The sequence below is a fragment of the Rhodococcus sp. IEGM 1305 genome (assembly GCF_030058635.1).
Lineage (GTDB): Bacteria > Actinomycetota > Actinomycetes > Mycobacteriales > Mycobacteriaceae > Rhodococcus_F > Rhodococcus_F opacus_D.
Genome location: NZ_JASHKX010000015.1, coordinates 57,672 through 103,261 on the forward strand (window position 1 = coordinate 57,672; position 45,590 = coordinate 103,261).

The window sequence follows — 45,590 nt, forward strand, 5'->3', positions numbered from 1 at the left end:
GGAATCAGATGAGGCAGGGTGGACCGCGGGGCTACCGGAAACTGCGATGCAGGAGCGCGGAAGCGCGGTCCGCGAAGGTCAGAGCGAACCTGCACCCCCTGCGGCACATTGTGTCTTCCGGACCTTGATAGGATTGATGCGCCCTGAGAAGAAGGGAGATCCGGTGACGTCCTCTCATGTGCCGCTTCGATCGCAGCGGGGTGTGTACGGGATCTCGGTAACGTCGGAGCTGACGGGTATCGGCCCGCAGACGCTGCGCTTGTACGAGCGGCGAGGGTTGATCACACCGACTCGCACGGGCGGTGGAACACGCCGGTACAGCGAGGACGATGTCGCGCGCCTCCAGAAGATCACCGAACTCGTCGCGGCCGGTGTCAATCTGATTGGAATCGGTCAGATTCTTCAGCTCGAAGCCGAGAACGCGATCCTGGCGGCCCGCAACGCCGAGTTGGAGCAGCTCGTGAAGTCCGAGGTCCCGGGTCGGGCCTGAGTCGCGCCTACCGGCTCAGCTGGTGGACTGGTCGTTAGTGGAGTTGAACGCGTCGAACGAGGCGTCGGCCGACTGCCATTTGCCCTCGGCCCGGATATCGGCGAACGCGAGGTCGAACGCGTCGACGAGCCATGCGTGCTCGGCGGCGGCCAGCAGTTCGTCCGAAGTTCCGTCGGTGACTCCCTGATAGAGGCTCACCCGCCATTCGGACGTGTCCTCGGCGGCGTCGGTCAGTCCGTCGGCAGCGTTGGACGCGAGAAGGTAGCGGTTGTACTCGAAATCGACCCGGATCGCATAGCCCGCCCCGGTGTTGACCACATTTGCCGGTCGCTGGGTAGCCGCCGCGAGCGCAGTGAGGGCGTCGCGGTAACGATCTGCGTGTTCCTGAGTGCGGGGCACCGTCTTCTCGTCTCTGGCGCAGCGGCCGTGGCACTCGCGGCCACGACACCTCCGCGAACCCTGCCCGGGCGGCCTCGGTTCGCGTTCGGTTCGGCTCCGAGATTACGTCACCCTGCCCTGGCTCTCGCCGCAGCCGAGGGTGCATGCTGAGTGGAATATGCAAAATCTATATCTGGTGTTGCAGATTGATTTCATCGGTTTGTTAACATCGGGTGTTCCTTAAGCAGAAGGGAGCCTGTTGTGACCATCGACGCCTTACCCCGCTCGTGTCGCGGGGTCTACGGAATTGCGGTGACGTCGGAGTTGACGGGCATCGGCCCGCAGACCCTGCGGTTGTACGAGCGTCGCGGATTGCTGACCCCTGCACGGACAAGCGGCGGCACCCGTAGATACAGCGACGACGATCTGGTCAGGTTGGCGCGCATAGCGCAGCTCATGGACGACGGAGTGAACGTCCCGGGCATTCAGAGGATCCTCGCGCTCGAATCCGAGAACGCGGATCTGGCGTCACGGTTGGAAGGGCCGGAAAGTGGCGCAGCCGGAGGGTGATCGGGTTGCCAGGATTCGACCGATCGTCGGGTTGAGGTCGGTGTCCGCCCCCGGTCTTCTCGCGCACTGAAGATTCTGTGTGTGTGTCATCTGTGCTGGTCCCGGCGGTTTTTGGTGCCGCCATCCCGGCATCGGCCGATTCTCTTGCTCGGATGGGTTGAACTTTACTGCCAAGTAGATAAGATGAAATCTGTATCAGCCAGAGCAGATAAGTTGACGATCCGAACGAGCCGCACGCATTCGAGCATGTGACGTTGCGGTAGGGAGAGAACACGCAATGGCCGAACCCGACACTGCCCGTGCAGTCGATGTCGTCAGCGAACTGACGCTGTAAATCGCGAAACCCGGGATCTGCACGAAGGCGCCGACAGCGTCGTCCGGCGAACGCCCTCTCGTGTGGTCCCGACTCTGGTCCGCATTCGACTCCAGACGGGAAATCGAACCATGACCCTTGCCCACAATGCACTCCGCACAAGCACACCCCGGCACGCGAAGAACCAGCAGGACGAGCCCGACCGTCGTTTCTCGCTCGGGACCGCTCTCGTCGCTGCGCTCGTCGCCGCAGTGCCCGCGATGTCCGTGACCGGATCGGCGGTCCTCGCGGCCGTCACCGCCGCGGCCGTTCTCGCCGGTGTCCTACTCGCGGCGTATCTCATCTCCAGCCTGATCTGACCGCACGCCTGATCTGACCGCACCCAAGAACGGGAAAGGACACAACATGACCGTCCCCACACTGATCACCCAGCTGCACGCCGTACTCGATCTGACCAACACCGAGATCCAGGTCGCCGAAACCCGCGTCGCGCAAGCGCGCACCGAGGCCGTGCGCCGAGAGCTCACCGAGAACGCCGAGAACGGACGCCTCCGCGCAGAGGCGGTCGAACGCGCCATCCGCGATCTCGGGGGAGTGCCCGAGATCGTCGGCCCGCTGTTCAGCAGGCTGGCAGCGGCGCTGAAGGCGATGGCGGAGCAGGCGCAGCCGTTCGACGAGGCCCTGCTCGGCGACCTCGCCCTCGAACACCAGTTGCTCGACCGGGCGCGGTACGTGAAGGCCCTCGCGACCGCGGCCGGGAAGCAGGACGTCGTCCGGTTGGCCGATCGACTGGTCACCGCGCACGCCGCGACCGTCGACTGGTTGACCACGGTGCTCGCGGAGGAGGCGCTCGGTGGGCCGGCGGCCCTGCGACGCACCCCGTTCCAGGCGGCGACCGGTGCCACGATCCGGCTGATCAACGTCCCGGTCTCGTGGTCCGCGCGTGGCATCGACCGTGCTCTCGACACGGCCCGCACCACCCCGCCGATGCTGAGCGCGTTGCTCGGTCGAGGCGCCCACGCGGGCGATGTCGCCGTGAAGACGCTTGCCGCCTCGCGTGATGCCGCCCTCGAAACGGCGGAGCAGGTCACTCGCAACGAAGGCGCCGACGGAATCGCCGACGCGATCCATTCCGCACGCGCCGCCGGTGGCGTCCTGGAGGCGGACGAACTCCCGATCGCCGACTACGACGACCTCAACGTGTCCCAGGCGGTCGCCGCGGTCAAGGAACTGACCGATCCCTCCGACGTGCGCACCGTCGTCGCCTACGAGGAAGCCCACAAGGATCGCCAGGGCGTGGTCTCCGCGGCCCAGACGCGACTGGCCGGTATCGCCCAGGAGGTTGCCGGTATCGGCAACTGACGCAACACCGTCGACGAACCGCCGGACCCCCGCCCGGGCCGGTGGTTCGTCGTATCGCGCTCAGCGGAGTCCGGCGAAGAACTCCCGGATGTCCGCGGTCAGGGTCTCGGGTTCTTCGAGTGCGGCGAAGTGACCGCCACTGTCCTCGACGTCGGTCCACCGCGTGATCGCGTGTTCCTGTTCGGCGTAGCGGCGGATGCCGACGTCATGGGCGAAGACGATGACCGCGGTCGGAACTCCGGACGCGGATTTGGCGGCGCCCCAGGATGATTGCATGTAGCCGACATACGCGGACGAAGACGCGGTGTCGGTGAGCCAGTACAGCATGACGTTGGTGAGAAGTCGGTCGATGCCGACGACGTCGTGGGGGAGCGTCTCGCGGGGATGTGTCCACTCGCGAAACTTGTCGACGATCCACGCGAGCTGACCCACCGGCGAATCGGCAAGGGCGGCACCGAGGGTCGCGGGCCTGGTGGACTGGATGGCGATGTAGCCGAACTCCTCGGACATGAACCGTGACACCCGGTCGCGGCGGTCCTGTTCCAGCGGTGACAGGCTCGCCTGCTCCGCCTCGTCCAGCTCGTGGAACGGAACCCCGACGTTGCCGTTGAGATGCACCCCGACCACCGCGTCCGGGGCGATGCGGGCGACCTCGGGTGAGACGTCCGCACCGATGTCCCCGCCCTGGACCCCGTAGCGGTGGTAGCCGAGCCGGGTCATCAGCTCTGCCCACGCCGCGGCGATACGGGTAGTGTCCCAGCCCGATTCGCGGACCGGTCCGGAGAATCCGAATCCGGGCAGCGACGGCACGACCACATCGAACGCGTCGGCGGGGTCGCCCCCGTGCCCTGCGGGATCGGTGAGCGGGCCGATCACGTCGAGGAACTCGACGAACGAACCCGGCCAGCCATGGGTGAGGACGAGGGGCAGTGCGTTCGGTTCGGGGGAGCGCACGTGGAGGAAGTGGATGTTCTGCCCGTCGATCTCAGTGACGAACTGCGGGATGGTGTTGAGCGATTTCTCCTGCGCCCGCCAGTCGAACTCGTCGCGCCAGTACGTGACGAGTTCGACCAGGTAGGACGTGGGCACACCGCTCGCCCAGTCGTCACCCGGAAGGGGTGTGCCGAACCGGGTGCGTGCGAGACGATCGGCGAGATCGTCGAGTTGCTCCTGCGCGATGTCGATGCGAAACGGACGGATGGACTTCGTCGTGTCGGTCATACCGGGTACGCTACGAAGAATTGAGGACAGTTTCGGTCCTCGATTGCGAATCCGGGTCAGCAGGCCCCGGTCTTGGCGGCGTCGTAGGCCTGGATCATCTGATCCTTGCGCTCCTGCGGAGCGTCCTTCCACTCCGGCGTCTCGGCCGACTGGGTGAAGAGGTCGTCGAGGGCCTTCGTACGGTCGAACGTCTCGCCGCTCTGCTGCGCGCGAGCCTCCGCTCCGTTCGTGTACTGGAGCAGGCCCTTGCACAGGTCCGCGACAGCGGGCAGGTCTGCGGAGGATGCCTCGGTGGCCTCGGTCGTTGCGCTCGCCGGGGACTCGGCCTCGGTGGTGGTCGATTCGGAACTGCACGCCCCGAGCAGCAGGGCGGCAGGGATCAACAGCGCAACGATGGTTCGTGTCATGCGAAATACATACCAGAGGCACGGGTCGGGGGCTGTCGGCCGGTCGTCCTATGCGCGAAGTGGCAACCGTGTCGCGAGCTGCCGGGCCACCTCGCCCGGCCGCTCACCCAGTTCGCTCACGACGACATGATCGGCGCCGGCCGCGAGGTGGCTGTGTACCCGCGCGACGATCGCGTCCGCATCACCCCAGGCGACCAGGTCGTCGACGAGCCGGTCGCTCAGCCCCGAGATGTCGTCGGCGCCGAAACCCATCCGCTCGAAATTCGTGGCATAGCCGCCCACCCCGGACAGGAATCGGAGCGGAACGCGGGCGGTGTCGCGGGCCCGCGCGGCGTCGGTGCCGAGCACCGTCATCAGCGAGACGACCAGCGTGGCGTCCGGGCCGAGGATGCGCCGCGCCTCGGCGGTGTAGTCGGGGGTGACGAGGAGCACGACGGCCCCCGCGGTCCTGTCCCGCGCGAGTTCCAGCTTGCGTGGGCCCAGCGCGGCCAGAATCCGTCGCTCCGCAGGCACCGGCGGATCGGACCGGTCGAGCCTGTCGAGATACTCGTTCAACGCCCGGAGCGGCCGGGGGACCTGCGGGCCGCCCAGCCCGACGACGAACCGGTCCGGCGCCGTGGTCTGCAGATCCGCAAAGAGCTGAGCGACGGCGTCCGAGTCGTACACGCCGACCGGGATGATGCCGGTCGCGACGGGGATCGAGTCGGTCGCCCGGACGACGGCCGAGATCCGGTCCAGGCTGTCGATCTGACCGCCCCGCAGCCAGATCGCCGAATAGCCGAGGGATTCCAGCCGGGCCGCGTCGTCGAGGTACGTCTCGTCCGGTGAGATGTTCAGGGTGATGCCGACAGGTCCGAGGCCTTCGATGCGAGTCATGACCCGACCGTAAAACCTCGAGTTGCGTTCAGGTCAAGTGTCAGGCGGGCCCGAGTGTGTAGTCGACGCCCGGGCGGTCGCCCTTGCCCTTGAGCCAGCGTCCCGGCAACTTGCCGGCGAGGTCGCCGAGCGGCCCGACCGCGGCGCTGAGAATGCCCACGGTTTCCTGCAACAGGTCGATGCTGGCGCTCATCCGCTCGAGGTTGGGCGCCAGGGCCGTCAACGTCTCGGACAGCGCCACGATCTGGTCGAGCGGGCCACCCTCGGCGATGAGCCGTTCGAACGCGCCGCCCTCCGACAGCAGGGTCTCGAGGATGCCGTTCTCGGCGAGCGCCCGGTCCACGATTCCGCCCGGCGCCGTGAGCCGCTCGACCGCACCGTCCCGCGCGGTCAGTCGTTCGAGCGGCCCCTGCTCCGCGGTGAGGCGGTCGAGGAGACCGTCCTTCGCGAGAAGCCGTTCCAGGGTGCCGTCCTCGGCGAGCACCCGGTCGAGCGGGCCGTCCTTGGCGAGCACCCGCTCGAGCGGGCCGCCCGGCTCGAGCAGGCGTTCGAGGGTGCCGCCCTCCGACGTGAGACGGTCGACGGGACCGCCGGGAGCGAGGAGGCGGTCGAGCGGACCACCCGGCTGGAGGGCCTGCCCGAGCGGGCGGTCGTTGGCCGCGAGCGACGACAGCTGGCTGATCACCTGCAACGGGCTGCCCTGGGTGCCCATCCCCGTGACGACACCGGTCCCGGCGACCGCCGTCCGGACGGTCATCAGGCTGGCTTCGGCGATTCCGAGACCGACATCGGCCGCCGCGAGGCCGACGCGCACCGGGAGGGTCATCAACGACACCAGGTTCATGGAATTACTGTAACCCGCGACACACAAGCATCGAGTGTCACGATCCGGTCAGTGCAGGACCTTCAGCCCGACGACGCATCCCACGATGCCCAGGATCAGCAGGATCTTCACCAGTGAGGAACTCTCGGAGCCGGTCACCATCGCGAACCCGACCGTGAGGGCTGCGCCGATGCCGACCCAGACCGCGTACGACGTTCCGATGGGGAGACTGCGCATCGCGAACGCCAGACCCGCCATGCTGAGAATCAACGCGACGCCGAATACGACACTGGGTCCGAGTTTGGTGAACCCTTCCGATCGGCCGAGGGCGGTGGCCCAGACGGCCTCCAGGATTCCCGACAGCACAAGCACGATCCACGCCATGACAAACCTCCGGGCACCGTCTTGTCGCTGGCCGGGTACGGTGCGCTCGTCCGGATGTCGTGTCGACGATTTCCACGGTACCCAACGGGGCACTCCGCGCCCGTGAGTGGTGAGCGAGTACACACACTCCTCGAACGCGCACGGGTCGCGAATGCGCCGATTATCTCGCAGATCGAGGTCGCCTCATTTATTGTCGAGCGAAACAGTGAATTCTGTGCATATACCACGGAAGATAACGAGGCACATCATGATGCTCGGACTGCTCGCCGCAATCAACAGCGCTTTCACCCTCGGACTCGCCAACACGATCGGGACGTTCGGTGGAGTGGTGTTCAACCTGAACGTCGTAGCCTGAACTTCCTGCCTGTCAAGACAACTCCGCTCCCGCAACCCCGCTGTCGGATCGACGGCGGGGTTGTCTCGGGTGCGACGGCCGGAGGCGCCGGCACGCGGAGCGCAACTTTCCCATCCTTGCTCATGTACCGAGAATTTCCCCCTTTTTCGGTAAAGAAGAATGGGTGATTTTATTCAGCGAGTTTGCTTGCGTGTGTCGCCGCGAATTCTTCCGAGTTGACCTAGTGTCATCCGCAACGCGCACGGACAGCGCGCAACCACCCCTTCCCAGGGGCGACGATGGAGGTCATGATGCTCGGACTGCTCGGGGCACTCAACAGCGGTGTCACCCTCGGATTGGCCAACACGATCCTGACGTTCGGCGGAGTAGTACTCAACCTCAACATCGTGGTGAACTGACGACCGGAATCCCACCCGCACAAGCAGGCGGTACCGGCTCACAGCAACCTCGCAGGAAACGTGCAGCGACGATCCAGCGTCACGAGTGATGATGGGTTGCGTGAATGAGAAGCCTGTCGAAGCCCGCGTCCTCGTCGTCGACGACGAACCGAACATCGTCGAGTTGCTCTCCGTGAGCCTGCGTTTTCAGGGATTCGAGGTGGCGACGGCGTCGACCGGGGCCGAGGGACTCGACACGGCGCGCACGTTCCGCCCCGACGCCGTGATCCTCGATGTCATGATGCCGGGAATGGACGGGTTCGGCCTGCTCAAGCGGCTGCGCGCCGACGGTGTGGACGCTCCGGTGCTGTTCCTCACCGCGAAGGACGCGGTGGAGGACAAGATCAGCGGCCTCACCCTCGGTGCGGACGACTACGTCACCAAGCCGTTCAGCCTCGAAGAAGTGGTGACCCGGCTGCGCGTCATCCTGCGGCGGGCAGGCAAGGTGTCGGTGGAGGAGCAGTCCGCCCGCATCAAGTTCGCCGACATCGAACTCGACGACGACACGCGGGAGGTCTGGAAGGCGGGCGACCTGGTATCGCTGTCGCCGACGGAGTTCACCCTGCTGCGGTACTTCATGGTCAACGCCGGCACCGTGCTGAGCAAGCCGCGGATCCTCGACCACGTCTGGAACTACGACTTCGGCGGTGAGGTCGGGGTGGTCGAGTCGTACGTGTCCTACCTCCGCCGGAAGGTCGACACGGGCGAGACGCCGCTGATCCACACCCTCCGCGGAGTCGGCTACGTGATGCGAGAACCGCGGCGATGACCGCGCCTGCGGCTCCGCGGGAGCCGGCCGAGGCGGTCGCCGCTGTCCCGAACGGGCCTGCGCGACGGTGGATTCGCGCGATGCCGCTGCGCATCACCCTCGTCGGCGCCGTGCTTCTGCTCTCTGCGCTCGGACTCCTCGCGTCCGGTGTCGCGGTGACGTCGGCGCTGGAGAATTCGCTGACCAACCGTGTCGATCACCAGCTGCACGACGCGGCTCAGGGGTGGGCGAAGCCCGGCAAATTGCGCCCGCTGCCGCCGCCGGTCGAACCGAACCTCGGCCGCCCACCGAGCCCGTTCTACGTCCGCACGACGCTGCCGAACGGAACGGTCCTGCGTGAGATCAACGACGAATCCGCCTCCCCCGCACTGCCCGAGGACCCCGCGTCGGGGCCCGAGACGGTCGGCTCGACCGACAACTCCGACGTGCGGTGGCGGGTGCTGACGACGACCGCGCCGGACGGAACCGAGACCACCGTCGCGATGACACTCACCGAGAACGACGAAACGGTGAACCGGCTGATCGTGCTGCAACTCATCATCGGTGTGGTCGTGCTGATAGCGCTCGGAGTGGTCGCGTACTTCGTGGTCCGGCGCAGTCTGCGTCCCCTCGTCGAAGTGGAGGAGACCGCCGCGGCGATCGCATCGGGTGACTTGCACCGGCGTGTCCCGGAACGGGACGACCGTACCGAGATCGGTCGACTGTCCGTGGCGCTCAACGGAATGCTCGCCCAGATCCAGCACGCGTTCGCCGCCACCGAGGCGTCGGAGGAATCGGCGCGCCGCTCCGAGGAGAAGATGCGGCGATTCGTCGCCGACGCGAGCCACGAGTTGCGCACCCCGCTCACCACGATCCGCGGCTTCGCCGAGCTGTATCGACAAGGCGCGATGACCGACACGGAAACCCTGATGAGTCGCATCGAAGGCGAGGCGTCGCGGATGGGGCTCCTCGTCGAGGATCTCCTCATGCTCGCCCGGCTCGATGCCCAGCGTCCCCTCGAGACCCGGCCCGTCGACCTGCTGTCGGTGGCGTCGGACGCCGTGCACGGGGCACGCGCCGTCGCCCCCGATCGGTCCATCGCACTCGACGTCCGCCCCGGACCCGGGACGCTTGAGGTGATCGGTGACGAGGCCCGGCTGCGGCAGGTCCTCGGCAACCTGCTCGCCAACGCCGTCAAACACACCCCCGCCACCGCGGACGTGACGGTGCGGCTGAGCACCACCGAACACAGCGTCGTGCTCGAGGTGGCCGATACCGGACCGGGACTCAGCGAGGAGGACGCGGCCCGGGTGTTCGAGAGGTTCTACCGCACCGACGCGTCCCGCACCCGGGAGAGCGGTGGCAGCGGCCTCGGCCTGTCGATCGTGGCCGCCCTGGTCGCCGCCCACCGCGGGTCGGTGACCGTCGACAGCCGGCCCGGCGAGGGCGCCACGTTCCGGGTGGAACTGCCGCGGTCGAACTGACCGTCAGTCGGGGACGTTCTCCCCGTGACCGAGTTCGCGCAGCGCAGCCTTGAGCTTCGCCTGCGCCTCGTCGAGCGATTCCTGAGACGGATTCTGCTCGGCGTTGCTGATGTTGAAATCGCCGAGGTCGTAGGCCGGGAAGACGTGCACGTGCAGGTGCGGCACCTCGAGGCCCGCGATCAGCAGTCCTGCGCGCGGTGCGTCGAAAGCGGGGCGGACGGCCTGCCCGATCGTGCGGGCGACGTCCATGACCTTCGTCCAGATCTCACCGTCGACGTCCTGCCACTGGTCCACCTCCTTGCGGGGTACGACGAGCGCATGGCCCTGGGTGACCGGGGCGATGGTGAGGAACGCGACGACGTCCTCGTCCTCCCACACGAAACGTCCGGGCAGATCTCCGTTGATGATGGCGCTGAATACAGATCCCATGGCCGCTATTATGCGGCTTCGCCCCCCGTGAGTACTTATTAACCTCCCGCGGTTAATAAGTACTCACGGGGGCGAAGCGCACAGGAAACTCCCAGCCTCCGTCCAGAGTCATCGGAGCGTACGGGCCGAATCTAAGACGCATGACGACGAATTCCCTCTCCCGCGCACCGGGCGCCATGGGACGACTCGAGACCCCCGAAACCGCCGAGACCGCGCCCGTGCTCGACGTTGTCGTGCCGGTCTACAACGAGGAAGCCGGACTCGAACGTTGCGTGCGCCGGCTGCGGCGGCACCTCGACGAGAACGTTCCCTACTCCGCCCGGATCACCATCGCCGACAACGCCAGCGCCGACGCCACCCTCGCCGTGGCGCACCGGCTGGCCGCCGAGATCGACGGCGTCCACGTCGTGCACCTCGACGAGAAGGGGCGAGGCCGCGCTCTGCGTGCGGTGTGGAGTACCTCCGACGCCGAGGTGGTGGCGTACATGGACGTCGACCTGTCGACGGACCTCAACGCCCTGATGCCGCTCATCGCGCCCTTGCTGTCGGGACACTCGGACCTCGCGATCGGCTCCCGCCTCGCCCGCTCGTCGCGGGTGGTCCGGGGACCGAAGCGCGAGTTCATCTCCCGCAGCTACAACCTCATCCTCCGCAGCGCACTGCACGCGCGGTTCTCCGACGCGCAGTGCGGGTTCAAGGCGATGCGGGCGGACGTCGCGCAGCGCCTGCTGCCGCTGGTCGAGGACACCGGGTGGTTCTTCGACACCGAGTTGCTGGTGCTCGCGGAACGCGCAGGCCTCCGCATCCACGAGGTCCCCGTCGACTGGGTCGACGACCCGGACAGTCGCGTCGACATCGTCGCGACCGCCGTCGCCGACCTCGAGGGCGTGTGGCGGGTGGGCCGGGCCCTGTCCACCGGATCGCTGCCGATCGGCAGCCTGCGCGACAGTTTCGGCCGCGAGCCGCTGGTGCCCGGAGTTCCCCGCGGCGTGGTCGGGCAGCTGGCCCGGTTCGCCGTGATCGGCGTCGCGTCGACCGTCGCGTACGCGCTGCTCTACCTGATCCTGCATCCGATCATGGGCGCGCAGTGGGCCAACGCCGTCTCACTGCTCGTCACAGCCGTGCTCAACACGGCCGCGAACCGCGCGTTCACCTTCGGTGTCCGCGGGTCCGAGGGTGCCGCCCGGCATCAGATGCAGGGCCTGCTCGTGTTCGCCTTCGGGCTGCTGCTCACCAGCGGTTCGCTGTACGTCCTCCACTCGGCGGCCCCGGACGTGTCCAAGCACGTCGAACTCGCCGTCCTCGTCCTCGCCAATCTCGTTGCCACCATCAGTCGTTTCATAGCCCTTCGCTGGGTCTTCCGGAACGCACGCCCCGAAGGAGCTCACGCATGACGACGACCCTCGAACAACCGAAGGTCGACGCGGCCGAACCACCTCCCGCCCGCAGGCGGTGGGAGCCGTGGGCGCTCGCCGCACTCCTGGTCGGGACCGCGGTCGCGTACATCTGGGGGCTCGGCGCCTCCGGCTGGGCCAACTCGTTCTACGCAGCGGCGGTCCAGGCGGGGTCGGAGTCGTGGAAGGCGTTCTTCTTCGGATCCTCCGATGCCGCCAACTCCATCACCGTCGACAAGCCTCCGATGTCGCTGTGGCTGATGGCGTTGTCGGTCCGGGTCTTCGGGCTCAGCTCGTGGGCGATGCTGGTACCGCAGGCCCTGCTCGGGGTCGGTTCCGTCGCGCTGCTGTACGCCACGGTGAAGCGGTGGTTCGGCGCCCCGGCGGGTCTGCTCGCGGGTCTCGTGCTGTCGCTGACGCCGATCGCGGTGCTGATGTTCCGGTTCAACAACCCCGACGCCCTGCTGGTGCTGCTGATGATCGCCTCCGTGTGGGCGATGCTGCGGGCCGTGGAGGACGGACGCACCCGGTGGATGGTGCTGACCGGCGTGTTCGTCGGTCTGGGGTTCCTGACCAAGCAGCTTCAGGTGATGCTCGTCGTCCCGCCGCTTGCTCTGACCTATCTCGTCGCGGGACCGCCGAAGTTCGGCAAACGCCTCGCCCAGTGCTTCGCGGCGCTCGGCGCGATGATCGTCTCCGCGGGCTGGTGGTTGCTGATCGTCGAACTGTGGCCGGCGTCGTCGCGGCCCTGGATCGGCGGTTCGCAGAACAACTCGATCCTCGAACTCACGCTGGGCTACAACGGTCTCGGCCGGTTGAACGGTGAGGAGACCGGCAGTGTCACGCCCGGCGGCGGTGGTCGAGGGGAGGTGGCAGCGGCCATGGGCGGTGCCGGCGAGGCCATGGCGGGCGGCGGCTTCCCCGGAGGAGGCGCCCCCGGCGGTGGCGGTATGTGGGGTAGCACCGGCATCACGCGGATGTTCGAGGCGGCACAGGGCGGTCAGATCGCCTGGCTCATCCCGGCCGCACTGATCCTGCTGGCCGCCGGTCTCGCACTGCGCGGCAGGGCACCTCGCGTCGACACCCAGCGTGCGTCGTTCCTCGTGTGGGGTCTGTGGCTGCTCGTGACCGGACTGACGTTCAGCTTCATGGCGGGCATCTTCCACGCGTACTACACCGTGGCACTCGCACCGGCCGTGGCCGCGCTGGTGGCGATCGGCTCGGTGACGCTGTGGCGTCGACGGGACACGCTGTGGGTGCGGGCGGTTCTCGCGGTGACACTGCTGGCCACCGCGGCCATGTCCTGGGTTCTGCTCGGACGCAGCGCGTCGTTCGTGCCGTGGCTGAAGTGGGCCGTGGTCGTCGTCGGCGTCGTCGCCGCGGTTGCCGTGCTGATCCCGGCGCTGACCCGAGGCCGGATCGCTGCCGTGGTCACGCTGGCCGCGCTGTTCACCGGGCTCGCCGGTCCGACGGCCTACGCCGTCGACACCATCGCGACGCCGCACACCGGTTCGATCGTCTCGGCCGGACCCAACGTCGAAGGCGCCCGCGGAGGCCCCGGCGGGATGGGTGGCCCCGCCGGCATGGACGGTGCCGGACGCATGGGCGGCCGCACCGACGGTGCCGCGGCGCCCACCTTGCCGGGCGGTGCCGTTGCCGGCGCAACGGACGGCGCGGCGGCAGGAGCCCCCGACGGGACGGGCGGTATGGGTGCCATGGGCGGCGGCGCCGCCGGGGGACTGCTCTCCGGTAGCGATCCGGGCGCGGAACTGGTGGCATTGCTCGAACAGGATTCCGGCAACTACACCTGGGTCGCGGCGGCCATCGGATCCAACAGTGCATCCGGCTACCAGCTGGCCACCGAGGATCCGGTCATGCCGATCGGCGGATTCAACGGCAGCGATCCGTCACCCACGCTGGAGCAGTTCCAGCAGTACGTGGCGGACGGCAAGATCCACTACTTCATCGCCGGCGGTCGAGGCGGAATGGGTGGAGACGGAACGGCATCGGAGATCTCCACCTGGGTGCAGGAGAACTTCACCGCCGCCACCGTCGACGGCGTGACCCTGTACGACCTCACGTCCTGACCGACACCGGCTGTGAGTACTTGTTAACCGCCCGCGGTTAACAAGTACTCACAGCCGTTTCAGAGGGGGAACGAGATCTCGGGTGTGCGGCAGATCAGCAACCTCCGTACGCGGCCCGAACCGTCGAGCTGTGCCGACGTGTTGAACGAGGCCTCGAAATCGCCGTTCCGTGTGGTGCGTCCCAGCGCCAGCTCGATCTCTCCCACACGAGATCCCGCGAGGATTTCGTGTACGAGCACACTCTTCTCGCGTTGCTGCAGGTACTCGACGAGTCCGGCGCGATCCCCGACGAATTCGGCGGCATTCCCACCGCCGGTGGAGAATTGAACCGACATCCGGAAATCGTCGGTGATCATGTTCAGGACGCGATCGGGATCGTCCGAATCCATGATCGCGAACCACGCGATCAGCACGGGAGTCGGAGAGGCCGTCTCGGTCAGGTCAGTCACGCTTCCCATGGGCCAACTCCTTTGTGAGAATGCTGAATTCCGTGTCGAAGGACACCTCGTACGCGTCGATGGCGCCATCGCTGTCGAGGTGCATCGCGGCGAGGAAGTAGCCGGTTGTCTTCACGTCGTTCTCGACGACGGAGCCGTAGGCGAACTGGACGTCGCCGGCGCTGCTCGTTCGGAGAAGCACGTGTCGTCGATCGACCGAGGGCCGTCCCCTCAGGTAGTCGAGCATGTCGGAGCGGCTGTACCCCCTGCGGACGGTACCCGGGAGGACTATGGCGAACTCGATCGATTCGTCGAGCAGGGCAACTGCATCGTGGATCCGGCCGCTGTCGAGGATCGCGTAGTACCGCTCGATCACGAGTGCATCGGTCATGAAATGAACTTAGTTCAACCCAATGCCGCTTGTCGAGAGTGCTTGCCGCGACGGCTTCGGCGAAACTAAACTGAACTCACGTCAATTTGAGGAGAGTTCCATGCCGACCCCCCATTCCCGTCCCTGGCCCGAGACCGAACCCCCGGCGATGACGCCTGTCGCCGAGCACGACGACATCCGGGCGGTGGTCCGCCAATTGCTGGATCGGCACTCGACGCTCGAGGCCGGCCGACTCGCCGCCGAGTCGGAAATCGGATATTCCCCCGAGTTGTGGTCGCTTCTCGTCAAGGAGATGAACGTCGCCGCCCTGACGGTGCCGGAGGATCGTGGCGGCCTGGGTTACGGCGTGGTCGAACTCGGGATCGTTCTCGAAGAATGCGGGCGCGCGCTGGTCAGCGAACCCGTACTCACGTCGGCGATGCTGGGAGTGCACGCCCTGCTCGCCGCCGACAGGTGCCCGCAGGTCGACGAACTGCTGGGGCGAGTCGTCCAGGGCGAACTCGTCGCAACCGTGACAGCTCTGAGCGCGGAGACCGATTTCGTCGACGCCACCCGAACCGGAGACCTCTGGTCGGTGTCCGGCCGCTCGACCAATGTCGTGCAGGGCGGCGCGGCCGATATCGTCGTGCTACTCGGACGCGGTGACGAGGGGCCCGGCCTCTATGCGGTCGATCTGCGTACCGCCCCGGTGCGGCGCACGGAGCTTCCGGTCATAGATCCCAGTCGGCGGCAGGCGAATCTGCTCTTCGACGACGCGGCCGCGGTGCGTCTCGTCGGACCCGGCGACGCACTGCGGACGGCCGCATCACTGCACAGCCTGGGAGTGATCGGGCTGGCCTGCGAACATGTGGGAATCGTCGATCGTTTACTCGAAAGCACAACGGAATACACGATGCAGCGCCACCAGTTCGGGCGAGCGATCGGCTCCTTCCAGGCCGTCAAGCATCGATTGGCGAACACTTTGGTCGAGTTGGAGAAGGCTCGATCGGCGGCGCGGTATGCCGCCGCCGTGTTCTCGGAAGACCCGGAATCCGCGGCGCTCCCGGCCGCGGTCGCGGGGGCGATCTGCACCGAGGCGGCGATCGGCACCGCCCTCGAGGCCGTGCAATTGCATGGCGGTGTCGGTTTCACCTGGGAACATGCGGCGCATTCCTACGTTCGCCGCGCGCTCGGCGACGAACCGCTTCTCGGTGATTCACGGGCACACCGCAGTCGCGTCGCGGATCTCGTCGGGCTCTGAATCCTGGCGCCTGCGCCGCTGAATCGAAACCTCTTGCCCCGGCCTATTGACGGACCATCTCCCACCCAGTAGAACTGAAGTGAATCCAGTTCAGTTTCTCCCTCGAAAGGACACCGACATGGTGGACACCGACCACATCGTGCTCGAGAAGGACGGCGACGTCGCCCGTGTGTGGCTCAACCGCCCGCACAAGAAGAACGCGGTCACCGTCGAGCTGCTGCATCGCCTCGACGAGATCATCGTGGAGGTCGACAACGACCCCAGCCTCAAGGTGCTCGTCCTGCGTGGACGTGACGGCACCTTCTGCTCGGGCTTCGATCTCGACGAACTGCGGGAGAAGTACGTCGGCTCCACCACCGCGATGGACGTCGCCGTGCTGTCCGCCAAGGTCTGCGACCGCCTGTACTCGATGAACACACCGTCCGTCGCGGTTCTCGAAGGCTTCGTCACCGCAGGCGGTTTCGAGCTCATGATCTCCTGCGACTTCGCCATCGCCGCCGAGGACGCCCGGATCGGCGACTTCCACATCCGTCGCGCGCTGTTCGGTGGGGCAGGCCCGATCTACCGGCTCCCGCGGATGATCGGAATTCGAAAGACCAAGGAGCTCATGCTGACCGGCAAACTCCTGACCGGCAAGGAGGCGGAGGCCTTCGACCTGATCAACGCGTCGGCGCCGGCCGAAGACCTCGACAAGCTTCTCGCCGAGTTCATCGCCCCGATCGTCGACAAGAGCCCGTTCATGATGAAGCTCACCAAGATGTGCATCGACCGCGGTCTCGACGCAGACATCCAGTCGCTGATGGTGATGGAGCACCTCGCCGTCGGCAACGCGCTGCAGTCCGAGGACGCACGAGAAGGCGTGAACGCCTTCCTCGAAAAGCGTGAGCCGGTCTGGGTCGGTCGCTGATCCGACGCCGACGACGAATCCCGAGGAGAGAATGAGGATGGGCGAGACACATACCGCGCCTGCGCTCGGCGCGAGCCGGTGCTCCCACTGCTCGACTGTCGCGTTCCCGGCCACCGGCCTGTGCTCGCAGTGCTCACGACCGGCGATGTCGCCGTTCACCCTGAGCGCACGCGGAACGGTCTGGGCGTACACGGTCCAGCGGTTCGCCCCGAAATCCCCGCCGTACGTGCCGCCGCCGAACGGTTTCGCGCCGTTCGCCGTCGGATACGTCGAACTCCCCGAGGGAATCAAGATCGAAGCCGTGCTCGAATGCCACGACTTCGACGAGTTGGACGACGGGGCGCCGGTGACCTTGATCGCCACGGCGCCGGTGCCCCGGTTCGCCACCGATGCCTATCTGAAGGAGATCCGCTGATGTCCACCGTGTCGATCATCGGGGCCGGACTGTCGAAGTTCGGACGTCAGCCGGGCAGGAGTGGTCGCCGGCTGGCGCTGGATGCGATCGCGTCCGCGTTGACGGACGCCGGCATCGGGTGGACCGATGTTCAGGTCGCATTCGGTGGCAGTGACGGTTCCGGGCTCGCCGACACCCTCGTCGCCGAACTCGGGCTCACGGGAATACCCTTCACCAACGTCAAGAACGGTTGCGCGACCGGCGGTAGCGCGCTGGTGTCGGCCGTCAACGCGATTCGTGCGGGTGCCGCCGACATCGCACTCGCGGTCGGATTCGACAAACATCCGCGCGGCGCCTTCGACCCGGCACCGGAGGATTGGGGTCTGCCCGTCGGCTACGGCGAGGCGGGCCTGATGGTCACCACCCAGTTCTTCGGCATCAAGATCGCGCGGTACATGCGCGAGCACGCAATCAGTGCACCGACTCTGGCCGCCGTGGCGGAGAAGGCGTACCGCAACGGCTCGCTGAACCCGAATGCCTGGCGCCGCGAACCGATGTCCGCCGAGGCAATCGCCGCAGCGGACATGGTCAACGACCCGCTGACGCGATACATGTTCTGCTCTCCCGGTGAGGGCGGTGCCGCCGTCGTCGTGGCGAGTGAAGCCGCCGCCCGGCGCCTCGGCGGAAGGCCGGTGCACTTGCGCGGAATCTCGGCGGGCACCCGCCGGTTCGGTTCCTTCGAGGTGTTCGGTCCGTCGATACAGGGCCGGGGAACCCCACCCAGCGTGAGCACGTCCACCGCCGCCGCCGCATTCGAGCAGGCCGGACTCGGTCCCTCGGATGTGGACGTCGCGCAACTGCAGGACACGGAGAGCGGTGCCGAGATCATGCACATGGCCGAGTGCGGATTCTGTGAGCACGGCGAACAGGAGAAACTGATCGCGGCCGGCGAGACGGAGATCGGCGGCCGGATCCCGATCAACACCGACGGCGGATGCATCGCCAACGGGGAACCGATCGGCGCCTCCGGCCTCCGGCAGATACACGAGATCGTCACGCAGTTACGCGGGGAGGCCGGTGCCCGACAGGTTCCCGGACACCCGCGCATCGGATTCACCCATGTCTACGGTGCGCCCGGAATCAGCGCCTGCACCGTCCTGTCCGTCTGAGGAAGAGCCATGAATCAAGCAACGATGCCCGACCTGGACCAGTTCGTGGATGAAGCGCGGGCATGGTTGAGAACTGTCGCCGAACCGCGCACCCAGATCAAATGGGGAGTGGGATCCGACTCGGTCGCCGTCTTCGAGAATTGGACAGCGGAGCAGGAGCGCGACGAGACCGACCATATCCGCGCGTACGAGCAGACGAAGTTCGACGCCGGCTGGGGCTCGATGAACTGGCCGGCCGAGTACGGTGGCCGCGGCCTGCCGATGTCCTACGTCCTCGCGTTCCGGCGGGAGGAGAACGCATTCGACGTGCCGCGCCGGACCGAAATGTTCTCGGTGACTCAGCAGCTGGTAGCCCCGGCGATCGCCCAGTGGGGAACACCGGAACAGTGCGAGCGGTATGTGCGCGCGATGCTCCGGACCGATATCATTGCCTGTCAGCTTTTTTCGGAGACCGAAGCCGGATCCGACCTTGCCGCCGTCCGGACGAGGGCAGTCGAACGGAATGGCCGCTGGACGATCACCGGGCACAAGGTCTGGACGTCCGGCGCCCGCGTCGCCGACGTGGGGGTGGCGGTGTGCCGCACCGACCCCGACGCGCCCAAACACGCAGGCCTCACGGTGTTCCTGGTCCCGATGGATGCTCCCGGGGTCACCGTCCGCCCGATCCGCCAGATGACCGGGGGCAGTTCCTTCAATGAGGTCTATCTGGACGGTGTCGAACTGTCGGACGACCACCGGTTGGGGCCCGTGGGGCAGGGGTGGCCGGTCGCCTTGACGGTGCTGGCGGCTGAACGACTCGACGCCGGGAACCTGGGTCTGGCCAACGCCGATCACGCCGTCGAACTCGCCCGTCACCTCGACCGGCCGCTCACCGAGATCGAGCGTGACAAGGTCGCGGACCTGGTGACCCGCAGCTATGTCCAGCGCGTGACCGGAATGCGGGTGGCCGCGGCAGTGGTCGCCGACAAGGACCCCGGCCCCGAGGCTTCGGTGGGCAAGTTGCTTGCCACGGACACCATGGCGCGCACGTCGGAGGTGGTCCGGCTGTTGCTGGGACGCGATCTGATTGCCGACTCGGGCGAGTGGGGAACGTTCGCGTGGACGGAGCATGTGCTCGGCGCACCCGGGTACCGGATCGCGGGCGGCACCGACGAGATCCAGCGCAACATCCTCGCCGAGCGTGTTCTCGGTCTGCCGAGGGAGCCGCGCCGATGACCACGAACAGCGCGCTCGGCGTCCGGGTGGCCCAGCGCCTGCGCGAGCAGAGCCCCGGCCTCGATGTCGGCGCACTCGAGCCGCTCCTCGGCGGGCATTCCGGGCTGACGTACAAAGTGCCGACCAGCGACGGCGACCTCGTGGTCAAGGCGGTTCCCGAGGGGCAACGCCCCATCGGGCGGCACGACATGGTGCGTCAGGCGCGGATCATGGAAACACTCGGTGCGACAGAGGTTCCCGTTCCTCGGATCGTCGCCGTCGACGAGGACGGGCCGGCGTGGTTCGCGATGGAGTGCGTGGCCGGGGAATCACTCGAGCCGGTGCTCGATTCCCCTCCGGTCGAACCGGCCGTCGCGGCGGCGCGGATGCGCCGTGCGGCCGCGGTGCTGCCGCGGCTGCACGCGGTGCCGGTCGACACGATCCCGGCTGCCGGGGAGCCGTTGTCACCCGCTGCGGAGCTGGCGCGGTGGAAACGAACCCTGGACGCCGTTCCCCCCGACCTCGTCAGCGGCGGTGACGAACTCCTGCGCCTCCTCGCCGCCGATCTCCCCGACGCGCTGCCACCGACGTTGGTGCACGGGGACTACCGGCTCGGCAACATCATCGCGCGTGACACCGAGCCGGCGGCGTTGATCGACTGGGAGATCTGGAGCCTGGGCGATCCGCGGGTCGAATTGGGCTGGTTCCTCGTATTCGCCGACGGTGCGAACTTTCCCGGGGTGGGACGCGCCGTGCCGGACCTGCCGTCCGCGGACGAACTGATCGACCTCTACACCGGGGACCACCCGGCGCTGCCGGACATGAACTGGTTCAACGCGCTCGGCCGTCTGAAGATGGCGGCGATCATGGGCCACAACCTGCGCCGGCACCGTGAGGGCCGCCACCACGACCCCGACCAGGAACGGCTGCCCGACACCATCTCGCAGCTCATCCGCAGCGGAACCGCGCTACTTGCATGATCAACCTCCGATCACCGCGTGACGCGATGACGGAACAGAGAGGACCTCACGTGGACTTCGAATACTCCGCGCGCACCGAGCGACTGCTCGAGCAGCTGCGGAACTTCATGGAAGAGCACGTCTATCCGGCCGAGGCCGTGTACGACGAGCAGATCAAGTCGAACGACAACCCACACGAGCAGCCCAAGGTCATGCTGGACCTGCAGGCGAAGGCGCGCGAGCTCGGACTGTGGAATCTCTTCATGACGCACGGCGAGTGGGGCGCCGGTCTCACCAACCTCGAGTACGCCCCGCTCGCCGAGCTGGTCGGACGCTCGGTGATCGGCAACGAAGCCATCAACTGTTCGGCACCCGACACCGGCAACATGGAGATCCTCGCCATGTACGGCACCGAGCAACAGCAGTCCCGGTGGCTCGCGCCGCTCCTCGACTGCACGATCCGGTCGGCGTTCGCCATGACGGAACCGGATGTGGCGAGCTCGGACGCCACCAATATCACGTCGACCATCCGCCGGGACGGCGACGAATACGTCCTGAACGGCCGGAAGTGGTACACCTCAGGCATTCTCGACCCCGACTGCAAGCTCATCATCTTCATGGGAAAGTCCGATCCCGACGCTCCGACCTACCGGCAGCAGAGCATGATCCTGGTGCCCGCGGATTCTCCCGGTATCGAGGTCCTACGCGATCTGCCCATGTTCGGGTACCGCGACCGGCTCGGTCACGGCGAGGTCCAGTTCACGGACGTCCGGGTGCCTGCCGATCACATGCTCGGCGCCGAGGGCGACGGTTTCGCGATAGCGCAGGGCAGGCTGGGGCCGGGGCGCATGCACTACGCGATGCGCGCGATCGGCATGGCCGAGCGCGCCCTCGAGCTGATGTGCCGACGAGCTCTGCAGCGCAATGCCTTCGGTGCGCCGCTCGCCGACCGCGGTGTGGTACGGGAGTGGATCGCGCGCAGCCGGATGGAGATCGACCAGATCCGGCTGCTGGTTCTCCAGTCGTCGTGGCTGATGGACACCCGGGGCAACGCCGCGGCCCGCTCGGAAGTCGCCGCGATCAAGGTCGCGGCCATGGAGGTCGCTCATCGGGTGGTCGACCATGCCGTCCAGACCTACGGCGCGGCAGGGGTGAGTGACGACACGATCCTGGCCCGGCTGTATGCGATCACCCGGGCACTGCAGATCGCCGACGGTCCGAACGAAGTCCATCTGCGCACCATCGCGCGCCTCGAACTGAAGAAGTACGCATGAACGCACCGCGAGAACTGACAGGCAAGGTCGCACTCGTCACGGGGGCCACCCGAGGGCTCGGATACGCCATCGCCAGCGGGCTGGCCGCCGCGGGAGCCACCGTGATCGTGTCGAGTCGCAAGGAGGACGCATGCATCTCCGCGGCCCTCGCGATCACGAGGGACACCGGTGGCATCGCCGAACCGCTCGCACTGCACGTCGGGAAGTGGGACGCGATCGAACTCGCCGTCGACCACATTCTCGCGCAGTTCGGGAGCCTCGACATCGTAGTCAACAACGCCGGCATCGCGCCGCTGTCGCCGAGCCTCGAGTCGGTCTCCGAGTCGCTCTTCGACAAGACGATCGAGGTCAACCTCAAGGGCCCGTTCCGGCTCATGGCGGTGGCCGGCGCCAGGATGAGCGCGGCCGGAGGCGGTTCGATCATCAACATCTCGAGCATCGGCGCACTGCGGCCCAGCCCGCCGGAGGCGATGTACGCGGCATCGAAGAACGGCCTCAACGCGCTGACGATGGCCTTCGCTCAGGAATACGCGCCCCGGGTTCGGGTGAACTGCATCATGCCGGGCGGATTCGCGACAGACATGGCGGCGGACTGGGACGACGAGTTCGTCGGCAAGATCATCGACCGACTCCCTGCCGGGCGCCTGGGGAATCCGGACGAAATCGCCGGTCTCGTCGTGCATCTGGCGGGGGACCGTGCCGGTTACACCACGGGTGCCGTCATCCCGGTCGACGGCGGACGCACCGCCGTCTACTGACGCGCGCGTGCCACGAACACGAGTAGGAGCCAACCACATGCAGGTACCCGAGCTGTTCCAGTTGAGCGGTCGCGTCGCCGTCGTCACGGGTGCGTCGTCCGGACTGGGAATGGGATTCGCGCGGACACTGGCGTCGGCGGGCGCGACGGTCTTCGCGGCCGCCCGCCGTGTCGAGCGGCTCGCGGCGCTGGCAGGCGAGGTCGACGGCGTCGTCCCCGTCGAGTGCGACATCACCGTGGACGCGGACCGGCGCTCGCTCGTGGATCGGGCACTCGCGCAGGCCGGGCGGATCGACGTCCTCGTCAACAACGCGGGCAGACCCGGCAGGCCGAACGCCGAGGACGAGAGCCCGGAGGAATTCTCCTCGATTCTCGACGTCAATCTGGCCGCGGGATTTCATCTCGCCACGTCCGTAGCCTCGACCACACCGGCAGGCGAGGCCGCGTCGATCATCAATATCTCCTCGGTCGTCGGGCTCGTGTCGACGGCACCTATCGGCGGGGCGAGCTATGCGGCATCGAAAGCCGGCGTGCTCGGGCTGACCCGTGAGCTGGCCGGGCAGTGGGGCAGACGTGGGATCCGCGTGAACGCCATCGTGCCGGGCTGGTTCGACACGGAAATGACCGATGGATTGTTCAGCAACCAGCGTTCGGCGGACTGGGTGCGCCGCAACACGATGCTCGCCCGCGGTGGACGTCCCGGCGAAGTGGACGGCGCCGTGCTCTTTCTGGCGTCGGACGCGTCGTCCTACGTCACAGGCCAGACTCTGGTGGTCGATGGCGGCTGGACCGCCCGGTAGGCAAAGGTGACACTCATGGCAGTTCCGACAATGCGCGCAGTACGCCTGACCGGCTGGGGCGACGGTGCACGGGTTGTGCGCATCCCGGTTCCCGAACCACAGGGGCATCAGCTGCTCCTCCGAGTCGAGGCCGCCGGGCTGTGCAGATCCGATCTGCACGTGATGGACGCACCCGCGGGAGTATTCGACTATCCCCTCCCGTTCACGCTCGGGCACGAGGTGGCGGGAACCGTCGTCGGTGCGGGCCCGTCGGCGGACACGTCCTGGATCGGCGAGTCCGTCGTCGTCCATGGTGTCTGGTCGTGCGGGCAATGCCGCAACTGCCGCCGAAACCGTGAGAACTATTGCTTCGAACTGAGCGCACGCGAGGACGGCCGTCTCACCGCGATCGGCAACGGCATCGGCCATGACGGCGGTCTGGCCGACACCATGATCGTTCCATCGGAGCGGTGCCTGGTCCGTACCCACGGGCTCGCCCCCGAGAGCGCCGCCCCACTCGCCGATGCCGCCCTGACGGCCTATCACGCAATCCGTACCAACCGGGACGTCGTCGACGCCGACTCCGTTTCCGTGGTGGTCGGTGTCGGGGGACTGGGCCACATCGCGATCCAGGTTCTTCGCGCACTGGGCGCGGGAACGATCATCGCGGTCGATCCGCGGGAGAGTTCGCGCGACCTCGCGCGTCGACTGGGGGCGGACGTGGCGGTGTCGGACATCGCGGAGGTTGCGGCCTCTCGGTCCGGTGTCGCCCGGCGTCACTGCGCTGATGTGGTCTTCGATTTCGTGGGAGCGCCGGACACGATGGAATCGGCGGCGCAGTTGCTCGCCCCCGGCGGCCGACTGGTCACCGTCGGCAGCGCCGGCGGTCGGCTCACGGTGGGCAAAGACGTGGGACTCGCGACGGGGTGGCAGGTGACTGCGCCGTTCTGGGGAACGCGAGCAGATCTCGAGGCCGTGGTCGACCTCGCGAACCGAGGCCTGCTGGCCGTCGAAGCGACCGCGTACCCGTTGGACGACGTTCTCGACGTGTATTCGAAGTTGCGGCGCGGCGAGATCACCGGGAGGGCCGTCGTGATCCCGTAACGGACGAAAAGCTGGGTGCGGTGCGCATTGTAGTTAATAATGAAACTAGTTCACTTCAATGAAAGGTCGGCGGAATGTGGGAGCTGGCACGCGAATTCGTTGCTCGCGCAGCGAATTCTCCGGATGACATCGCAGTCGTCGATGCGACGGGGGAGCACACGGTGGCGGAGGTTGTCGCGGCGGCAACCGGGCTCGCCGCCCAGCTGGACGCCGCGACGGGTGGCTCACCGACGGTGCTGGTGCAGGCTGACAACACGTGGCGCACACTCGCCGCGGCCATCGCCGTCGGACTGCGCGGCGGCCTGATCGCGGTGTTCAGCCGACATGCCACCCCGTCGGAGTTCGCCGTGGCCCTGAACGACATCGCACCCGACGTGGTGATCGCCGACCGGCAGTCGCTCTCGCACTGGGGTGTACCGGAGGACCGGTTCTGCGAGGAGGCGGTCGCGACGGCAGGCTGGGTGATGCGCTGGTCGCGATCACCGGTCAGCGACATCGAGCGGTGGAACGGCGGGATCGCGATCGCGATGACGTCCGGGTCGACCGGACATCCCAAGTGCGTGGTGCAGTCCGAATCTGCAATCCGGTACGCCTGCCGGTGCACGATCGAGGCGGTCGGCCTCGAACCCGGAGATCCTGTCGCGGCGTTCGTGCCACTGTCGTCGGTAGCGGCATTCTGCTTCGGGCTCTATCTCCCCGCCGTGCTGGCCGCGCCGATGGTCTGCATGGACGGCTGGAAGCCTGCGACCGCCCTCCAGATCGTCCGGGAACACCGAGTCGCGTGGACGATGCTCGTTCCGACCATGGCGCTTCAGCTGGCCGTCGCGCCGGACGCTGCGGGAGCGCTGACGTCGCTGCGCGCAATGACCGTCGGCGGCGGTCCCATGGATGCCGGCGCGCTCGGCCGCGCCGAGCAGACCCTCGGCACCACATTCCTGCGTGTGTTCGGTATGTCCGAGTGTCTCGGGCACACGACCCCGCTGCCCGCGGACGAACCGGACGTTCGCCTGGGGCGGGACGGTCGTCCCTTCCCCGGGACCGTCGTCCGGGCGGTCGACGCACACGGCGCTACTCTGCCACCGGGCCGCGTGGGCGATGCCCAGGTCAAGGGGCCTTCCCTCTTCGTCGGCTATGCACGGGCAGGGGTTCCCGCACCCCCGGAACTCACCGCGGACGGATTCCTGCCCACCGGCGACCTCGTCGAAGTCGCCGAAGACGGCAGCATCCGGGTCATGGGGCGCCAGAAGCAGATCATCATTCGCGGGGGCCGCAACATCGACATCAACGAGGTCGAGGCCGCGATCGCACGCATCCCGACCGTGTCCCAGGTGTGTGTGGTCCCCGTTCCGGACGAGCTACTCGGTGAACGTGCCGCGGCCCTGGTCGTGAGTACCGGCGATCCGATCACCCTCGACGAGGTCGTCGCATATCTCGGAGACATCGAGTTCCCGAAGTTCAAGTGGCCGGAGTTCGTCTTCACGATCGACGATCTGCCGCAGAATCGGGTGGGGAAGCTGTCTCGACCGGATGCGGTAGATCTTGCAACACGCCTGCTCGCGGGTACCGACAGCCACTCATATTGACCCGACTTCACCTCAGTTCAGGTAGTCTCTGAGGTACCGACCCGAACAAACAGATGGATGGGGGACCCGTGTCCGTAGAAGCCATGACGCTCCGCGATGGTCCGCGTTCGAAGCGCGGGCTCATCCTGACGGCCGCGATCGAACGTTTCGGGGAGGTCGGCTTCGAGCACACGAAGTGGGCGTCGATTGCCGACGAGGTGGGCATCGGCCAGACGGCGCTCTATCACTATTTCGAGTCGAAGGGTCACTGCCTGCTGACCATCATGCGTCTCGAACTGGCGCAGTCGCTCGAGCGATTCACCGCCGCGATCGAGGGCATCGACGACCCGGTCGAGGCGTTGAGTGCCGCCGTCACCAGCGCTCTGGAAGCGACCCCGCGGGACGCCCTTCAGCGGCGCATCCTCCAAAGCCACATGGATCTGCTCGCCACTCCCCGCCAATCGGAGAAGGAAGAGGCCGAGCGTCAGATCTCGCGCGCGCTGGTGAACTCGATCGAAGAAGAGTGGTCTCTTCTCATTGCGCGGGGGATGGGTGCGGGCGTATTCGCCGACAGTGATCCACGATTGATGGCCCGGCTGATTCTCGGTCTCGTCGTCAGTGTGTGGCGGTGGTATCGACCGGGCGGGGACATGACCCTCGACCAGCTCAACCAGCACGTTCGCGACGCCACCCTGCGCATCGTCCGCGCGTGACGCGGGCGTGTGCGGAGGGGTGGTTTTTCTTACTCTCGATATTTGAACTAAATTCAGGTCAGTTATGGAGTGATGATGTACAACTTGATCGTCTTGGCCGCTCGTCCGCACGACTGGAGCCATGAGCAGTTCATCGAGTGGTGGCGCGGTGAACATGCCGACGTGACCTACCCGCTGCCGGGCCTGCGGCGCTGGCAGCACACCGAGGTGCTCGACGCCATGGACGACCGGTCCCGGGAATGGGACGGCGTCTCGATTCTGAGCTTCGACTCTCGCGAGGACCTCGATGCCGCACTCGCCAGCCCGGAATGGCAAGCCGCAGTGGACAACGTCGGCCAGATGCGTGGAAAGCGCATCCTCGTCATGGGGGAGGAGAAAACGATGGTCGAAGTGGGCAGCGGTGAATCATGAGGGCGCACTGGATGGAACCGGGCTGCTTCGAGGTGGCGCCCGGTGTGCACCGAGTGCCCCTCCAGATGCCTGGCGACGGCCTCGGAGCAGTGAACGTCTACGCCCTCGAGACCGAGGAGGGACTGGCCCTCATCGACGGTGGCTGGCGAGTCGACACGACCTTCGACGAGATGGAGCGCGCACTGCTTCGGATCGGGCACAGCACCGAGCAGATTCACGACATCTATGTCACCCACGTGCACCGCGATCACTACACGTTCGCGATCGAACTCCGCCGCCGTCACGGCTCCCGCGTCCACCTCGGGATCGCCGAGGCTGACGGATTGGCAGCCGTCAGTGCACTCGGCAGTAACGTGCCGACGGATTCGCTGCACGAACTCCGCCGCGCCGGTGCCACCCTCCTTGCGGACACGGTCGAGGTTCTGACCGCCGCGGAGCCGTTCCACCCCTCGGACTGGGAACAGCCCGACCACTGGCTCACCGCAGGTCCGGTCCGGATCGGACGGCGCACACTCGACGTGGTGCACACGCCCGGCCACACAAAGGGGCACATGGTCTTTCACGACGAAGAGCAAGGGGTGCTCTTCAGTGGCGACCACGTCCTGCCCACGATCACACCGTCGATCGGCTTCGAACTCGGCGACTGGGATCTGCCGTTGGGGCGCTACCTCGAGTCGCTGACCTGTCTGCTCGAACGCCCCGACTCGCGACTGCTCCCAGCGCACGGAGATCCGACACCGAGCGTGCACCTGCGCGTCGAGGAACTTCTCGCGCATCACGACCGGCGCTTCATAGCCATGCGCGATGCGCTGGTCTCGCTCGGGCCCGCGACCGCGATTGCCGTCGCAGACGCGGTCACGTGGACCCGTCGCGAGAGGCCGTTCTCCACCCTCGACCCGTTCAATCAAATGATCGCGACCTGTGAGACCCTCGCCCACCTCGACACGTTGGTCGATCGCGGCCGGCTCACAGTCCGAAGACGAGACGACCGCGACGTCTTCTCCGTCGTCTGAGTGCGGAAGGATTCCCATGCAGAGTCATGAGCTGAAACTGGCGCACCATCCCCGGGGGAAGGTCCGGCCGTCGGATTTCCACCTCGACGTGGTGACGGTTCCGGAAGAACTGGCGCCCGGTGACATTCTCGTGCGCAACTCGTGGTCGTCGATCGACCCGTCTGTCAGGATGCGTCTCGGCCCCACCGGCCCCGCGGGCTACCTCCCACCGTTCCGCATCGGGGAGACACTGACCGGGTTGGCTGTCGGCGAGGTACTCGAGTCCCGTGACTCCGGCTTCGAGAAGGGCGACACGGTTCTGCACATCAAGGGTTTTCGCGAGTTCGCGGTGGTCCGGCAGGGCAGCGAAACCTTGGCCGGGGCAGGCGGCGTGACACGCCTCGACACGAGCGTGCACCCGCCGCAATCCTATCTCGGAGCGCTGGGCAGTTCCGGGCTCACGGCGTACGTGGGATTGCAGTGCATCGGTGGACTCACGAGCGGAGACGCCGTGTGGATTTCGTCGGCCGCGGGTGCGGTCGGCAGCCTCGCCGCGCAGATTGCAAAACTCAGAGGTCACTACGTGGTCGGCAGTACCGGTTCCGGCGAGAAGGTCAGGTTCCTGCTGGACGAACTGAAACTCGATGCCGCATTCGACTACCACAGCCCGGACCTGGCCGGAGCGCTCGCAAGCGCGGCACCCGACGGCATCGACCTGTATTTCGACAACGTGGGAGGAGCGCACCTCGAGGCCGCCCTGTATCACCTCCGGCCAGGCGGCCGGGTGGCCATGGCGGGCGCCGTCGCCTCCTATGACGCGGACACGGCCGCACCGAGTCCGGGCAATCTCTTTCAGATCGTCGCGAAGAACCTGACGGTGCAGGGTTTCCGGGCTGGAGCGTACGACCATCTGCTCGGCGACATGCGGGCCGAGGTCGGGAGCTACCTCCGCGACGGTCGCCTCGTAGTCGAGGAGACCGTGTTCGACGGCCTCGGGTCGGCGCCGGACGCCATCGTCGCGATGCTGCACGGCCGCACCGTGGGAAAGACGCTGTGCCGCCTACGCTGATGCTCCGACGGCTACACCGACGAACATGGCCTCCGCATCACGCGGAGGCCATGTTCTTCTGTGCAGCTCAGGCCGCCGTCCACCCACCGTCGGCGTAGATCTCCGAGCCGGTGACGAAGGTGGAGTCGTCGCCGGCCAGGAAGGCGACGACGGCCGCGATCTCCTCACCCCGCCCGAGACGACCCATCGGGGTGCCGGCCAGCATCTCGCGGTGACGCTCGCTGCCCTCCCAGCGCTCGAGTAGTGGGGGCGTACCGATGAATCCCGGGTGCAGAGAGTTGACGCGCACCCCCGCTTTCGCCCAGTGCAGGGCAGCGTTCTTGGTCATCGTGCGGACTGCGCCTTTAGCGGCTGCATAGGCAACGCTGTTGCCCAGGCCGCCCACCGTTCCCAGTATCGAGCACATGTTCACGATGGAACCGCCGCCGCTCCGCTCGATCAGCGGCCCGGCGTGTTTCATACCCAGCCACGTGCCGGTCTGGCCGACCCCGATCACCCGATCCCACTGTGATCGGGTTTCCTCGTCTACTGTGGCGACGCTGCCGATGGCAGCGTTGTTGACCAAGGCGTGCAGCGCGCCGAACGTGCTCTCGGTTGCTGCCACGACGTCTTCCCACTGTTCCTCGGAGGAGACGTCGAGGGCGAGCGCCGCATGTCGCTCGGGCTGGGTGAGGGTATCGAGCAAGTCCTGGCAGACCGATTTCCCGAGATCGGTCAGGACGACGTGAGCGCCCTCTTCGGCGAGCCTTCGGACGATCTCCGCGCCGATACCACCGGTCGCACCCGTCAGTAGGACGACCTTGTCGCGAAGTCGGTCAGGGCCGACAGTCATCTGGACTCCTTGTCACTTGTTCGGCTCGGGCAGGGAAGGTCGATATCAGAGGTTGCTCAACACGTTTCGGCCACCGACGAGCATCGCGACCACGACACCGATGCTGGTCACCGCGGTCATGAGAAGAGCCATCGCGGCCACCAGCGGGTAGGAGCCGTTCTCCCACAGGTCGAACAGCAGCGTCCCCATCACCTGTGTCGTGGCGGCCCGGACGAGCAGTGAGGCGGCGAACTCGTGGGTCAGCAGGATGAACATCAAGGCGACGGAACTGAGCACGGTCGGTCTCATCAGCGGCAGGATCACCCGCACATTGGTGACGAACGGGCTCGCGCCGCTCGTTGCCGACGCCTCGGCGTAGGTCTCGCCGAGCGACAGCATCGCCGTCATTTGCATCCGGGTGGAGAAGGGCACCATCAGCACGATGTAGACGAGGATGATGACCGCTTTGGTCCCGTAGAGGATCAGCGGAGGCTGGGTGTACGTGAGCAGGAACCCGACGCCGAAGATCACCGCTGGAATACCCAGGGGGAGAGCGGTGATGATGTCACCGATGGTTCCCAGGACTCTGTGTGTGCGGCCTCGCACGAGAAGCGTGGCGGTGAGGTAACCGATCGGCACGCAGACGGCGACCGCCACCACGGAGGTGAGGAGACTCGTGTACACCGAGTCGACGATGCTCGCCGTCCGGAACAGCGCCCGGAAGTTGTCGAGTGTGAAGAGATTCCAGGACAGTGTCTCCGACCAATAGGGAGACACGGCCACGATGGCGAGTCCGATCAGCGGAACGACGAGCGCGAGCATCGCATACGCGGAGATGCACACGGCGGCCCACGCCGAGCGTCCGGTGTCCGGTGCGAATGCCTTTCCGCCGTGCGTGACGAAGCGTGACTGATTGCCGAGAAGCATCTTCTGCGCCAGCACGACGACGACGCCGAAGATGACGAGCGGCGAGCCCGCCGCGGCTGCAGCGGCGAAGTCCGCCGGTGACTCGGACACCCGCCGATACATTTCGGTGGTGAGAACCTTCACGCCGGTGTTCTGTCCCAACAGGAGTGGTCCGGTGAACTGGCCCAATCCGAGAAGCAGCGCGATGCCACCGCCGTACACCAGGGAGGGGCGAAGCAGCGGGAGCACTACACGAAAGAACACGCCGAGCGTCGACGAACCGCTGATCTGTGCTGCCTCGAGGTGCTCGGAACTGATGTTCTGCATTCCCGCGCTGACGAAGAGGTAGACGAAGGACGTGAGTCCGAAGCCCGTGAGAATGATGATCCACGGTGTGCTGTAGACATCGATCGGTCCGGAGTCGACGTGGTTCCACCAGGGGAGTTTCCGCAGGAGTGCGTTCAGGTACCCGGGGCCGGGGGAGAGGAGGAACGCCCACCCGACCACATTGGCCACCGCGGGCATCACGATGGGCAGGATGGGGACGATCCTGAGAAAGCTCAGCCGGCGTGGCAGCCTGGTCGCCGCGAACGCAAGGATCGTTCCGAGGACCATGGCGATGGCGAGCGACGAGACAGCGAGGGCGATGGTGGTCCGGATGGTCTGACCGATGTCGTATCGGCCGTACTGGGCTTGATATCCGCGACCGCCGTCCTCGAACGCCAGCGACTGCAATCGGAAGAGCGGGAGCACGACGAGATACGCCAGAACCGCCAGCAGTGCGCCGTACCCGAGTCGGGTACGCCACACCGTACTGACGACGAACGGGCGTGCGCCGCGACTCACCGCAACGGTAGCCATCACGCCTCCGATCGGGCGGCCTGGGCGAGCACCGGAACCTGGAGATCCACGTGACCGTCCGGATGCGGAAACACTCGCAACTTGGTGGGCGAGAAGCTCACCACCAGAGGAGAGCCGATGGTGGCAGCACGCAACCAGCGTCCGTGTCGTTCCGCGTCTGCGCGGACGAACAACTGCTCGCCTCCGGCATCGACCGTCACGTCGAAATAGCGGCCTCCGTACTCGGAGGTGACGAGTTCGCCGACGAAGCCGACGTCACCCGCACGGACCTCGTCGAGTGAATGATGAAGTGCGAGGTCTTCGGGCCGGAGTCGTCCCACAGCCGTATCGCCGCTGATGTAGTCGCCCTGGACGCCCGCCGCGTCGAGATCGACGGGAGCCCCCGCTCGCGTGGTCCATCCCTCGTGCCGGCGGACGAGTTCGAGCCGGTTCGCCATCCCGATGAACGCGGCGACATAGTCGGAGGACGGGGTCTGGTAGACCCGCTCCGGGGTGTCGTACTGTTCGATCTTGCCCGCCTTCATGATGGCGAGTCGGTCACCGAGCGCAAATGCCTCGGCCTGATCGTGGGTGACGAATACGGCAGTGAAGCCCAGTCGTTGGTGTAGTTGATGAATCTGGGACCGCACCTGATCGCGCAGCCGTGCGTCGAGATTGCTCAGGGGCTCGTCGAACAGCACCAGGTCGGGTCGGGCGACCAAGCCGCGTGCCACGGCGACTCGCTGTTGCTGTCCACCGCTGAGCTGGGACGGATACCGGTCGAGCAGGGCTCCGCAATCGACCATGTCTGCGGCGGTCTCGACCTGTCCGGCGGCGATGGCGCTCTTCATCCGTCGAACCTTCAAGGGGTACCGGATGTTTTCTCGCACTGTCATGTTGGGCCACAGCGCGTAGGACTGGAAGACCATGCCGATGTTGCGCTTGTAGGCCGGAACGTTGATGCGGGTCGACGCATCGAAGACGGTGTGGTCCTTGAACGTGATCGACCCGCCCTCGGGTGTCTCGAGACCGGCGATGCATCGTAGGGTGGTCGTCTTCCCGCAGCCGCTGGGGCCGAGTAGGACGAGAAATTCACCGTCCTGAATGTCGAGGTCGAGTTGATCGACGATGGTGTTGGACCCGAAGGTCTTGGTCAGGTTGGAAACCCTGAATTGCGATGTCACCTTGGCACCTGCTTGGTTGCGAGTGGTTTGTCGAGGAAGAATAAAGTGAAGTCAGTTCATCTCATGATTGCGTCGGGCGCTTCGGAGTCCTGGCGCCCGCGGAGGTTCCGCCATCGATCATGAGATCGGAGCCCGTAATGTAACTGCTGTCCTCGCACGCGAGGAACAGGATGGCCTTCGCCACCTCGAGCGGTAGACCTCGGCGTTGCAGCGGAATGCTTTTCACATACGCGTCCATGTCGTCGTCGGCGAAGTCGGCGCCGGCGGTGATTGCCGTCTCGATGCTGCCCGGGCACACGGCGTTGACCCGGATATTCGATTCCGCGAACTCCAACGCCGCGACTCGGGTCAGGGCGCGAACGCCGAACTTCGACGCGCCGTATGCACCGAGCTCGGCCGTTGCGAGGACGCCACGCAGCGAGGACAGGTTGACGACGGATCCGCCCGTGGTCATGGCGGCGCCTGCGGCCTGCAGGCCGAGGAAAGTCCCCACGAGGTTGAGGTCGATCATGCGTCGTAGGTCGGCGAGCGACGTCTGCATGATGGACGCTTTGGATGCGGCTCCCGCGGAGTTGACGAGAACACGCATCGGATGCCCGCGATCCGCCATCTCGGTGGTGACGCGCGTCCACTGAGATTCGTCGGTGACGTCGAGGTGCCGGTAGTGCGCTCGCGCACCGATTTTCGCCGCGACACGTTCACCCACCTCGTCGTCGACGTCGCCCAGGTAGACCGTGGCGCCGTGGGCGTGGAAGAGTTCTGCGGTCGCGGCACCTATCCCTCGTGCAGCACCGGTGACGAGAGCGCAGGTGTCGCGCAGTCGCGCGTCGTCGGTCGTCACTGGATGAATCTCTTTTCCCAATCGGACTGGTACTCGGTGAGCGATTCGGGTGTCAGGTCGGACGGGTTGGGCAGCGCGATGTCCTGGGCCTGTGCGACGCTTCCTTCGATGCCGGGGAGTGCGCTCGCGTAACCGAGTGACAACGCCTTCTGGCCGGCGGGGGTGACCATGAAGTTCGCCAGCACCTGTGCGGCATTCGGGTGCGGCGCCGCGGACAGTGCGTGCGTGAACCACGGGGTTCCCCACGGGGGCGAGGGCAGTGCCCAGTCCACCGGTGCTCCCGATTCCTTCTCTCGCACAAGTGGTTGCACCACAGGGGTTGCGACGATCTCGCCCGAGGTCAAGGCCTGCGCGACCCCCAGTGAACTCGGGTAGATCCGCGGCTTCAGCTCCGCGAGCTTCTGGAGATAGTCGGCGCCGAAGTTCTTCTCGAAGAATCGGTAGAAGTCGACGTACGAGGCGATACCGGACGGGTTGACGATTCCGATCTTGCCCTTCAACGCCGGGTCGAGGAGGTCTGCCGGCTTCTGCAGACCTCCCGGAAGTGCTGTCGTGTTCCAGCCGAGAGCGAACACCGCCGCGCTGGTCAGGAAGAACTTGTCGGAAATGATGCTCTTCTGCGGTTCGTACTCCGGCGCATCGAATGCCGGGCCGACGAGATCGGTCGAGTAGGTGCCCGACTCGGCGGCAGTCTCGATCCAGGCGGCGTCGGTCATCATGTGCACATCAGCCGTTCCCCGTTTCGTCTGATTCTCGACCTCGACCTTCGGGTTGATGTCGGCGTCGGTGCCCCGGACGTATTCGAGGGAGATCTCGGGATACTCCTGCTCGAACGCCACTTTGAGAGCTTCGAGATTGGCGGGGTTCTGGCTCGAGTACAGCAGGACACTGCCTTCGCCCTTGGCTGCGGCGACGACGTCGTCCCACGTGCCGGACACGGGACCGGTGGAACCGGAACCGCCGGATCCACAAGCGGCGGAGGCGAAAGCGGCGACCACTGCGACGGCCATCAGCTTTATCGGCATACTTCTCATGGCATGAAAGCCCTTCCGGTATCGGTTCGCCGAATGCGAACCCGTGTATTCGGTGACGGATGGAGGAGTCGGATGAGGCCTACGGCGCGAGACCGTTGAGCAGCGCGGCAACGCGATCGGGAATCGTGACCATGGCCATGTGGCCGGATTCGAGGAATGCGGTGTCGCCGCCGACGAGGGCAGCAGATCTTTCCTGGAGTTCGGGTGGATAGCAGGTGTCCTTGGTCAAACGTACGTATGTACGGGGTATATCGGCGCGGAGACCGGACAGGTCGACGGACTCCGTGAGTAGCGCGCCGCAATCGTCGACCAACTGGGCGATCATCCAGTCGGTCTGTTCCGCGTCCATGTCGTTGCAGAGCATCGCGGCGGCGCCCATCGGATCCTGGCGGTACACACCATCTTCTATCGAGGCTTCCACCGCGGCGCGGACGTCCGGATCGATCTGATCGATCACTCGCGTCCCGTCGGGCGGGACGACGGCGGACAGGAAGACCACGTGCCGTAGTCGGTGTGCGAGTGCCTGCATGACCCGAGGGGCCGTCACTCCCGCGAAAGAGTGTGCGACGAGGACGACGTCCTCGAGGTTCGCCGCCTCCACGTCGCCGATGACTGCGGCGGCGCAGTCGTCGAGGGTGACGGACCGCGGGTCGACGGAGTGCCGCCGTCCCCGTCCCGGGAGATCGACTGCGAGAGTGTCACCTTCGAGCAAGGGGAGGAGAGGCGCCCAGCACGAGGCGCCCATTCCTGCGCCGTGGACGAGAACGAACGACATGTTGCTCCTCGCTAAATTGAACTGATATCAGTTTGAATCTAAGGAAGTCGCCTTGTGATGTCAATCACCTGATAATGTGAAGTGAATCCAGTTCACTTAGGAGGTCCGTGTGACGACTCCACGTGCAGCGCGGCCGCTGCAGCTCGGTTCGCTTCGGTTGGCAAACCGGCTCGTCGGTACGCCGCACGCGTCGGGTGCCGTCGCCGGCGGCCTCCCCTCACGCGGCGACGACGACTACTGGCGACGCTGCGCGGCCGGCGGTGCCGCAATGCTCATCGTCGGCGGCACGGTGGTGTCGCCCGGTTCGACCAACCGCAACGGCAACATCACCGAGGCCTGGCGTCCCGAAGTCCTCGCGGGCCTGGAGGCTCGGGCGCGGGCGATCACCGAGGAAGGAGCCATCGCGGCCTGCCAGCTGGTGCACCTCGGACGCGAAACTCTGGGCGCCGAGATGTGGAGTCACCCCGTCGCGCCGTCCGCTGTCCGCTCGCCCCGCGAACCGACGCGACCGCGCGCCCTCTCGGGCGCCGACGTCGACGCGGTCGTCGACGCATTCCGCACATCCGCGGTCCACGCGTGGTCGGCCGGCTTCCCGGTCGTCGAACTGCATGCAGCCCACGGATATCTACTTGCGCAATTCCTCTCGCCGAACACGAACCTCGGGCGAGACGCTGAGACGGGTGCTCAGCGTGTGCGGATCCTCGACCGCATCGCCTCCGCGGTCCGCGCCGCCTGCCCCGGTGTCGTACTCGGAGTCCGCGTCTCTTCCGACGGCGGCGACGAGGCAGGCCTGAGAATGGACGGTCTCTGCGACGTACTACCGCACCTCTCCGATTTCGACTACGTCAACGTCACGGTCGGCGTACGCACCACCTACGTCCGGGACATGGCCGTAACCGACCCGCCGCTGCTCGATTCGGTCGGACAATTACGCGCCGCCGCAGTGACCCCGCTGCTCGTGTCGCAGTCGTTCCGGACCGGTGCGTCCATCGACACTGCATTGCAATCGGGAGCCGACCTCGTCGGTGTGGCACGACCGCTGATCGCCGACCCGAACTTCCCGCGGAAGATACTGACCGGCCGCGAGGCGTCGATCCGCCCGTGCGTGTCCTGCAACGAGGACTGCCGAGCGTTCGACCCCGTCCTACTGTGCTCGGTCAATCCCGACCTCGCGCCGCCGGGTCATTCCGCACGTCCCGCGTACCCGCTGACGCTGGGGCCCACGCGCGGGTCGAGAGTGCGGAGACGGATCGCCGTCGTCGGTGCAGGCCCCGCCGGGCTCGAGTGCGCGATGCGGCTCGGACCCGACCACGACGTCACACTCTTCGAACAACGAGAGCGAATCGGAGGCCAGCTTGCGACAGCGGCAGACGCGCCGCATCGCAGCGGCTGGCGTCGCCTCCTCGACTACTACTCCGACAACATGCCGAAGGTGGCAATCCGTCTGGCGCACAACGTCAATGCCGACGACCTGGCGGACTTCGATGACGTAGTCCTGGCCGTCGGTGCCGTGGAAGAACTTCCCCAGGAATTGGCGGGAACGTCGTCCATGCTCACCTCTCAGGCGTTGCTCGATGGGGGAGGAGCTCTTCGCGGCGCCGGCCACGTCGTGGTGGTCGACGACGGATTCGGGCTCTGGCCCGCAGCGAGCACGGTCGAAGCGGCGCTCGCCGCGGGTGCCGACCACGTCACGGTCCTGACGCCCGCCGCGGCCTTCGCGTCGGGTCTTCCCGCGGAGGGCCGGGTGCAGTACCTGCGTCGGCTGTCGGGGGAACCGGTCGACGTGCGCGTGCTGTCGTCGCTCGTCGCGGTCTCCGACGGCTCGGTCGAGTTCGAGAACACGCTGTCGGGGGAGAGGACGCGCCTCGACGTCGACCGGGTGGTCGTGGCCGGTGAGCGGCGCCCGCGCGACTGGTCGCAACTCGCACCGGAAAGCGCACGCGTGCACGTCATCGGCGACGCTCTCGTACCGCGCAAAGTCGCGCACGCCGTCTCCGAAGGCCGTGCTGTCGCCCGTGAGTACTTATTAACCTCGGGCGGTTAATAAGTACTCACAGGGGGTGTTCCCCGACATCCGCGGCGGCGAGGGTGATGACCAGCAACGGCACCACCTTCGCCGCCGCGATGCGGTAGTGGTTCCTCGACTCCTGCTCGACGATGCGTGCCCCGCCGAGGACGCGCAGGTGGTGGTAGAGCTGACCGGGCGAGGACAGCCCGACCGCGGTCTGCAACTCGGCCGCGCCGGCGGGACCGCGCAGCAGGGTGCGGACGATCTCGAGGCGGGTCGGATGCCCCAGCGCGGCGAGCACGTTCGACACGGCGGTGGGGGACAGGTCGAGGGTTGCGCCGGCGTCGTAGCGGATCGTCCACTGGATCTCGCCGCCCAGGTCGACGGTGCCCTGATATCCGATCTGCCCGATGCTCTCGCCGACGTCGGGTGTCGGGGATTCGGCGGGCCGGGCCGATTCGAGGGCGTGGACGCGCGCCTCGACGTCGGCGAGCCGGGCGTCGTACTCGTCGTTCACACGGCACAACTTAGCTGCGACATCATGTCGGGATCGGTCATCGCCTCGGTGACCACACCGGGAAGGTTGCCGCCCTTGAAACCCAGCCCGTCCAGCCCGGGCGGGGCGGGCTGCCATTCAGGGTGGGGACCTCGAGGTCGTCCCAGCCGGCCTGCGCGGCGGCGTCGCCGAGTCGGTCGCGTAGATAGTCGGGGACGGCGTTGTCGCTCTCCTGGATCATCGCGGTCACCATCTGCTCGAGCGTGACGGTGTCGTCGGGTTCGGTGACACCGAGCCGCTGCAGAGCCTTCGGGTGGGCGCCGCCGTCGGTGTTCGGGAGGTACCAGCGTTTTCCACTCGGACAGCGGTACCGGCTCGGCCGGGTCGAGTTCACCCGACGCGACGGCCCGGGCGTAGGCGGCCAGGTGGCACCACCACCTTGATCGCGGACGCCAGCGGAACGGTGTCGCCGGCGCGGTGCTCGACCGTTCGGCCGCGACCGTCGTCGACGACGAAGGCGACGTCGTCGGGGTGGGAGCCGACGACAGCTGCTGTGAGCGTGCCCAGCTTCCTCGTCATCGAGAAGATCCCTTCACCTGTGGAAATTCGATAATTCGGAATTACGGAATTCTAGAAGTACGGTAACGCGAACCGGTAGGACTGTCGAGACCGCACGCTCCGAACATCCCGTTCGGTGCGGCCCGTAGGCTGACACCCGTGCGCGTACTCGTTATCGGCTCCGGAGCCCGTGAACATGCCCTCCTTCTCGCCCTCGCTCGCGATCCGGGTGTCACTGCCCTGATGTGCGCGCCCGGCAACGCCGGGATCGGCAAGATCGCCGAGCAGCACCCCGTCGACATCGCGTCCGGGGAGGCGGTGGCCGCCCTCGCGAAGAAGCTCGACGCCGACCTCGTCGTGGTGGGTCCCGAGGTCCCGCTGGTGCTGGGTGTCGCGGATACCGTCCGCGCGGCAGGCATCGCCTGCTTCGGCCCGTCGGCCGACGCCGCGCGCATCGAGGGTTCCAAGGCGTTCGCCAAGGACGTCATGTCCGCCGCCGGTGTGAAGACCGCGCACAGCGAGATCGTCGACTCGCCCGCCAAGCTGGACGAGGCACTCGACCGCTTCGGGCCCAACTGGGTGGTCAAGGACGACGGCCTCGCGGCAGGCAAGGGTGTCGTGGTCACCACCGATCGGGACGCCGCCCGCGATCACGCGGCCGAACTGCTCGAGAACGGTCACCCCGTTCTCCTCGAATCCTTCCTCGACGGTCCCGAGGTGTCACTGTTCTGCGTCGTCGACGGCGAGACCGTCGTGCCGCTGCTGCCTGCCCAGGACCACAAGCGCGTCGGCGACGGCGACACCGGACCCAACACCGGCGGCATGGGCGCCTACACGCCGCTGCCGTGGCTGCCCGAGCAGACCGTGACGCAGATCGTCGACGACGTCGTGAAGCCGGTCGCGGCCGAGCTCGTCGCCCGGGGTAGCGCCTTCAGCGGCCTGCTGTATGCCGGGCTGGCGATCGGCAAGGACGGCCCCGCCGTGGTCGAGTTCAACTGCCGCTTCGGCGACCCCGAGACGCAGGCGGTCCTCGCGCTGCTGAAGAGCCCGCTCGGCGAACTGCTGAACGCGGCGGCCACCGGAACGCTCGATCAGGTCGCGCCACTCGAATGGCAGGACGGGTCGGCGGTGACCGTGGTGGTCGCGGCCGAGCACTACCCGGCCACCCCGCGCACCGGCGACGTGATCACCGGCGCCGACGGTGACGGCGTCCTGCACGCAGGCACCAAACTCGTCGACGATCAGGTGGTCTCCGCCGGCGGACGCGTGCTCAGCGTGGTCGGAGTCGGAGCGGACCTCGACGCGGCGCGCGCGGATGCGTACTCCAAGATCTCCGCGATCAAGCTGCCGGGAAGCCACTTCCGCAAGGACATCGGACTGGCCGCTGTCGAGGGACGCATCGCCATTCCCTGAGGTCGAGGCCTCCCACGACTGAGAGGCGTGCACCCCCGGAACAACCGGGGGTGCACGCCTTTGTCGTCACGTCACCGGGCGGTCCATCCTCCGTCGATCGTGTAGGAGGCGCCGGTGACCATGCCTGCGTCGGCGGATGCGAGCCACGCGACGAGGGACGCCACCTCCGCCGGTTCGACCAGTCGCTTGATCGCACTCTCGGTGAGCATCACCTTCTCGATCACGTCGGACTCGCTGATGCCGTGCACCTGTGCCTGATCCGCGATCTGCTTCTGCACCAACGGTGTCAGCACGTAGCCGGGGTTGACGCAGTTGCTGGTGACGCCGTGCGGGCCGCCCTCGAGCGCCGTCACCTTCGACAGTCCCTCGAGTCCGTGCTTGGCGGTGACGTATGCGGCCTTGAACGCCGATGCGCGGAGCCCGTGCACGGACGACACGTTGATAATGCGCCCGAATCCCGTGGAATACATGTGCGGCAGGGCGGCACGGATCAGCAGGAACGGCGCCTCGACCATCAGCGTCTGGATGCGCCGGAAGTCCTCGGGGCGGAATTCCTCGATGGGGCTGATGGTTTGGATCCCGGCGTTGTTGACGAGGATGTCGGTCTCGAGTCGCAGCTCGGTGAGCGGATCGGCGTCGAGGAGGTCGACGTGCCACGCGGTTCCGTCGATCTCGTCGGCGAGGCTCTTGGCGGCCACGTCGTCGAGGTCGGCGACCGTGACGTGGGCTCCGCGTGCGGCGAGCGTCCGGGCGCAGGCTGCGCCGATTCCGCTGGCGCCGCCGGTGACGAGGGCGGTGCGTCCGGTCAGGTTCTGCTCGGTCATGCGGGGACCCCGTTCTTCGCGCCGGCAGCCTTCTCGTCCGCCAGGATCTGGGCGTCCGCCTCGTCGATCGATTCGAGCGAGATGCCCTTGGTCTCCCGGGCGACGATCACGGCGACGACGGTGACGAGGCACGCGATCGCCAGGTAGATCGCAATCGGAACGGACGAGTCGTATTTGCTGAGCAGGCTGGCCGCGATGATCGGCGCCAGCGAACCGGCCACGATCGACGTCACCTGGTAGCCGAGGGAGACACCCGAATACCGCATGCGCGTCGGGAACATCTCGGCCATGATCGCCGGCTGACCGGCGTACATGAAGGCGTGGAACACCAGGCCGATGATGATCGCTCCGAGGATGACGGCGTTGTGCCCACTGTTCATCATCGGGAAGGCGAAGAAGCCCCACGTGCCCGCGGTCAGCGCGCCGATCATGTAGACGGGGCGCCGGCCGATGGTGTCGGAGAGCCGCCCGACGAGCGGGATCACCGCGAAGTGCACGGCATGCGCGATCAGCATCCACCAGAGGATCTGCGCGGTGTCCGTGTGGACGACCACCTTGAGGTAGGTGATCGAGAACGTGACCACCAGGTAGTACATGACGTTCTCACCGAAACGCAGGCCCATCGCCGTCAGCACGCCGCGGGGGTAGCGCCTGAGTACCTCGAAGACGCTGAACGACGTCTCCTTGATGTGCTCCGCTTCCTTCTGCGCCTGGATGAAGATCGGGGCGTCCGTGACCTTCGTGCGGATGTAGTAGCCGACGAGGACGATCACGGCCGACAGCCAGAACGCCACGCGCCAGCCCCAGCTGAGGAACGCCGCATCGGACAGCGTCGTCGTCAGGATCAGCAGGACGACGGTCGCGACGAGGTTGCCGGCAGGCACGCCGGCCTGCGGCCACGACGACCAGAAGCCGCGGGACTTGTTCGGGCTGTGCTCGGCCACCAGCAGCACCGCGCCACCCCACTCGCCGCCGACGGCGAATCCCTGGATGAAGCGGAGGGTGACGAGCAGGGCCGGGGCCCAGTACCCGATCTGGCCGTACGTGGGCAGGCAGCCCATCAGGAACGTGGCCGCGCCGACGAGGAGGAGGCTGAACTGGAGCAGTTGCTTGCGGCCGAACTTGTCGCCGAAGTGACCGAAGACGATGCCGCCGAGGGGCCGGGCGACGAAGCCGACGGCGTACGTGACGAACGCCGCGATGATCGCGTCGAGTTCGTTGTCCCCGGCCGCGAAGAAGACCTTGCTGAACACGAGCGTCGCCGCGGTCCCGTAGAGGAAGAACTCGTACCATTCGACGACGGTGCCGGCCATGGATGCGCCGACCACCTTCTTCAGCCCGGACGGCGGGGCTTCCTTCGCGTGCGCTGTTTCGTCGACGCTCATCTGTCGCTCCTCGTTACACTCCGTACCCCGTTGTGACTGGGGACACAGTTCGTTGGTCCTGCCGAGTATTGATGCATATTTGTGCGCACACAATGACGCAACCTGCAGTCGGCATGTGCAAATATGCACAAGTGACCTCCGGAACAGCCCTGCCCAGCGCCGATGACCTGCTCGTACTGCTGGCAGTGGGGCGGACCGGCCGCTTCAACACCGCCGCCGACGACCTGGGCGTCAACCACACGACCATCTCGCGGCGGATCGCGAGTCTGGAGAAAAGCCTCGGCGGCCGGGTACTCGTGAAGGCCGCGGGCGGGTGGGAACTCACCGACCTCGGGCGGCAGGCGCTGACCGCGGCCGAACGCGTGGAGGCCGCCGTCCACGGACTCGTCGCCGAACCCGGCCGCGCCGACCACCTGAAGGGCGTGGTCCGGGTATCGGCGACCGACGGGTTCAGCGCCTACATCGCGGCACCCGCCGGCGCACTGATCCGCAGCAGGCACCCCGAGGTGTCCGTGGAGATCGTCGCGATCACCCGCCGGGCCTCACAGCATCGCTCGGGGCTCGACATCGAGATAGTCGTGGGCAAGCCGCAGGTGCACCGGGCGGAGGCGCTGTGGCTGGCCGACTACACCCTCGGCCTGTACGGCGCGAAGGCGTACCTGTCCGAACACGGCACCCCGAGGCAGGTGGGAGATCTGGCCGATCACTCACTCGTCTACTTCATCGACTCGATGCTGCAGGTCGACGAACTCGACCTCGCGCGCCGCCTCACCGTCTCGATGCGCGAATCGGTGACGTCGACCAACGTGTTCGTGCACGTCGAGGCCACCCGGGCGTCGGCGGGCATCGGATTGCTGCCGTGCTTCATGGCCGACCGCCACGCCGACCTCGTGCGGGTGCTGCCCGGGCAGGTCGAGGCCACGCTGGCGTACTGGCTCGTGGCGCGACCCGAGTCGTTGCGCCGACCGGAGGTCGCGGCGGTGGTGGGGGCGATCCGGGAGACGGTGGAGTCGCAGCGGGACGCGTTGGCGGGGCAGTGAGCGCGTCACGCTAGCGTCAAGGGGTGCGTCCAGAATCCCAGCGGTCCAACATCCAGACCTTCCACGTGATGGACGTGTGGAAGGCCGCCACCGAACGTCAGCGCACCCACGGTGACGTGCTGACGCTCGCGGCGGGACAGCCGTCCACTCCCGCGCCGCAGCCGGTGCTCCGCGCGACGCGGGAAGTGCTCGACGGCCACCTGCTCGGCTACACGGAGACATTCGGCATTCTGCCGTTGCGGGAGGCGATCGCCGGATACCACTCCGCCAAGTCCGGTATCGACGTCGACGCCGAGGACGTCGTCGTGACCACCGGATCCTCGGGTGCGTTCACGCTGCTGTTCCTCGCCGCGTTCGACGTCGGCGACACCGTCGTGGTGGCCCGCCCCGGCTACCCGGCCTACCGGAACACGCTCGCCGCGCTCGGCTGCACCGTCATCGAGATCGACTGCGGAGCAGACACCCGGTTCCAGCCGACGGTCGCGATGCTCGACGCCCTGCCCGAGCCGCCTGCCGGACTGATCGTCGCCAGCCCCGCCAACCCCACGGGCACCGTCATCGACCCCGGCGAATTGGCCGCCCTCGCCCGGTGGTGCGACGAGCACGGGACGCTGCTGATCTCCGACGAGATCTATCACGGCATCGGATACGGCGAGCAGGCGATGACCAGCTCGTGGGAGACGTCGCGCGAATCCGTCGTCGTCGGATCGGTGTCGAAGTACTTCTCGATGACGGGCTGGCGGCTGGGCTGGATGCTGGTGCCCGAGGGGCTGCGTCGCCCGTTGCAGCGGCTCGCGTCGAACATGACGGTATGCCCGCCCGCCATCTCCCAGTACGCGGCGATCGCCGCGTTCACCGAGGAATCGAGGGCCGAGCTCGACGGCCACGTCCAGCGCTACGCCGTCAACCGGGAGCTGCTGCTCACCGGACTCCCGGAACTGGGTATCACCGACCTGGCGCCAGCCGACGGCGCGTTCTACGTGTACGCCGACATCGGGCACCTGCTCGGCGGATCCCACGGCGCGACGTCGACGGAATGGTGCTCGCGACTGCTGCAGGACACCGGTCTGGCGCTGGCCCCGGGCATCGATTTCGACACCGTCCACGGCGACCGGACGGTCCGGCTGTCGTTCGCCGGATCCACAGCCGAGGTCCGGGAATCGCTGGTGCGACTGGGTCGCTGGCTGTAGCCGGAGTTTCCCGGCCACGCCTCTTGCGGCGCCGCCGCTGCAGTTGTTCGATGGACTTGGGCGCACTGCGTGTTCGGGCGTGCCAGGCAAGGAGAACGGCGATGCTGTACATCGCGTTGTTCGCATTCGTGTTGTGGGTCCTGTGCTTCGCCGACGCCATCACCACCGACGACGACCAGTTCCGGAACCTCTCGAAGGAGGGCTGGCTGGTGATCGTGCTGCTGCTTCCGCTCGTCGGCTCGGTGTTGTGGCTCCTCGTCGGACGGCCGCAGAAGGACCAGGGAGGTCAGCTGCCCACCGACCCGGAGGAAGCCGAGTTCGTGCGGCGGTGCCGGGAACGGGCGGAGGAGCAGCGCCGGGAAGGTTTCCACGGGCGCGACCAGGAGTAGAAGGCCTACACTGTGGCTAGGATTACAGTGTTACACACCGGCCCTGAGGCGACGACATGAGCGACATCAGTCATCCACAGCCACCCGTTCCCGGCGGAGTCCGCATCGGGACCGTGGAACGGGAGCAAGCCGCGGCGGCACTCGCCGAACATTTCGCAGCCGGACGGCTCGAGACCGACGAGTTCGACGCGAGGGTCCGTCAGGCGTACCTCGCCAAGACCGCCGCCGACCTCACGCCGCTCTTCGCGGACCTCCCGGACAAACAGCGCTTCGTGCCCGAACCCGATCGCGTGCGCCGTGATCCGGGACGGGAGGCCGCGGCGCTGCGGACACTCGTGTTCGTGGTGGCCGTGCTCGCCGCGATCCTGTGGGTCGCCCTGGTCCGCGTCCCCCCGCTCGTCTTCCTGCCCATCGTCTGGCTCGTGCTGGCCCGGCGCGGCTTCGGCAGGCGGTCGTGCCGGGCGTGGTGACGGGCTGACCCGGACCGGCGAGAACTGCGGAAAACTACCGCGAGGTCGGTTGTCGCTCCCGTACTCTGACAGGCAGGTCCACGCCGTCGAGCGATCGAGGAGCCACGATGACCACCAGAATTGTGCGATGTGCGAGCCTGATCCCGGTTGTTGCGGCCTCCGCGCTGCTGCTGGGTGGGTGCGGTTCCGACAGCAGTGACACCTCGTCGACCTCTGCCAGTGCCACGGCGTCTGCCACGGCCACGACGACGGCGCCCACAACGACGGGCACGGCGGTGGCATCCGCGGTCACCAAGCAGCAGGCGGAGCAGATCGC

The 45,590-nt window shown here is 67.0% G+C and carries 49 protein-coding genes, 1 pseudogene and 1 riboswitch; of the genes and pseudogenes, 30 read left to right on the forward strand and 20 right to left on the reverse strand.

What is annotated here, in order from left to right:
* Window positions 1–136: 136 nt before the first annotated feature.
* Entirely contained in the window at window positions 137–490 is a 354-nt protein-coding gene (locus QM693_RS20900; protein WP_016883982.1) for a MerR family transcriptional regulator, read from the forward strand.
* A gap of 15 nt (window positions 491–505) precedes the next feature.
* Here the strand turns inward: QM693_RS20900 and QM693_RS20905 are convergent, their stop codons facing one another.
* Window positions 506–889, reverse strand: coding sequence for a hypothetical protein (locus QM693_RS20905; protein WP_283353332.1), 384 nt, complete (start codon window positions 887–889; stop codon window positions 506–508).
* Window positions 890–1,129: 240 nt separating this feature from the next.
* Here QM693_RS20905 and QM693_RS20910 point away from each other — a divergent pair, with 240 nt between their 5' ends.
* The 3 genes from QM693_RS20910 to QM693_RS20920 all read left to right on the forward strand — a co-directional run bounded on the left by QM693_RS20910 (window position 1,130) and on the right by QM693_RS20920 (window position 3,113).
* Window positions 1,130–1,438, forward strand: coding sequence for a MerR family transcriptional regulator (locus QM693_RS20910; protein ID WP_283353333.1), 309 nt, complete (start codon window positions 1,130–1,132; stop codon window positions 1,436–1,438).
* Between the two features lie 444 nt (window positions 1,439–1,882).
* On the forward strand, window positions 1,883–2,110 hold the full coding sequence (locus QM693_RS20915; protein WP_280778827.1) for a hypothetical protein: 228 nt from the start codon (window positions 1,883–1,885) through the stop codon (window positions 2,108–2,110).
* 46 nt (window positions 2,111–2,156) lie between these two features.
* Window positions 2,157–3,113, forward strand: coding sequence for a DUF8129 domain-containing protein (locus tag QM693_RS20920; RefSeq protein WP_283353334.1), 957 nt, complete (start codon window positions 2,157–2,159; stop codon window positions 3,111–3,113).
* Between the two features lie 60 nt (window positions 3,114–3,173).
* Here QM693_RS20920 and QM693_RS20925 read toward each other — a convergent pair whose 3' ends face one another.
* The 5 genes from QM693_RS20925 to QM693_RS20945 are packed head-to-tail and all read right to left on the reverse strand — an operon-like array spanning window position 3,174 to window position 6,824.
* Window positions 3,174–4,334 carry an epoxide hydrolase family protein gene (locus QM693_RS20925; protein WP_283353335.1) on the reverse strand — a complete coding sequence of 387 codons (1,161 nt, stop codon included), beginning with the start codon at window positions 4,332–4,334 and terminating at the stop codon, window positions 3,174–3,176.
* A 56-nt stretch (window positions 4,335–4,390) separates the two neighbouring features.
* A complete protein-coding gene (locus QM693_RS20930; RefSeq protein WP_283330573.1) occupies window positions 4,391–4,741 on the reverse strand; it encodes a hypothetical protein in 351 nt (116 codons plus the stop codon).
* Window positions 4,742–4,789: 48 nt separating this feature from the next.
* Window positions 4,790–5,617 (reverse strand): LLM class F420-dependent oxidoreductase, encoded by an 828-nt coding sequence (locus QM693_RS20935; protein ID WP_283353336.1) that lies wholly within the window; start codon window positions 5,615–5,617, stop codon window positions 4,790–4,792.
* Between the two features lie 40 nt (window positions 5,618–5,657).
* Window positions 5,658–6,461, reverse strand: coding sequence for an ABC transporter (locus QM693_RS20940; protein WP_280778822.1), 804 nt, complete (start codon window positions 6,459–6,461; stop codon window positions 5,658–5,660).
* Between the two features lie 48 nt (window positions 6,462–6,509).
* Window positions 6,510–6,824, reverse strand: a complete 315-nt coding sequence (locus tag QM693_RS20945) for a DMT family transporter (protein ID WP_280778821.1) — start codon at window positions 6,822–6,824, stop codon at window positions 6,510–6,512.
* Between the two features lie 10 nt (window positions 6,825–6,834).
* Window positions 6,835–6,896: riboswitch (guanidine-III (ykkC-III) riboswitch) on the reverse strand.
* 772 nt (window positions 6,897–7,668) lie between these two features.
* Here QM693_RS20945 and QM693_RS20950 point away from each other — a divergent pair.
* Window positions 7,669–8,385, forward strand: coding sequence for a response regulator transcription factor (locus QM693_RS20950; RefSeq protein ID WP_283353337.1), 717 nt, complete (start codon window positions 7,669–7,671; stop codon window positions 8,383–8,385).
* Between the two features lie 80 nt (window positions 8,386–8,465).
* Entirely contained in the window at window positions 8,466–9,848 is a 1,383-nt protein-coding gene (locus QM693_RS20955; RefSeq protein WP_283353371.1) for a sensor histidine kinase, read from the forward strand.
* 3 nt (window positions 9,849–9,851) lie between these two features.
* On the opposite strand, the gene QM693_RS20960 is transcribed toward QM693_RS20955, so the two are convergent.
* Window positions 9,852–10,277, reverse strand: coding sequence for an HIT family protein (locus QM693_RS20960; RefSeq protein WP_283330575.1), 426 nt, complete (start codon window positions 10,275–10,277; stop codon window positions 9,852–9,854).
* A gap of 140 nt (window positions 10,278–10,417) precedes the next feature.
* Here QM693_RS20960 and QM693_RS20965 point away from each other — a divergent pair, with 140 nt between their 5' ends.
* Both QM693_RS20965 and QM693_RS20970 read left to right on the forward strand, forming a co-directional pair.
* Complete coding sequence (locus QM693_RS20965) at window positions 10,418–11,671, forward strand: bifunctional glycosyltransferase family 2/GtrA family protein (RefSeq protein WP_283353338.1); 1,254 nt, start codon at window positions 10,418–10,420, stop codon at window positions 11,669–11,671.
* Window positions 11,668–13,758 carry an ArnT family glycosyltransferase gene (locus QM693_RS20970; RefSeq protein WP_283353339.1) on the forward strand — a complete coding sequence of 697 codons (2,091 nt, stop codon included), beginning with the start codon at window positions 11,668–11,670 and terminating at the stop codon, window positions 13,756–13,758. The genes QM693_RS20965 and QM693_RS20970 overlap by 4 nt, the downstream gene beginning before the upstream one ends.
* Before the next feature lie 59 nt (window positions 13,759–13,817).
* Here QM693_RS20970 and QM693_RS20975 read toward each other — a convergent pair whose 3' ends face one another.
* A complete protein-coding gene (locus QM693_RS20975; RefSeq protein WP_283353340.1) occupies window positions 13,818–14,216 on the reverse strand; it encodes a hypothetical protein in 399 nt (132 codons plus the stop codon).
* Complete coding sequence (locus QM693_RS20980; protein ID WP_283353341.1) at window positions 14,200–14,586, reverse strand: hypothetical protein; 387 nt, start codon at window positions 14,584–14,586, stop codon at window positions 14,200–14,202. Before QM693_RS20980 ends, QM693_RS20975 begins: the two co-directional genes overlap by 17 nt.
* A 100-nt stretch (window positions 14,587–14,686) precedes the next feature.
* Between QM693_RS20980 and QM693_RS20985 the strand changes: the two genes are divergently transcribed.
* The 15 genes from QM693_RS20985 (at window position 14,687) to QM693_RS21055 (ending at window position 29,110) form a co-directional block, all read left to right on the forward strand.
* Window positions 14,687–15,826 carry an acyl-CoA dehydrogenase family protein gene (locus QM693_RS20985; protein WP_283353342.1) on the forward strand — a complete coding sequence of 380 codons (1,140 nt, stop codon included), beginning with the start codon at window positions 14,687–14,689 and terminating at the stop codon, window positions 15,824–15,826.
* Window positions 15,827–15,944: 118 nt separating this feature from the next.
* Window positions 15,945–16,733, forward strand: a complete 789-nt coding sequence (locus QM693_RS20990) for an enoyl-CoA hydratase/isomerase family protein (RefSeq protein WP_105412871.1) — start codon at window positions 15,945–15,947, stop codon at window positions 16,731–16,733.
* Window positions 16,734–16,770: 37 nt separating this feature from the next.
* Entirely contained in the window at window positions 16,771–17,148 is a 378-nt protein-coding gene (locus tag QM693_RS20995) for a Zn-ribbon domain-containing OB-fold protein (RefSeq protein WP_280778814.1), read from the forward strand.
* Window positions 17,148–18,296 carry a thiolase family protein gene (locus QM693_RS21000; protein ID WP_105412873.1) on the forward strand — a complete coding sequence of 383 codons (1,149 nt, stop codon included), beginning with the start codon at window positions 17,148–17,150 and terminating at the stop codon, window positions 18,294–18,296. Before QM693_RS20995 ends, QM693_RS21000 begins: the two co-directional genes overlap by 1 nt.
* 9 nt (window positions 18,297–18,305) lie before the next feature.
* Entirely contained in the window at window positions 18,306–19,511 is a 1,206-nt protein-coding gene (locus QM693_RS21005; RefSeq protein ID WP_283330579.1) for an acyl-CoA dehydrogenase family protein, read from the forward strand.
* A complete protein-coding gene (locus QM693_RS21010) occupies window positions 19,508–20,470 on the forward strand; it encodes a phosphotransferase family protein (RefSeq protein ID WP_280778811.1) in 963 nt (320 codons plus the stop codon). Before QM693_RS21005 ends, QM693_RS21010 begins: the two co-directional genes overlap by 4 nt.
* A 50-nt stretch (window positions 20,471–20,520) precedes the next feature.
* Window positions 20,521–21,723 (forward strand): acyl-CoA dehydrogenase family protein, encoded by a 1,203-nt coding sequence (locus tag QM693_RS21015; RefSeq protein WP_280778810.1) that lies wholly within the window; start codon window positions 20,521–20,523, stop codon window positions 21,721–21,723.
* The gene (locus QM693_RS21020; protein WP_280778808.1) at window positions 21,720–22,481 is read left to right on the forward strand and encodes an SDR family NAD(P)-dependent oxidoreductase; all 762 of its coding nucleotides are present in this window, start codon (window positions 21,720–21,722) and stop codon (window positions 22,479–22,481) included. The genes QM693_RS21015 and QM693_RS21020 overlap by 4 nt, the downstream gene beginning before the upstream one ends.
* 37 nt (window positions 22,482–22,518) lie before the next feature.
* On the forward strand, window positions 22,519–23,280 hold the full coding sequence (locus tag QM693_RS21025; RefSeq protein WP_280778807.1) for an SDR family NAD(P)-dependent oxidoreductase: 762 nt from the start codon (window positions 22,519–22,521) through the stop codon (window positions 23,278–23,280).
* A 15-nt stretch (window positions 23,281–23,295) separates the two neighbouring features.
* Entirely contained in the window at window positions 23,296–24,363 is a 1,068-nt protein-coding gene (locus QM693_RS21030) for an NAD(P)-dependent alcohol dehydrogenase (RefSeq protein WP_283353343.1), read from the forward strand.
* Window positions 24,364–24,437: 74 nt separating this feature from the next.
* On the forward strand, window positions 24,438–25,946 hold the full coding sequence (locus QM693_RS21035) for a class I adenylate-forming enzyme family protein (RefSeq protein ID WP_280778805.1): 1,509 nt from the start codon (window positions 24,438–24,440) through the stop codon (window positions 25,944–25,946).
* A gap of 83 nt (window positions 25,947–26,029) precedes the next feature.
* Complete coding sequence (locus tag QM693_RS21040; protein WP_283353372.1) at window positions 26,030–26,638, forward strand: TetR/AcrR family transcriptional regulator; 609 nt, start codon at window positions 26,030–26,032, stop codon at window positions 26,636–26,638.
* 75 nt (window positions 26,639–26,713) lie between these two features.
* A complete protein-coding gene (locus tag QM693_RS21045; RefSeq protein WP_280778804.1) occupies window positions 26,714–27,049 on the forward strand; it encodes an EthD family reductase in 336 nt (111 codons plus the stop codon).
* Window positions 27,050–27,060: 11 nt separating this feature from the next.
* Window positions 27,061–28,062: an MBL fold metallo-hydrolase gene (locus tag QM693_RS21050; RefSeq protein WP_283353373.1), complete on the forward strand. Its 1,002-nt coding sequence runs from the start codon at window positions 27,061–27,063 to the stop codon at window positions 28,060–28,062.
* A gap of 16 nt (window positions 28,063–28,078) precedes the next feature.
* On the forward strand, window positions 28,079–29,110 hold the full coding sequence (locus QM693_RS21055) for an NADP-dependent oxidoreductase (RefSeq protein ID WP_283353344.1): 1,032 nt from the start codon (window positions 28,079–28,081) through the stop codon (window positions 29,108–29,110).
* Between the two features lie 67 nt (window positions 29,111–29,177).
* On the opposite strand, the gene QM693_RS21060 is transcribed toward QM693_RS21055, so the two are convergent.
* The 6 genes from QM693_RS21060 to QM693_RS21085 all read right to left on the reverse strand — a co-directional run bounded on the left by QM693_RS21060 (window position 29,178) and on the right by QM693_RS21085 (window position 35,501).
* Entirely contained in the window at window positions 29,178–29,942 is a 765-nt protein-coding gene (locus QM693_RS21060; RefSeq protein ID WP_280778801.1) for an SDR family NAD(P)-dependent oxidoreductase, read from the reverse strand.
* Between the two features lie 45 nt (window positions 29,943–29,987).
* The gene (locus QM693_RS21065; RefSeq protein ID WP_283353345.1) at window positions 29,988–31,688 is read right to left on the reverse strand and encodes an ABC transporter permease; all 1,701 of its coding nucleotides are present in this window, start codon (window positions 31,686–31,688) and stop codon (window positions 29,988–29,990) included.
* Window positions 31,688–32,851 carry an ABC transporter ATP-binding protein gene (locus QM693_RS21070; RefSeq protein ID WP_283353346.1) on the reverse strand — a complete coding sequence of 388 codons (1,164 nt, stop codon included), beginning with the start codon at window positions 32,849–32,851 and terminating at the stop codon, window positions 31,688–31,690. The genes QM693_RS21065 and QM693_RS21070 overlap by 1 nt, the downstream gene beginning before the upstream one ends.
* A 61-nt stretch (window positions 32,852–32,912) precedes the next feature.
* Window positions 32,913–33,692, reverse strand: a complete 780-nt coding sequence (locus QM693_RS21075) for an SDR family NAD(P)-dependent oxidoreductase (RefSeq protein ID WP_280778798.1) — start codon at window positions 33,690–33,692, stop codon at window positions 32,913–32,915.
* The gene (locus QM693_RS21080) at window positions 33,689–34,726 is read right to left on the reverse strand and encodes an ABC transporter substrate-binding protein (protein ID WP_280778796.1); all 1,038 of its coding nucleotides are present in this window, start codon (window positions 34,724–34,726) and stop codon (window positions 33,689–33,691) included. The genes QM693_RS21075 and QM693_RS21080 overlap by 4 nt, the downstream gene beginning before the upstream one ends.
* A gap of 79 nt (window positions 34,727–34,805) precedes the next feature.
* On the reverse strand, window positions 34,806–35,501 hold the full coding sequence (locus QM693_RS21085; RefSeq protein WP_283330586.1) for an alpha/beta fold hydrolase: 696 nt from the start codon (window positions 35,499–35,501) through the stop codon (window positions 34,806–34,808).
* A gap of 109 nt (window positions 35,502–35,610) precedes the next feature.
* Between QM693_RS21085 and QM693_RS21090 the strand changes: the two genes are divergently transcribed.
* Entirely contained in the window at window positions 35,611–37,545 is a 1,935-nt protein-coding gene (locus QM693_RS21090) for an oxidoreductase (RefSeq protein ID WP_283353347.1), read from the forward strand.
* Window positions 37,546–37,552: 7 nt separating this feature from the next.
* Here QM693_RS21090 and QM693_RS21095 read toward each other — a convergent pair whose 3' ends face one another.
* The 3 genes from QM693_RS21095 to QM693_RS21105 are packed head-to-tail and all read right to left on the reverse strand — an operon-like array spanning window position 37,553 to window position 38,584.
* Complete coding sequence (locus QM693_RS21095; protein WP_283353348.1) at window positions 37,553–38,026, reverse strand: ArsR/SmtB family transcription factor; 474 nt, start codon at window positions 38,024–38,026, stop codon at window positions 37,553–37,555.
* A 37-nt stretch (window positions 38,027–38,063) separates the two neighbouring features.
* Window positions 38,064–38,399, reverse strand: coding sequence for a serine hydrolase (locus QM693_RS21100; protein WP_283353349.1), 336 nt, complete (start codon window positions 38,397–38,399; stop codon window positions 38,064–38,066).
* On the reverse strand, window positions 38,396–38,584 hold the full coding sequence (locus QM693_RS21105; protein WP_283353350.1) for a hypothetical protein: 189 nt from the start codon (window positions 38,582–38,584) through the stop codon (window positions 38,396–38,398). Before QM693_RS21105 ends, QM693_RS21100 begins: the two co-directional genes overlap by 4 nt.
* A gap of 138 nt (window positions 38,585–38,722) precedes the next feature.
* On the opposite strand from QM693_RS21105, the gene purD reads away from it, so the two are divergent.
* On the forward strand, window positions 38,723–39,976 hold the full coding sequence (gene purD, locus QM693_RS21110; protein WP_283353351.1) for a phosphoribosylamine--glycine ligase: 1,254 nt from the start codon (window positions 38,723–38,725) through the stop codon (window positions 39,974–39,976).
* A gap of 71 nt (window positions 39,977–40,047) precedes the next feature.
* Here the strand turns inward: purD and QM693_RS21115 are convergent, their stop codons facing one another.
* Both QM693_RS21115 and QM693_RS21120 read right to left on the reverse strand, forming a co-directional pair.
* Window positions 40,048–40,800 carry a 3-hydroxybutyrate dehydrogenase gene (locus QM693_RS21115; RefSeq protein WP_283353352.1) on the reverse strand — a complete coding sequence of 251 codons (753 nt, stop codon included), beginning with the start codon at window positions 40,798–40,800 and terminating at the stop codon, window positions 40,048–40,050.
* Window positions 40,797–42,185: an MFS transporter gene (locus QM693_RS21120; protein ID WP_283353353.1), complete on the reverse strand. Its 1,389-nt coding sequence runs from the start codon at window positions 42,183–42,185 to the stop codon at window positions 40,797–40,799. The genes QM693_RS21115 and QM693_RS21120 overlap by 4 nt, the downstream gene beginning before the upstream one ends.
* 113 nt (window positions 42,186–42,298) lie before the next feature.
* On the opposite strand from QM693_RS21120, the gene QM693_RS21125 reads away from it, so the two are divergent.
* From QM693_RS21125 to QM693_RS21145, 5 genes and pseudogenes are all read left to right on the forward strand, one after another.
* On the forward strand, window positions 42,299–43,225 hold the full coding sequence (locus QM693_RS21125) for a LysR family transcriptional regulator (protein ID WP_283330958.1): 927 nt from the start codon (window positions 42,299–42,301) through the stop codon (window positions 43,223–43,225).
* A gap of 23 nt (window positions 43,226–43,248) precedes the next feature.
* Window positions 43,249–44,415 (forward strand): pyridoxal phosphate-dependent aminotransferase, encoded by a 1,167-nt coding sequence (locus QM693_RS21130; RefSeq protein ID WP_283330593.1) that lies wholly within the window; start codon window positions 43,249–43,251, stop codon window positions 44,413–44,415.
* Window positions 44,416–44,516: 101 nt separating this feature from the next.
* The gene (locus tag QM693_RS21135; RefSeq protein ID WP_283330594.1) at window positions 44,517–44,804 is read left to right on the forward strand and encodes a PLDc N-terminal domain-containing protein; all 288 of its coding nucleotides are present in this window, start codon (window positions 44,517–44,519) and stop codon (window positions 44,802–44,804) included.
* A gap of 56 nt (window positions 44,805–44,860) precedes the next feature.
* Window positions 44,861–45,274: a DUF1707 SHOCT-like domain-containing protein gene (locus QM693_RS21140; RefSeq protein WP_280778781.1), complete on the forward strand. Its 414-nt coding sequence runs from the start codon at window positions 44,861–44,863 to the stop codon at window positions 45,272–45,274.
* Window positions 45,275–45,381: 107 nt separating this feature from the next.
* Window positions 45,382–45,590: pseudogene (locus QM693_RS21145) on the forward strand (PepSY domain-containing protein); the annotation flags it as partial.

Bases quoted from the DNA above. Each gene is read 5' to 3' on its own strand.
- QM693_RS20900 (WP_016883982.1), top strand. From the start codon at position 137: ATGCGCCCTGAGAAGAAGGGAGATCCGGTGACGTCCTCTCATGTGCCG.
- QM693_RS20915 (WP_280778827.1), top strand. From the start codon at position 1,883: ATGACCCTTGCCCACAATGCACTCCGCACAAGCACACCCCGGCACGCG.
- QM693_RS20920 (WP_283353334.1), top strand. From the start codon at position 2,157: ATGACCGTCCCCACACTGATCACCCAGCTGCACGCCGTACTCGATCTG.
- QM693_RS20925 (WP_283353335.1), bottom strand. From the start codon at position 4,334: ATGACCGACACGACGAAGTCCATCCGTCCGTTTCGCATCGACATCGCG.
- QM693_RS20930 (WP_283330573.1), bottom strand. From the start codon at position 4,741: ATGACACGAACCATCGTTGCGCTGTTGATCCCTGCCGCCCTGCTGCTC.
- QM693_RS20935 (WP_283353336.1), bottom strand. From the start codon at position 5,617: ATGACTCGCATCGAAGGCCTCGGACCTGTCGGCATCACCCTGAACATC.
- QM693_RS20940 (WP_280778822.1), bottom strand. From the start codon at position 6,461: ATGAACCTGGTGTCGTTGATGACCCTCCCGGTGCGCGTCGGCCTCGCG.
- QM693_RS20945 (WP_280778821.1), bottom strand. From the start codon at position 6,824: ATGGCGTGGATCGTGCTTGTGCTGTCGGGAATCCTGGAGGCCGTCTGG.
- QM693_RS20950 (WP_283353337.1), top strand. From the start codon at position 7,669: ATGGGTTGCGTGAATGAGAAGCCTGTCGAAGCCCGCGTCCTCGTCGTC.
- QM693_RS20955 (WP_283353371.1), top strand. From the start codon at position 8,466: ATGCCGCTGCGCATCACCCTCGTCGGCGCCGTGCTTCTGCTCTCTGCG.
- QM693_RS20960 (WP_283330575.1), bottom strand. From the start codon at position 10,277: ATGGGATCTGTATTCAGCGCCATCATCAACGGAGATCTGCCCGGACGT.
- QM693_RS20965 (WP_283353338.1), top strand. From the start codon at position 10,418: ATGACGACGAATTCCCTCTCCCGCGCACCGGGCGCCATGGGACGACTC.
- QM693_RS20970 (WP_283353339.1), top strand. From the start codon at position 11,668: ATGACGACGACCCTCGAACAACCGAAGGTCGACGCGGCCGAACCACCT.
- QM693_RS20975 (WP_283353340.1), bottom strand. From the start codon at position 14,216: ATGGGAAGCGTGACTGACCTGACCGAGACGGCCTCTCCGACTCCCGTG.
- QM693_RS20980 (WP_283353341.1), bottom strand. From the start codon at position 14,586: ATGACCGATGCACTCGTGATCGAGCGGTACTACGCGATCCTCGACAGC.
- QM693_RS20985 (WP_283353342.1), top strand. From the start codon at position 14,687: ATGCCGACCCCCCATTCCCGTCCCTGGCCCGAGACCGAACCCCCGGCG.
- QM693_RS20990 (WP_105412871.1), top strand. From the start codon at position 15,945: ATGGTGGACACCGACCACATCGTGCTCGAGAAGGACGGCGACGTCGCC.
- QM693_RS20995 (WP_280778814.1), top strand. From the start codon at position 16,771: ATGGGCGAGACACATACCGCGCCTGCGCTCGGCGCGAGCCGGTGCTCC.
- QM693_RS21000 (WP_105412873.1), top strand. From the start codon at position 17,148: ATGTCCACCGTGTCGATCATCGGGGCCGGACTGTCGAAGTTCGGACGT.
- QM693_RS21005 (WP_283330579.1), top strand. From the start codon at position 18,306: ATGAATCAAGCAACGATGCCCGACCTGGACCAGTTCGTGGATGAAGCG.
- QM693_RS21010 (WP_280778811.1), top strand. From the start codon at position 19,508: ATGACCACGAACAGCGCGCTCGGCGTCCGGGTGGCCCAGCGCCTGCGC.
- QM693_RS21020 (WP_280778808.1), top strand. From the start codon at position 21,720: ATGAACGCACCGCGAGAACTGACAGGCAAGGTCGCACTCGTCACGGGG.
- QM693_RS21025 (WP_280778807.1), top strand. From the start codon at position 22,519: ATGCAGGTACCCGAGCTGTTCCAGTTGAGCGGTCGCGTCGCCGTCGTC.
- QM693_RS21030 (WP_283353343.1), top strand. From the start codon at position 23,296: ATGGCAGTTCCGACAATGCGCGCAGTACGCCTGACCGGCTGGGGCGAC.
- QM693_RS21035 (WP_280778805.1), top strand. From the start codon at position 24,438: ATGTGGGAGCTGGCACGCGAATTCGTTGCTCGCGCAGCGAATTCTCCG.
- QM693_RS21040 (WP_283353372.1), top strand. From the start codon at position 26,030: ATGACGCTCCGCGATGGTCCGCGTTCGAAGCGCGGGCTCATCCTGACG.
- QM693_RS21045 (WP_280778804.1), top strand. From the start codon at position 26,714: ATGTACAACTTGATCGTCTTGGCCGCTCGTCCGCACGACTGGAGCCAT.
- QM693_RS21050 (WP_283353373.1), top strand. From the start codon at position 27,061: ATGGAACCGGGCTGCTTCGAGGTGGCGCCCGGTGTGCACCGAGTGCCC.
- QM693_RS21055 (WP_283353344.1), top strand. From the start codon at position 28,079: ATGCAGAGTCATGAGCTGAAACTGGCGCACCATCCCCGGGGGAAGGTC.
- QM693_RS21060 (WP_280778801.1), bottom strand. From the start codon at position 29,942: ATGACTGTCGGCCCTGACCGACTTCGCGACAAGGTCGTCCTACTGACG.
- QM693_RS21065 (WP_283353345.1), bottom strand. From the start codon at position 31,688: ATGGCTACCGTTGCGGTGAGTCGCGGCGCACGCCCGTTCGTCGTCAGT.
- QM693_RS21080 (WP_280778796.1), bottom strand. From the start codon at position 34,726: ATGAGAAGTATGCCGATAAAGCTGATGGCCGTCGCAGTGGTCGCCGCT.
- QM693_RS21085 (WP_283330586.1), bottom strand. From the start codon at position 35,501: ATGTCGTTCGTTCTCGTCCACGGCGCAGGAATGGGCGCCTCGTGCTGG.
- QM693_RS21105 (WP_283353350.1), bottom strand. From the start codon at position 38,584: ATGACGAGGAAGCTGGGCACGCTCACAGCAGCTGTCGTCGGCTCCCAC.
- QM693_RS21115 (WP_283353352.1), bottom strand. From the start codon at position 40,800: ATGACCGAGCAGAACCTGACCGGACGCACCGCCCTCGTCACCGGCGGC.
- QM693_RS21120 (WP_283353353.1), bottom strand. From the start codon at position 42,185: ATGAGCGTCGACGAAACAGCGCACGCGAAGGAAGCCCCGCCGTCCGGG.
- QM693_RS21125 (WP_283330958.1), top strand. From the start codon at position 42,299: ATGTGCAAATATGCACAAGTGACCTCCGGAACAGCCCTGCCCAGCGCC.
- QM693_RS21135 (WP_283330594.1), top strand. From the start codon at position 44,517: ATGCTGTACATCGCGTTGTTCGCATTCGTGTTGTGGGTCCTGTGCTTC.
- QM693_RS21140 (WP_280778781.1), top strand. From the start codon at position 44,861: ATGAGCGACATCAGTCATCCACAGCCACCCGTTCCCGGCGGAGTCCGC.